This window comes from Pseudomonas sp. E102, from assembly GCF_052660185.1.
Genome location: NZ_CP084025.1, coordinates 2,578,213 through 2,634,679, shown reverse-complemented (window position 1 = coordinate 2,634,679; position 56,467 = coordinate 2,578,213). Strand labels below are relative to the sequence as shown.

Genomic DNA, 56,467 nt, shown 5'->3' with positions numbered 1-56,467 from the left:
GCTGGCACAGCACCAGGCCGTTATCGCCCGGCAACATCACGTCGAGGATGATCAGGTCCGGCTGCCGGCGTTCCACCGCTTGCCACAGGGCGTTGCCGTCGGCGGCGACTTCGACGCTATAGCCATGTTGCTCAAGGAATTTGCGCAGCAGGGCGAGGACTTCGAGGTCATCGTCCACCAGTAACAAGTGGCTCACGGTGGTCACGTCGGGCAATGAATACGGGGTGCAATACTAGGGTCAATCCGGGCCTGCGTCATTTATTTCAATCCGGAAACAAAGCTGCCGGCGGGCAATATTCCGGAAATCTGCGGGCAAGAAAACGGCGGCAGGATGGGGTCGATGTCGGTCTCTCCAGAGTCGATTCTGAACCTGTGGCGAGCGAGCTTGCTCGCGCTTGAGTGCGAAGCGCTCACCGCTTTTTTAGGGCCGCTTCGCGCCCCAGCGCGAGCAAGCGCCCTCGCCACGGGTTTGGTGTTTGGCTTTTAACCGGCATAGGCACCCCTCCATTCCTCCCCGAGATAGCCCCGCATGTCGATCCTCAAACCCGCGCCGCTGTTTGTCCGATCCACCGTCATCGTCGCGCTGGCGGTACTCGCCAGCGGCTGCAGCAGTACGCCAACCGCCAAGCCGGGCAGTTGCGAAAGTGTTCCCTATGCGGTGCACGATCCGGCCGAACCGGTGAACCGCGGCATCTTCGCCTTCAACCGTACCGTGGACGATTACGCCCTGGCCCCCGTCGCCCGTGGGTATCGCAAACTGCCGGACATGTTCCAGGCTGGCGTACACAACTTCGTCGCCAACTTCGGTGAGCCCAAGGTGTTCATCAACGATTTGCTGCAAGGCAATGGGCAGCGTTCGGTCACGACTCTTGGGCGCTTCGTCATCAATACCACCGTGGGCATCGTCGGGCTGATCGACGTGTCGGGCAAGATGGGCATCGCGCGTCATGAATCGGATTTCGGCCAGACGTTTGGCGTCTGGAATATCGCCCCCGGACCGATCGTGGAATTGCCGCTGCTGGGCACTGCCAACCTGAGGGATGCGACCGGCAAGGTGGTGAGCTTCGTCGTGGACCCTTTCGGCGACAACAGCGATACCGTCCAGACCCTGGGTACGATCAAGACCGTGGGCGGCGTCGTCGATGGACGCGCGCAGGCGCTGCCGCTCACCGACCAGTTGCAGGCGCGACCGGACTATTACGTGGCGCTGCGCGACGCCATCGCGCAACGACGTGCTGATTTCGTCGCGGATGGCAAACTGGGCGCCGTCCAGGACGAGCCGCAATGCCCGGAACGCGGTGGCGCCGATGAATAGCCAGGCGCTGGTCCTGCATCGGCGGGTGAAGACCATTGACCAAGGCTCGCTGCATTGCCGCGAGCTCGAACTGCGGCTTGCCGAGGACGGCCAGCACGTACTGCTCAGCCGCTACGTCGAATGGTACGACCCGCAGCAACCGGGCCTGTGTGCAGCCCAGCACTATCGGGTGCCGTTGGCGAGCATGATTCGTTGGATGATCAACAATGGCGAGCGGGGCAGCGGGCCGTGACGATGGGCGATCTCCCCGGCGTGTAACCATGTCGGGGAGTTGAAACATTTTTACATACTTCCGGCTTAATTATGGTTGTACGATGTCGTACGAAATATGGTCGACTGTTTCCGTTCCTCACAAAAAAAATAACGGAGATTCCATCCATGTCGAGCATTCCCTCCGCAGAAGGCCAGGCCGTGGCCCCCGCGCAGAGCCGCTTCGTACGCCTCTTGAAGCTACTTGGCCCCGGTATCATCGCGGTACTGTCATGGCTGGGCGCTGGCGATCTCATCACATCTTCCGTGGCCGGCGCGAACTACGGCTACGCAATGATGTGGGTGCTGGCGGTGTCCTTGCTGCTCCGATACCTGATCGTCAACATCATTGCCCGCTTCCAGCTGTGCAATAACCAGGGCATGACCATCCTGCAGGGTTACGCCCAGCTCAATCCGTTTTTCGCCTGGTTCATGCTGGTGTATGCGCTGCTCATGGGGCACCTGATGAACGCCTACATGATCAAGGGCGCCGGCGAGGCCTTGGCGATGCTGCTCAAGACCGATTACCCGCTGCTGTGTTCGGTGGCGGTGGTGTTGGCAGTGTGGATGCTCGTCGGGCGCAATATCTACTCGATGATCGAGGGCGTGATGAAGGTGTTGCTGGCGATCATGACCCTGGCGTTCCTCGCCTTGGCGGTCATGTCCGGCCCGGATGTCGCCGGGATCGTCAAAGGCACCATCGGCTTCAGCATTCCACCCGATGAAGGCGTGCACGGTGCGCTGCTGGTGGCGGTCTCGGTGATTGGCGCGGTGGCGGGTTCCATCGCCAACTTCGTCCACCCTTATGTCATGCGCCAGAAAGGCTGGGTTGGCCCTGAGCACAAGCGCATCCAGCGCAACGACCTGTTGTTTGCGGTGTTTGTCGGGATCGTCATCAACCTGGCGATCTGGATCGTCGGCGCCGAGATCCTGCGGCCTAATGGCATCGAGGTGAAAACCCTGGGCGACCTGGGCAAGGCCCTGGAAATGTTCTTCGGCTCGATCGGTTGGTATGTGTTCTTCGTCGGTGTGTTCGCCACGCTGTTCGCCAGCATTTCCGGCAAGACCACGGCATTCCCGATGCTGATCACCGATGCCTTCCAGCACGTGCGTCCTGAGCGTCGCGAGCGCTATGGCAAGGAGTTCCACCGCGACCCGATGCACAAGTGGTTCATGCTGTTCATCCTCGTCACTCCGCTGATCTGGTCGCTGCCGGGCATGCCGGACTTCGTGACCCTGACCATCGGTGTCAACGCGCTGAACATCGTCGGCCTGCCAGTGATCTCCCTGGGCCTGCTGATCATGTCCAACCAGAAGTCGCTGCTGGGCAAGGAATACCGCAACAACCTGTTCGAGAACATCGCGCTGGTGTTCGCGACTGGCCTGGCGTTGTGGGTGGCGTTCCAACTGGGCGTCGATCTGTTTGCCTGAGCCCTGGGCATTCATCTCTGGAAGGGGCTGCTAGACTTCATGGTCCAGTCCCTTTCGGAGAATCCCAATGAACAACAAGAACAGGATTTGCCTCTGGTACGACGGCACCGCGCAGGACGCAGCTGAGTTCTACGCAAGCACGTTTCCCGACAGCGCGGTGAACGCGATCCACCATGCGCCGGGCGATTATCCGGCGGGCGAGCAGGGCGATGTCATCACGGTGGATTTCACGGTGATCGGCATTCCCTGCATCGGCTTGAATGGCGGCGCGATGTTCAAGCACAACGAAGCCTTCTCCTTCCAGGTCGCAACCGATGACCAGGCCGAGACGGATCGCCTCTGGAACGCGATCATCGACAACGGCGGCCAGGCGAGCGCTTGCGGCTGGTGCAAGGACAAGTGGGGTGTGTCGTGGCAGATCAGCCCCCGGGTTCTGGTCGAGGCGATCACCAGCGCCGACAAAGCCGCCGCCAAGCGCGCCTTCGAAGCCATGATGAACATGACCAAGATCGACATCGCGGCGATCGAGGCGGCGGTGAAGGGGTAGCCTGCGGTCGGCAGTAAAAACCATGCAAGCTGACCCTCCGCCATCGTCGGATCGCCGCCCGGAGCAAGCTCGCTCCCACAGGGATCCGTGCTGGCAGAGAAATTGAAGTTACTCCATCAAATGTGGGAGCGAGCTTGCTCGCGATGGCGGAGGGTCAGCCAACACACTCACCGCTGACTCTCCACACGCCAGATGCTACAGGGAGGGTCCAGGCAACCTGGCAATCACCTTGATCTCGAACTGGAAACCATACAGCCATGTCACACCCACCGCTGTCAGCGTTGGGTGCGGCGCGTGGCCCCAGAATTCGGGCACCACGCTCCAGACCCGTTCGAATATCGATTCGGGATCAACCATGAAGACCGTGACGTCGATCACGTCGTCAAAGCTGCAATCGGCGGCGGCGAGTATGGCCGCAAGATTGGTGAAGGCGCGGCGCACCTGGTCTTCCAGCACGGGCTCGGGCGAGCCGTCCTCGCGGCTGCCGACCTGTCCGGATACGAACAGCAAACCATTGGAGCGAATCGCCGGCGAATAGCGGTTGCGCTCGTAAAGCGCCTGGCGTCCGGGCGGGAAAACAACGTCTCGGGTGGTCATGGGAATCTCTCCATCAATGGCCGAAAGCGGCCGGAACTCAACGATGAAGTCACTCTAGGGGCTTGTGCCCGGGCGATAAACGAGCAACCTTGGCGATCACTGTTTGTAAAAACCAAACAATCCGAGGCAGGAAATGGACCGTTTCGATGCGATGCAGGCGTTCGTGCGTGTGGTTGAGTCGGGCAGTTTCACCAAGGCCGCCGAGACGCTGCACATGAGCAAAACCACCGTGACCCAGCTGGTGCAACAGCTCGAAGCGCGGCTGCGGGTCAAGTTGCTCAACCGCACGACACGCAAGGTCAACGTCACGGCGGACGGCGCGGCCTTCTATGAGCGTGCGATCCGCCTGTTGGCGGACCTGGATGACGCCGAGACCAGCTTGTCCGGCGCCCAGGCCCTGCCGCGCGGGCGGCTGCGTGTCGATGTGCCGAGCCCACTGGCGGCGCTGATCCTGATACCGGCGCTGCCGGACTTCTACGAGCGTTACCCCGATATCCAGATCGACATGGGCGTCAGCGACCGCATCGTTGACATAATCGACGAAAACGTCGATTGCGTGGTTCGCGGCGGCGAACTGAAGGATCAATCGCTGATCGCCCGACGCGTCGGCGACCTGGCCCTTGGGGTCTTCGCCGCGCCAAGCTACCTGGCGCGTCTGGGTACCCCGGTCCATCCGCGTGAGCTGGAGGATTCCCAACATCGCGTCGTCGGTTTCCTGTGGGCACGCACCGGCAAGGCCTTGCCCTATGCCATGCACCGACAGGACGAGCACCTGCGCATCAAGGGGCGTTACGCCCTGGCGATCGACGATGGCAACGCCTACCTGGCAGCCGGCCTGGCGGGGCTGGGGGTGCTCTGGTTGCCCATCTATATGTCGCGGACTCACCAGGCGCAGGGGACGTTGGTCCCGTTGTTCGAAGATTGGCGCCTGGAGTCGATGCCGATGTACGTGGCCTACCCGCCGAACCGGCACATCAGTGCCAAGCTGCGGGTGTTCATTGACTGGGTGATGGAGCTGATGGCGCAGCATGCGCCTATCCTTGATCGGCAGGCGTCATGACATTTTTCTCGATCGCAGAGGAGAACAGCGATGGAACGATTCACCGGCGGTTGCCTGTGCGGCAACGTTCGTCTTGAAGCGTCTGGCCGTCCATACCGGGTCGGCCTTTGCCACTGCCTGGATTGCCGCAAGCATCACGGTGCACTGTTTTTTGCGGCGGCGGTGTTCCCCGAGGACGTCGTCACCGTCACGGGCGAGCCCCGGGATTATGCCGGGCGCTTCTTCTGCCCCAATTGCGGCTCGTCGCTGTTCGCCCGCAGCAACGACGAGATCGAAGTGCACCTCGGCACGCTCGATACTCCCGACCAACTGACGCCCACCTACGAATGCTGGACCGTGCGCCGCGAGTCCTGGCTGCCGGCGTTCCCGCTGGCGCGGCGGTATCAGCATGATCGCGGGGGCAGCGGGCGGACAGAGGAGTAGGCGGTTACTCGAACCCGACAATCGCCTTGATCTCCAGATACTCCTCGAACCCATGGACCCCATATTCGCGCCCGTTGCCCGAGCGCTTGTAACCGCCGAACGGGGCCATGGGGTTCCAGGTCGGATAGTTCAGCAGCACTTGCCCGGCACGGATGCGCTTGGCCACGGCGCGTACCTGGTCAAGGTCGCGGCCCTGAACGTGCGCGCCCAGCCCGTAGACGGTGTCGTTGGCGATGGCGACGGCTTCGTCCAGCGTGTCGTACGGGATGATGCACAGCACCGGGCCGAAGATTTCTTCCTGGGCGATGCGCATGCCGTTGTCGACTTGCGAGAACACGGTTGGCCGGGTGTAGAAGCCTTTGGTGAAACCGTCGACGCGTCCCGGCCCACCGCAAATCAGCTTGGCCCCTTCCTCCAGGCCCGCTTCGATCATCGCCTGCACGCGCTTGAACTGGGCCTGGTTGGCAATCGGGCCGAGCACGGTGTCTTCCGACCGTGGGTCACCGACGATGATGGCATTGGCCGTGGCGGCCGCCAGTGCCTCGACTTCCGCCAGGCGGTTCCTGGGTACGATCATCCGCGTCGGCGCGCTGCAGGACTGGCCGACATTGCGCAACGCCGACATCACGCCGGGCGGCACGGCCTTGGCGAAGTCGGCGTCGGGCAGAAACACGTTTGGCGACTTGCCGCCCAGCTCTTGGGTGACCCGCTTGACCGTGGGGGCGGCGGCTTGGGCCACCAGGGCGCCGGCGCGATTGGAGCCGGTGATGGAAATCATGTCGATGTCGGGGTGCGCCGCCATGGCCGCGCCGACCTCGGCACCGCCGCCGTTGACCAGGTTGAACACGCCTGCCGGCAGGCCGGCGTCATGCACCAGTTCGGCGAACAGCAGGGCGCTCAAAGGCGAAAGTTCGCTGGGCTTGAGCACCACGGTGCAACCGGCGGCGATCGCCGGGGCGACCTTGGCGGTGATCTGATAGAGCGGCCAGTTCCACGGCGTGATCAAACCGCAGACGCCGATGGGTTCGCGCACGATGGCGGTGCTGTTCTCGATTTTCTGAAATACATAAGTGGACAGCACATCGCGCGCCACACGAACGTGTTCGGCCGCCAGCGGCACTTGCATGGATCGGGCGAAACCGATTGCCGCGCCCATTTCCAGGCACAGCACCTGGGCCAGCGCTTCCTTGCGTTCGAGCATCAGTTCATGGATCTTCCCGAGGATTCGGGCGCGATCCGCCACTGCGGTCGCGGCCCAGCCGGGCATCGCCGCCTTTGCCGCCGCGACGGCGCGGTCAACGTCGTCGGATGATCCTTGGGCAACCTCGGCGAGCACCTCTTCGGTGGCCGGATTGACGACTGCCAGCGTCGTCCCCCGGGTCGGCGATTGCCAATGACCGTCGATGTAGAACTGCCCGGTATTTTGCGGAATATATGAGGGTTTGGTCATCCATCAGGCTCCCATAGAGCGGTGATGACACTGCCGGCAGCAGGTCGTGGTTGCATGCCGATAAACTACCAAAGCGGCCCTGGCGGGTTGTGCCGTTGTTTGGCCCGGCAAAGAACAATCTGCTGAATATGCCGGGCTGACTTTGCAAAAACGTAGCGAAGGCGCTTCGCAGGCCCGACGCTACCGAGGCGTCGCCCGCAGCCGCAAAAGTGCCGGGGCCCGGCGGGCGGTGCACAGTGTTTTGAGTTGCTGGCGCAACCAGCGCAAATCGTGCCGCCGTGGCGTCGGCAAGCGCCTGGGTCTGGTCCGGCCGACGAGCTCGGTAAAGGTCTGGACGAATGAGGCCGGGTCACCGATGCCCTTGAGCTTGCGCCGTAGTTTTCCGTCTTTATAGAACAGCACGGTGGGCGTGCCGGTGACTTCCGGGTGCCGAGGCGATTGATCGGTGCTCAGTTTGTAGATCACGGCCCGATTCTCGAAGGTCTCGGCAACCTTGCAGAACAGCGGGTCGGCCATGCCGCAGGCGTAGCAGTGCGGATGGCCGAAATAAAAGACCACCGGGCGCCAGGTCTTGAGCGCCGTGCGGTAGTCCTTTTGAGTGCTGACGTGAGTGATGAGCGAGCTCATGGCGGCTTCCCTGTGTCGAGACGTGCCCAGGACCATAAGCAACACGTTCCGGCGACGCTACTGTCAGAGTTGACAGGTGGCGGCCCCGTTTCGGTGCGATGGGTGTATTGCGCCCCCGATAGGCTTCGTAATGGGGCCTTGTTACCCAGCGGCCGTAGCCATCGGTAGCAGCCGCGAGCGGGTCATGGTTGCGCCGTCCGATCCACTGGATTTCTATCTTCCTGATTTCATTGACGTTCCATTTTTCACTCCACCGCATCGAAAGGCTGTGGCACACTTTCTGCTGTCTATTCCGTTGTTACATACCACATTCCGGTATAGCGGAATAAACTCACCCTGGAGTGCTTGCCATGCAACGCCGACCTTCCTTGTTCAAAGCGTGTGTTTTTCTCTTCGCGGCCACGACGGCCGCCATGGGTGTCGCCCAGGCGGCCGACAGCAAGCTGGACAGCGTGCTGCAACGCGGGAAATTGATCGTGGGCACGGGCAGCACCAATGCGCCGTGGCACTTCCAAGGAGCGGATGGCAAGTTGCAGGGGTTTGATATCGACATCGCGCGGATGGTCGCCAAGGGGCTGTTCAATGACCCGGAAAAAGTCGAGTTCGTGGTGCAATCATCCGATGCGCGGATTCCCAACCTGCTGACCGACAAGGTCGACATGAGTTGCCAGTTCATCACCGTCACCGCCAGCCGCGCCCAGCAAGTGGCGTTTACGCTGCCGTACTACCGCGAAGGGGTGGGCCTGCTGTTGCCGGCCAACAGCAAGTACAAGGAAATCGAGGACCTCAAGGCCGCCGATGACGACGTCACCGTGGCGGTGCTGCAAAACGTCTACGCCGAAGAACTGGTCCACCAGGCGCTGCCCAAGGCCAAGGTCGACCAATACGACAGCGTCGACCTGATGTACCAGGCGGTGAACTCCGGCCGCGCCGATGCCGCCGCCACCGACCAATCCTCGGTCAAGTACCTGATGGTGCAGAACCCCGGTCGCTACCGCAGCCCGGCCTACGCCTGGAGCCCGCAAACCTACGCCTGCGCGGTCAAGCGCGGCGACCAGGACTGGCTGAACTTCGTCAACACCACCCTGCACGAGGCCATGATCGGTGTGGAATTCCCCACCTATGCGGCGTCGTTCAAGCAGTGGTTCGGCGTTGAGTTGCCGTCTCCGGCGATCGGTTTCCCTGTTGAATTCAAATGACCCTGTGAGCCCGGGGCGCCCCTCGCGGGCGCACCGTCGAAGGTACTGCCGACCATGAATTATCAGTTGAATTTTGCCGCCGTCTGGCGCGATTTCGACACCTTGCTGGCGGGGCTTGGCCTGGGGCTTTCCCTCGCGCTGGTGTCGATCGCCATCGGTTGCGTGATCGGCCTGGCGATGGCGTTTGCGCTGCTCAGCAAGCATCGCTTGTTGCGGGTGTTGGCCTCGGTGTACGTCACCGTGATCCGCAACACGCCGATCCTGGTGCTGATCCTGTTGATCTACTTCGCCTTGCCGAGCCTGGGCATTCGCCTGGACAAGCTGCCGTCGTTCGTTATCACGCTCTCGCTGTACGCCGGGGCCTACCTGACCGAAGTGTTTCGCGGCGGGCTGTTGAGTATTCATAAGGGCCAGCGCGAAGCGGGGTTGGCGATCGGCCTGGGCGAGTGGCAGGTCAAGGCCTACGTCACCGTGCCGGTGATGCTGCGCAACGTGTTGCCGGCCCTGTCGAACAACTTCATTTCGCTGTTCAAGGACACCTCCCTGGCGGCGGCGATTGCCGTGCCGGAGCTGACCTATTACGCCCGCAAGATCAACGTGGAGAGCTACCGGGTGATCGAAACCTGGCTGGTGACCACGGCCCTGTATGTCGCGGCCTGTTACCTCATTGCCATGCTGCTGCGTTATTTCGAGCAGCGTCTGGCGATCCGCCGTTAGGAGTTTCCCATGTACGAATCCCCCAGTTGGTTGCACGAGTTGTGGGTCGCCCGGGACACTTTGTGGAGTGGCTTCCTGACCAGCGTGCAATGCTCGGCGCTGGCGATTGTGTTGGGCACATTGATCGGTCTCTTCGCCGGGTTGGCGCTGACATACGGGCGGGTCTGGATGCGCGCGCCGTTTCGTTTCTATGTCGACTTGATCCGCGGTACACCGGTGTTCGTGCTGGTGCTGGCTTGCTTCTACATGGCGCCGGCCCTGGGCTGGCAGATCGGTGCGTTCCAGGCCGGTGTGCTGGGCCTGACGCTGTTCTGCGGCTCTCACGTGGCCGAGATCGTGCGCGGCGCCCTGCAGGCGTTGCCCCGTGGGCAGATGGAAGCGAGCCAGGCCATTGGCCTGACATTCCAGCAGGCGCTGGGCTACGTGCTGTTGCCCCAGGCGTTGCGGCAGATCCTGCCGACCTGGGTCAATTCCTCCACCGAGATCGTCAAGGCCTCGACCCTGCTGTCGGTGATCGGTGTGGCCGAATTACTGCTCAGCACCCAGCAGATCATCGCCCGGACGTTCATGACCCTGGAGTTCTACCTGTTCGCCGGTTTTCTCTTTTTCATCATCAATTACGCCATCGAGTTGCTCGGGCGGCACATTGAAAAGCGGGTGGCCTTGCCATGACTGATATTTCCCTCTCCAACGCCCAACCGCTGCTGGACATTCGTGGCCTGCGCAAACAATACGGCCCGCTGGAAGTGCTCAAGGGCGTTGACCTGAGCATGCAGCGCGGCAACGTGGTCACGCTGATCGGCTCCAGTGGTTCGGGCAAGACCACGCTGCTGCGTTGCGTCAACATGCTGGAAGAATTCCAGGGCGGCCGGATCATGCTCGACGGCGAGTCCATCGGCTATGACGAGGTGGACGGCAAGCGTGTGCGCCACCCCGAGAAAGTCATCGCCCGGCACCGGGCCATGACCGGCATGGCCTTCCAGCAATTCAACCTGTTCCCGCATCTGACCGCGTTGCAGAACGTCACCCTGGGCCTGCTCAAGGTGAAAAAACTGCCCAAGGACGAAGCCGTGGCCCTGGCCGAAAAATGGCTGGAGCGGGTCGGCCTGCTGGAACGGCGCGATCACTTCCCCGGTCAGTTGTCCGGCGGTCAGCAGCAGCGCGTGGCGATTGCCCGGGCGATTGCGATGAACCCGAGCCTGATGCTGTTCGACGAAGTGACCTCGGCCCTGGATCCGGAACTGGTCGGCGAAGTATTGAACGTGATCAAGGGCCTTGCCGAAGACGGCATGACCATGCTGCTGGTGACCCACGAGATGCGCTTTGCCTTCGAAGTTTCGGACAAGATCGTCTTCATGAACCAGGGCCGCATCGAAGAGCAGGGGCCGCCGAAGCAATTGTTCGAGCGACCGCAATCGCCGCGCCTGGCGGAATTCCTCAAGAACACCCGTTTTTAACTTCCATTCAACAAGGAGATAAATCCATGAGCATTACCCGTTACGGCACCGGCAGCACCGCAGGCGGCGGCCAGCCACGGCCCTTCGCCCGCGCCGTGGAGGCCGATGGCTGGCTGCACGTGTCCGGCCAGGTGCCGGCAGTGAACGGCGAAATCATCGTTGGCGGTATCGTCGAGCAGACCCACCAGACCATGAAGAACCTGATCGCCATTCTCCAAGAGGCCGGTTATGGCCTGGAAGATGTGGTTCGCTGCGGTGTCTGGCTGGAAGACCCGCGGGATTTCTGGAGCTTCAACAAGGTGTTCGGTGAGTATTTCAGCCCGGAACACGCCCCGGCGCGGGCGTGTGTGCAGGCGAGCATGATGGTCGATTGCAAGGTCGAGATCGACTGTGTGGCCTACAAGAAAAAGGCCTGACCACGATTTTCTGGCGAATTCACTTCTGTGGCGAGGGAGCTTGCTCCCGCTGGCCTGCGCAGCAGGCCCATTCTTTACGACCGCTGCGCAGCCGAGCGGGAGCAAGCTCCCTCGCCACAATAAAGATACATGCGATTATGGGTGAAATTTCAGGGACCACAGACATGACCGAAGACACCATCAAACGCCGGGCCCGGGGATTGGATCGGGCGTTCGATATCCTCGATTTCCTCAAGGAGATCGGCCAGCCGTTGCGCCCGAACGACATCGCCAGCGGCATCGGCAGCCCCAAGTCCACGGTCTATGAGCTGGTGGCGTCGCTGCTGGAGCGTCGCATCCTCGAGCCGGTGGGCAAGGATGGCCATGTCTACCTGGGGCGCCAGTTGTACTTTCTCGGCCAGGCGCATTTGCGGCATTTCGACCTGAGCCGCGAAGCCGACCAGGCCTTGCAGGACATCGTCCGGCAGACCCGGGAAACCGCGCAGATGTGTCTGCTCAACGGGCGCAAATACACGGTCGCGCTGATGAAGGAGGGCGAGCGGCACTTTCGCATCTCTTCGGACATCGGTGAAAACGCGCCGATCCCCTGGACGGCCTCCGGTCGCCTGTTGCTGGCGCATCTGAGCGACCAGCAGATCATCGACCTGATCGACCCCGATGACTTCATCCTGCCGGACGGCGAACGCCTGCCGCTGGAGCGGTTTCTAGGAGAGATCCGCCAGGCCGGCATCGATGGATTTTTCTCCTTCGATAGCGTTGCCGACACCTTCACCCACTGCTTCGCCGCACCGGTCAAAGACCCCAACGGCGTGGCCATCGCGACCCTGTGCATCGTCGCCCCGAGGGCTGACGCCAAGAACAATTACGCCGACTACCGCCGGGTGCTGATCGAAAGCGCCAACCACCTGGCCCGTCGCATCAACGAATAGACAGCCTTGGCTGTGTGAGGAGTTCGAACATGTCTTCTGCCATTACTAACGCGGGCGTCGAGAAGGGCGCCGCGCCCATCGGCGCTCATTTGCTGCGGGACGTGAGCCTGCCGGCGCTGGTGCTGCATCGCGAGGCCCTGGAGCACAACATCCGATGGATGCAGAAATTTGTCAGTGACAGCGGTGCGCAGCTGGCGCCCCACGGCAAGACCAGCATGACCCCGGCGTTGTTTCGTCGCCAGATCGAAGCCGGCGCCTGGGGCCTGACTTTGGCCACGGCGGTGCAGACCCGTGCCGCCTACGCCCATGGCGTACGGCGCGTGCTGATGGCCAATCAATTGGTCGGCAAGCCCAACATGGCATTGATCGCCGATCTGCTGGCCGACCCGGCGTTCGAATTCCATTGCATGGTCGATCATCCGGACAACGTCGCCCAGCTCGGCGCTTATTTCGCTTCTCGCGGCGTGCGGCTGAACGTGATGATCGAATACGGCGTCGTCGGCGGTCGTTGCGGTTGCCGTACCGAAGCCGAGGTGCTGGCCCTGGCCGAGGCCATCGGAGCGCAACCGGCACTGGCATTGACCGGCATCGAAGGCTATGAAGGGGTCATCCACGGTGATCATGCCGTCAGCGGCATCCGCGCATTCGCCGCTTCCCTGGTGGGGCTGGCCATGCAGTTGCAGGACAGCGGCGCGTTTGCCATCGACAAACCCATCATCACCGCCTCGGGGTCGGCCTGGTACGACTTGATCGCTGAATCTTTCGAAGCCCGCAACGCCCAGGGCCGTTTCCTCAGCGTGCTGCGCCCCGGCAGTTACGTGGCCCACGACCATGGCATCTACAAGGAGGCCCAATGCTGCGTACTGGAGCGGCGCAGCGATTTGCACGAAGGCTTGCGTCCGGCCCTGGAAGTCTGGGCCCACGTGCAGTCGATGCCGGAGCCGGGCTTCGCGGTGATCGCCCTGGGCAAGCGCGACGTGGCCTACGACGCCGGGCTGCCGGTGCCGCTCAAGCGCTACAAGGCGGATTCTGATTCGGTGGCAGGCGACGATGTCAGCGCCTGCAAGGTGACGGCGGTGATGGACCAGCATGCGTTCATGACGGTGGCGCCAGGGGTCGAGCTGCGGGTGGGCGACATCGTTGCGTTCGGGACCTCCCACCCGTGCCTGACATTCGACAAGTGGCGGGTGGGGTGCCTGGTGGATGAGGGGTTGCGGGTGGTTGAGCTTATGGAGACTTGTTTCTAAGGCTTGAGAGCGAGTCGCGGCTATCGCGAGCAGGCTCGCTCCCACATTGGATTTGTTGTGAATACAAAACCAGTATTCATCCACGATCCCTGTGGGAGCGAGCTTGCTCGCGATAGCGGTCCGCAATACACCACCGAACCATCAGGACCATCCATGAGCAACACTAAACCCCGCATCGCCCTGATCGGCGAATGCATGATTGAACTGCAACACCGCGCCGACGGCAGCCTGCGGCAAAGCTTCGGCGGCGACACGCTGAACACTGCGGTGTATCTGTCCCGTGCGTTGGGCGACAAAGGCTCGGTGGATTACGTCACCGCCCTGGGCGACGACTCTTTCAGCGATGCCATGTGCCAAAGCTGGGCTTCGGAAAACATCGGGTTGGAAAGGGTCCAGCGTTTGCCCGGTCGTCTGCCGGGCCTGTATTGCATCCAGACCGATGCGGCGGGCGAGCGGCGTTTCCTGTACTGGCGCAACGAGGCTGCCGTGCGGGATTGCTTCACCACGCCGGCCGCCGTGCCGATCCTGGAAGCGTTGCCCGGATACGACGTGCTGTATTTCAGCGGCATCACCCTCGCGGTGATTGGCGAGCAGGGCCGGCGCAAACTCATCGAGACCCTGATCGAGGCACGGCGCCGGGGCGCGCAGGTGGTGTTCGACAACAATTACCGGCCACGGCTCTGGGCCTCGGTCGAGGCGGCCCGGGCGGCCTATCGCAGCGTATTGCCCTATGTGGAGCTGGCGTTGCTGACCGTGGATGACGAACAAGCACTGTTCGGCCATGCCGACAGTGACGCAGTGTTCATCGCCTATGAGCAACTGGGGACACCGGAAGTGGTACTCAAGCGCGGCGCCGAGGCGTGCCTGATTCGTTGTGATGGCCGGTCTTATGACGTGCCGGCCCAACGGGTAGAGCGCGTGGTGGATACGACAGCGGCGGGGGACTCGTTCAGCGCCGCCTACCTGGCGAGTCGCTTGCTGGGGGGCAGCCCGGCGGAGGCGGCCGAGGCCGGGCATTTGCTGGCGAGCCGGGTGATCCAGGTGCCGGGGGCATTGATACCGAGATGATCTGGCCAGCCAAAACCCTGTGGGAGCAAGCTTGCTCGCGATTGCGGTGTGCCAGTCAATATTGATGCAGCTGACCTGACGCCTTCGCGAGCAAGCTCGCTCCCACAGGGGCTCGGTATCGCTTCAATCCCTATAAAACACCTGCACCAGGTGATAGCCAAACTTGCTCTTGATCGGCCCATGCACCACCCGCAGTGGTTTCTTGAAGATCACCGCGTCGATGGCGCCGACCATTTGCCCGGGCCGCACTTCACCCAGGTCGCCGCCGCGCTTGCCGGAGGGGCAGGTGGAGTATTTCTTTGCCAACACGTCGAACGCTTCGCCCTTGGCGATGCGTTGTTTGAGCTGTTCGGCTTCTTCGGCGGTTTTCACCAGGATATGGCGGGCTTGGGCTTTCATTGCGGCACAGACCTGAAGGGGGTGAAAGGGCGGCGATTATGCCTCAAGTCAGTGGTCATGGTTGATCATCGTCCGAATCTTGTTGGCCAACAGGTCCAGGGTAAACGGCTTGGCGACCATGTCCATGCCCTGATCCAGGAAACCTTGGCGTTCGGCGGCTTTCTGCGCATAGCCGGTCATGAACAGCACCTTCAAGCCGGGCCGGTGCTGACGGGCGATTTCCGCCAGCTGGCGGCCGTTCATGCCCGGCAGACCGACGTCGGTCACCAGCAGATCGATGCGTTGCTCGGATTCGAGCAATACCAGCGCCCGCTTGGCGTCCTCGGCTTCGAGGGCGGTGTAGCCCAGGGTGGCGAGCAGGTCGAGCACCAGCATGCGCACCGCCGGTTCGTCCTCCACCAGCAACACCGTTTCGCCGGCGATGGCGGGCGGAGCGTCGGTGGTAGTCGGTGCCGTTGCCTGTTCCGCCGGCGCGACGTGCAGGCGCGGCAGGTACAACTGCACGCGCGTACCTTGGCCCGGGACACTGTCCAGGCTCAGGTGACCGCCAGATTGCTGGGCGAAACCATAAATCATCGACAGCCCCAGGCCGGTGCCCTGGCCGATGGGCTTGGTAGTGAAAAACGGATCGAAGGCCTTTGCCAACACGGCGGGGGTCATGCCGCTGCCGTTGTCGCGCACGGCGATCATCACGTAATCGCCGGCCTTCACCGGCTCCAGCGTGCTGATGTCGCTGCCGTCGAGGTAGACGTTGGCGGTCTCGATGTTCAACTCGCCGCCATCGGGCATCGCGTCCCGGGCGTTGATGACCAGGTTGAGCAAGGCGTTTTCCAATTGGCTGGCATCGGTGCTGACCGGCCACAACTCGCCGGCCAGTTGCAGTCGCAGCACAATGTGATCGCCGGTGGTGCGGCTCAGCAGGTCTTCAAGCGAGCGAACCAGCGTATTGGCATCCAGAGGCTTGCGGTCCAGTGACTGGCGTCGGGAAAAAGCCAGCAGGCGGTGGGTCAGGGCGGCGGCGCGGTTGGCCGATGAAATCGCAGCTTCGGTAAAACGGCCGATCTCGGCGGCACGACCGGAGGCGATGTAGCGCTGCATCAAGTCGAGGCTGCCGAGGATGCCAGTGAGCATGTTGTTGAAGTCATGGGCGATGCCGCCGGTGAGTTGGCCCACGGCTTCCATCTTCTGCGCATGGCGCAGGGCTTCTTCGGCGCGTTCGCGTTCGAACATCTCGCTTTGCAGGCGGTGGTTGGCCTCGGCTAGCTGCTGGGTGCGGGCGATCACCCTTTCTTCCAGCGTTTCGTTGAGGTGGCGCAGGGCTTCCTCGGTTTTCTTGCGCTCGGTTTCGTCGATGACAAAAATGTAAAAACCGTTCACCGATCCGTCGGCGCCACGGCGTGGCAGGTAGTTGATCAACGCATGGCGCGGCCGGCCGTCGCGGTGGGGCGACTCTACGGTGAAACTGCACGGATTGCCCGCCAGGGCGCCGGCGATCTGTTCGGCTCGGGCGGCGTAGGCCTCGTCGCCGATGACCTCACGGATGGTCTTGCCGTAGAGCTCTTGCGGCGTCAGCCCGTACCAATTCAGGTAGGCACTGTTGTTCAGCCGGAAACGCTCCTCGCGGTCGACGTAGCCGATCAGCACCGGCATGGCGTTGATGATCAGTTGCAGCTCGGTCTGGCTCTGGCGCAAGGCATGTTCGGTGCGCTTGCGTTCGGTCAGGTCCAGCGCCGCGCCGAGAAAGCGCTTGGGCCGGCCATGGCGATCCTTGTAGCAACGTCCACGCACGAACACCCAGCGCAGCTCGCCGTGGGGCTGCTGCAGCCGATACTCCTCGGCGTACTCGGTGCCATGGGTGATGCAGTGCTTGATGCTGCGCGCAACCATCGCCCGATCTTCCGGGTGGACGCCCTCGAGATAGGCGCTGATGGGCAATTGCCTTGACAGGGCCGGGTCGACGCCATGGAGGAGGGCAAAATGCGCGTCGGCGATGAAGCGATCCTCGCCGATGTCCCAGTCCCAGGTGCCCAACGCATCGGTGGCCGCCAAGGCCAGTTGCAAGCGTTCTTCGCTTTCCTGCTGGGCCTTGAGGCTGGCCTCGGAGCGCCGTTCGAATTCCTGAGCCAGGCGTCGCCGCTCGCCCGTCTCGATGGCAGTGATCAGAATTCCGGCGACGCTGGCGTTTTCGTCATGGATCGGGCTGTAGGTCAGGTCCAGCCAGACATCGCAGAGGCGGCCGCCAAATGGCATGCGCCAACGTTGATCGCGGCAGGTGCGCACCCGGCCCTGCAACACGCTGCGATAAACCCCTTCGGTTTCGCTGCGAAGTTCGGGCCAGGCCGTGTGGGTTGGCTGGCCAAACGCCCTGGGGTGCTTGTCGCCGACCAATCGCGCATAGGCGTCGTTGTACAGATGGATCAACTGCGGCCCCCACAGCACGGCCATCGGCATGGGCGAATGGACCACGATGTCCACGGCGGTGCGCAGGCACGGGGGCCAGGTTTCTTGGGCGCCCAGCGGGCTGGAAGTCCAGTCCAGACGGGCGATCAACTGCTGTGTGTCGCTGCTGGCAGGTACTGCATTCATCACGGGAATCCCTGGATGTCATGTCGATGCTGCGGCTTCTACTATCCTCTGAAGAAGGTAAGCGCGGGTTGATCTGAAGTTTTTCTGGCTCGGGTCAGCGTGTCCATTGAAGTTCGCGGAAGTTTTTATAGTCATGGAAATTGATCCTTTACTGCGAGTCCTGGCAAGCCAGGACGGCTCCGACCTCTACATGTCCACCGGCGCGCCGCCATGCGCGCGTTTCGAAGGTGTGCTCAAGCCGCTGAGCAACCAGGCGTTCAAGGTTGGCGACATCGCTGGGCTTGCCGAGTCATTGATGGACGCCGAACAGCGCCTTGAGTTCGATCGGGAATTGGAAATGAACCTGGCGATCTCCCTGGCCGGTGTCGGACGGTTTCGCGTCAACATCTTCAAACAGCGCAATGACGTGTCCATGGTCATACGCAACGTCAAGCTGGATATCCCGCGTTTCGAAGACCTGAAGCTGCCCAAGGTGCTGCTCGAAACCATCATGCACAAACAAGGGCTCATGCTGTTCGTCGGCGCCACCGGCTCGGGCAAATCCACATCACTGGCGGCGCTGATCGACTACCGCAACCGCAACAGCAGCGGCCATATCATCACCATCGAGGACCCGGTGGAATATATTCACCGGCACAAGAAATCCATCGTCAACCAGCGAGAAGTCGGTGTGGATACCCGCAGCTTCCACGCCGCTCTCAAGAACACCCTGCGCCAGGCGCCGGACGTAGTGCTGATCGGCGAAATACGCGACCGCGAGACCATGGAACACGCCTTGGCCTTCGCCGACACCGGCCATCTGGTGATTTCCACCCTGCATGCCCACAACGCCAACCAGGCCCTGGACCGGGTGGTCAATTTCTTCCCGGAAGAACGCCGGCCGCAACTGCTGCAGGATCTGGGCAACAACCTCAAGGCGTTTGTCTCCCAGCGGCTGGTGCGCACCCGCACCGGCCAGCGGCGGGCGGCCGTGGAGGTGATGCTCGGCTCGCCCACGGTGGCCGACCTGATCCGTCGCAACGAGCTGGGCGAGCTCAAGGGCATCATGGAAAAATCCGAGGAACTGGGGATGCAAACGTTCGACCAGGCGCTGTTCAACCTGGTGGTGGAAGGGGCGATCGATGAAGAAGAGGCGTTGAAAAACGCCGACTCTGCGAACAATCTGCGCTTGCGGCTCAAGCTCCATGCCGAATCGGGAGCGGCGCCACCGGCTGAGCCGTCGGCGGGCGGGGAATGGGGGCTCATGGACTGATCGGTTTGTAGTGCGACCGCGTTATCGTTCATCGCGAGCGGGCTCGCTTCCACAAGGGATTTGGGTGCAAACAGTCCCCTGTGGGAGCGAGCTTGCTCGCGATGAGGCCCTCAAGCCCAGCAAAACATTCAGATCAGGTCGCAAGCTCCACCCGCCCACGAAACTGCTCCAGCGCCTCGGGATTGGCCAGTGCATCGGTGTTCTTTACCGCCTCGCCATGCACCACGTTGCGCACCGCCAGTTCCACCACCTTGCCGCTGATGGTGCGTGGGATATCGTTGACCGCGAGGATTTTCGCCGGCACGTGGCGCGGTGTAGTGTTGGCGCGGATGACCTGGCGGATCTTCTGCTCCAAGGCGTCGTCCAGCACCAGGCCCTCTCGCAGGCGCACAAACAGCACCACCCGCACATCACCCTGCCATTGCTGGCCGATGGCGACGCTGTCCAGGACTTCCTCGACTTTTTCCACCTGCCGATAGATTTCCGCCGTGCCGATGCGCACGCCACCGGGGTTGAGCACCGCGTCGGAGCGGCCGTGGATCAGCAGGCCGCCGTGGGGCAGCTCTTCGGCGTAGTCCCCCTGGGCCCACACGCCCGGGAACTGGCTGAAATAGGAGGCGCGAAGTTTCTCCCGCTGGGGATCATTCCACAGCCCGATGGGCATCGCCGGGAAATGCCGGGTGCAGACCAGTTCGCCTTTTTCGCCAACCACCGCTTCGCCGGCTTCGTTCCAGACCTGCACCGCCATACCCAAGCTCTTGCCTTGCATCTCGCCGCGACGCACGGGGGCCAGCGGATTGCCGTTGACGAAGCACGACACGATGTCAGTGCCGCCGGACATCGAGGCCAGGCAAACATCGGCCTTGAAGTCGCGGTAGACATAATCGTAACTGTGGGGCGCCAAGGCTGATCCCGTGGACAGGATCGTCCTCAGGCTGCCCAGGTCGTGGGTCTGGCGTGGCTTGATGCCTTGGCTTTCCAGGGCGGCCAGGTATTTGGGGCTGGTGCCGAATACGCTGATGCCTTGTCGGTCGATCAGGTCGAGCAGGCGTTCCGGGCTGGGGTGGAATGGCGACCCGTCATAGAGCACAACCGCGCTGCCCACGGCCAGCGCCGACACCAGCCAATTCCACATCATCCAGCCGCAGGTGGTGTAGTAGAACAGCCGGTCTTCGGGGCCCAGGTCGACGTGCAGGCCATGTTCCTTGAGATGTTGCAGCAGCACGCCACCGGTGCCGTGGACGATGCACTTCGGCACCCCGGTGGTGCCGCTGGAATAGAGAATGTACAGCGGGTGATCGAACGGCACGGGGTTGAACACCGGCTCGCCGCCGCATTGGTAGAAACCGTCCCACAGGGCCACGCGGGCCGGGGTCTTGAAATCTTCGACGCGGGCGTCGGGCTGGGCGTAGGGCAGTACGATCAATTGTTGCAGCGACGGTAGCCGTTCGAGGATTTCGTTGACCTTGGGCCGCTGGTCGATGGTTTTCCCGGCGTAGCGATAACCGGCGCAGGTGATCAGGACCTTGGGTTCTATCTGACCGAACCGGTCGATGACGCCCTGGGTGCCGAAATCCGGCGATGAACATGACCAGATGGCGCCCAGGCTGGTGGTGGCGAGCATGCACACCAGCGTCTGCCAGGTGTTGGGCATGCAAGCGGCGACCCGATCGCCCTGGGTCACGCCAGCGCCTTGCAGGCTTTTTTGCAGGCCGGCGACATGGGCGGCGAGATCGGCCCAGGTCAGCGTTTCTTCGCCGCCGTTTTCATCGAGTGCGACCACTGCCACGGCGCTGTCGCGGCGACGCAGCAAGTGTTCGGCGAAATTCAGCGTCGCCCCTGGGAACCAGCGGGCACTGGGCATCTGCGGGCCTTCGTCGAGCACCGCGCCAGGCGCTTGATGGAAGCGGATCTCGAAAAAGTCGACGATGGCCTGCCAGAAGGCTTCGCGGTGGTCGGTGCTCCAGGCATGCAGGGTTGGGTAGTCGTTGAGTTGCAGCGAGTGCCGTTCGTTGACGAACCGGCGAAAGGCGTCCATTCGCGACTGGGCGATGCGTTCGGGGCTGGGGTGCCAAAGGATGTCGGACATGGTTTGCCTCTTGTTTTGGGCTTACAAATAGTTCAGCACAAGGCGCCGGATGTGGCGAGGGAGCTTGCTCCCGCTGGCCTGCGAAGCGGGCCCAAGAGGCGCCTGCTGCGCAGCCGAGCGGGAGCAAGCCCCCTCGCCACAAAAGCTCGACGGCGCGGCGTTATTGAGCCAACCACCCACCATCAATATTCCACGCCGCGCCCCGCACCTGGCTGCCCGCTTCACTGCACAGGAACAGCACCAGCTCACCCAACTGCGGCGGGGTCACGAACTCCAGGGACGGTTGCTTCTCGGCCAGCAGATCATGCTGGGCCTGTTGCGGGTCCACACCCGTGGCGATGCGGTCGTCGATCTGCTTCTGCACCAGCGGCGTCAGGACCCAGCCCGGGCAGATGGCGTTGCACGTGACGTTGCTGGCGGCAGTCTCCAGGCCCACTACCTTGGTCAACCCGATCACCCCGTGCTTGGCCGCGACGTACGCCGCCTTGCCCACTGAACCGACCTGTCCATGCACCGAGGCAATGTTGACGATCCGTCCCCAGCCCTTGGCGCGCATGCCCGGAAGGCTCAGGCGGGTGGCGTGGAACACCGAGGACAGGTTGATCGCAATGATCGAATCCCAGCGCTCCACCGGGAAATCCTCCACGGCCGCCACGTGCTGGATGCCGGCATTGTTCACCAGGATGTCGACGCCGCCGAATTCGCGCTCGGCGTAGGCGAGCATGTCGGCGATCTGCGCGGGGTCGCTGACGTCGGCCGGATGATGGCCGACCTTGACGCCGTATTGCGCGACTTCGGCGGTTACCGCAGACGCATCGCCAAAGCCGTTGAGGATCAGGTTGGCGCCGGCCTTGGCCAGGCTCAGGGCGATGCCCAGGCCGATGCCGCTGGTGGAGCCGGTGACCAGGGCCGTCTTGCCCGAAAGGGTGGTTGTCATGGGAACCTCACACAATGCCAGTGGCGTAGAACACACCGATCACGAAGAACACCGCGAGGGTCTTGATCAGCGTAATACAGAAAATGTCTTTGTAGGCTTCACGGTGGGTCAGGCCCGTGACCGCCAGCAAGGTGATGACCGCGCCGTTGTGGGGCAGGGTGTCCATGCCGCCGCTGGCCATGGCCGCTACCCGGTGCAGCACTTCCAGTGGAATGTTGGCGGCGTTGGCGGCGCTGATGAAGGTTTGCGACATCGCCGCCAGGGCGATGCTCATGCCACCCGACGCGGACCCGGTGATGCCCGCCAGCAGCGTCACGGTCACGGCTTCGTTGACCAGCGGATTGGGGATGTTCTTGAGCCAGTCGGCGAGCACCAGGAAGCCCGGCAGGGAGGCGATCACCGCACCGAAACCGTATTCCGACGCGGTGTTCATGGCCGCGAGCAACGCACCGCCCACCGCGCTCTTGCTGCCTTCGGCCAGCTTGCTGCGAATGGCTCGGAAGCCGAACAACAGCACCATGACGATGCCCACCAGCAAGGCCGCTTGCACGGCCCAGATCGCCGTGAGCTTGGCGATGTCGCTGGTCACCGGCGCTGCCATGCCCGGCAGGGCCAGGCTATGGGTCTTGCCGTACCACTGTGGGATCCACTGGGTGAACAGCAGGTTCATGACCCCTACCGCCAGCAATGGCGAAACGGCGATCCAGGGGTTGGGCAGCTTGATGTCTTCGGCGGTTTCCGGCTCGTTGCGCAGCTCGGTACCGTAGCCTTCGCCCGTGCGCTGGGCCTTGTTGCGTTGGCGCTGCAAGAACAGCATGCCGAAGCTGAACACGAATATCGTACCGATCACGCCCAGCCACGGCGCTGCCCAGGCAGTGGTATTGAAGAAGGTGCTGGGGATGATGTTCTGGATCTGTGGCGTGCCGGGCAGGGCGTCCATCGTGAACGAAAAAGCGCCGAGGGCGATGGTGGCCGGGATCAGCCGCTTGGGAATGTTGCTCTGGCGGAACATCTCGGCCGCGAACGGATAAACCGCAAAGACCACGACGAACAGCGACACGCCGCCATAGGTGAGCAGCGCGCACACCAGCACGATCACCAGCATGGCCTGGCGCGTGCCCAGCAGGCGAATCGCCGCCGCGACGATGGAGCGGGAAAACCCCGACAGCTCGATCAGCTTGCCGAACACGGCGCCGAGCAGGAACACCGGGAAGTAGAGTTTGATGAAGCCGACCATCTTGTCCATGAACACCCCGGTGAAGGCTGGGGCAACGGCGGACGGATCGGTGAGCAACACCGCGCCGAGGGCGGCGATGGGGGCAAAAAGAATGACGCTGTAGCCACGGTAGGCGGCAACCATCAGCAGCGTGAGGGCTGCCAAGGCAATGATCACACTCATGGTGTGTCTCCTGGATTGTTATTTTTGTGGGTGATGCGGTGGGGAGGGCTATAGCGAGTTTTGTGCCAGTTGTTTAACTTATTGAAATTTAAGGAATTTATTGATGCGGGCGACGTGAGCTTGGAAAGTTCGTCTCTGTTTTGAGATTCTTGTTGGGATTACTGGCCTCATCGCGAGCAGGCTCGCTCCCACAGGTGAACGAGGATGGCAGGGGGAAGGCCAGGTTCTGTGGGAGCGAGCCTGCTCGCGATGAGCGCGAAGCGCTCCAAACCATATGTCCAAATATGGAGAATTGAGTCTCTCTATTGAGACTCAGCAATCCCCAGCGCCACCATTTTCTTGTAAAGCGTCGACCGCCCCAGTCCCAACCGCTCGGCTGCCTCAATCACCCGCCCACCGCATTGCGCGAGGGTGGTCTCGATCAAATGTCGATCGAATCGGGCCCGGGCCTGGCTGAAGGTTTCCTGGGGCAACGGCTCGAGGCTCGGACTCGCCGCGCGTACCACCGGCGTGAAAGTACCGATGGCCGCACGAATGTCGGCGGCGGTGAGCATCAGGTCGTCGCTGAGCAGCGCGGCCCGTTCCAGCACGTTGCGCAACTCCCGGATGTTGCCCGGCCAGGCGTGCTGGCCCAGCAGGTCGAGGGCGTCGGGATTCAGTTCGTGCTGGCTGCGCAATTCTTCGAGGATCGCCTCGCTCAGGGCCGGCAGGTCATCCAGGCGTTCGCGCAGCGGCGGGACCTGGATGGGCAGCACATTGAGGCGGTAATACAGATCCGCCCGGAATTCGCCACGCTGGATCGCCGCCTCCAGGTTGGTGGAGGTCGCGGCAATCACCCGAACATCGCTTTGCAGTACTTCGTTGGAGCCGACCGGTTCGTATTCCTTTTCCTGCAACACGCGCAGCAGTTTGCTTTGCAAGGGCAGCGGCATATCGCCGATTTCGTCGAGGAACAATGTGCCGCCCTGGGCGATTTGCAGCTTGCCGGCGCGGCCCTTGCGGTCGGCACCGGTGAAGGCGCCTGGCGCGGTGCCGAAGAATTCGGCTTCCAGCAAGGATTCGGGGATGGCGGCGCTGTTGATGCTGACAAACGCCTTGTGCGCACGCGGCGAAGCACCGTGAATCGCCTGGGCCAGAAGCTCCTTGCCGGTGCCGGTTTCGCCGAGGAGCAATACCGGGGAGTCGGTGCTGGCGCTGCGTCGGGCACGGCGTTTGACCTCGAGTCCCGCAGCGCTGGTGCCGATGAAATGGGCAAAGTTGTACTTGGTCTGCCGTGCCCGCAACAGCGAGCGGGTAGAGGCCAGTTCTTCCTGCATGCTCAGGTAGCGTTTGAGCATCGGCGACAGGCTGCGCAACTCGTCGAACAGGGCAAAACCGATGGCGCCGATCACCGCGCCGGCGCTGTCATGGATCGGCAGGCGCATCACCACCAGCGGTTCCTTGGGCGTGTCCTGCATGTCCAGCAGGATCGGCCGCCCGGTACGCACCACCTCTCGCAACAAGCTGCCCGGAATGACGCTTTCGCAAGCCCGGCCGATGGCCTCTTGCGCCGAATTCAGGCCGAAGCGACGAGCGTAGCGCTCGTTCATCCAGACGATGTTTGCATCGCGGTCGACGATCACCGTGCCTTCGCTGGACTGCTCGATGATTTCGAACAACGAGCGGATCGCCAGCGTACGCACGCGCTTGTAATCCTTGAGGCTTTCGGTGGAGTTCATGATCGGATCCGGGTTGTGTGTTGCTTGTCAGGCCCCCATCGCGAGCAAGCTCGCCCCCACATTTGGCCTTCAGTGCAACACCGGCCAATGTGGGAGCGAGCTTGCTCGCGATGGGCGCGACACGAAGCTACGCCATGCGCCGCATTATGCCCACTCTGGATGCGCCGCCGCCAACAACTCCTTGGTATACGGGTGCTGGGGTGAATCGAACACATCATGGCTGGGGCCTTGCTCGACCACCTTGCCGTCCTTGATCACGATCATGTCGTGGGCCAGGGCGCGGACCACCGCCAGGTCGTGACTGATGAACAGGTAGGTCAGGCCGTATTTTTCCTGGAGCTGGCGGAGCAGGGCGACCACCTGCTTTTGCACGGTGCGGTCGAGGGCGGACGTAGGTTCGTCAAGCAGGATCAGGGCGGGCTTGAGCACCAATGCCCGGGCAATGGCGATGCGTTGGCGCTGCCCACCGGAAAACTCGTGGGGGTAGCGATGCCGGCTCTGCGGGTCGAGGCCGACCTCCTTGAGCGCCTGGATCACCTGGGCTTCGCATTGCTCGGCACTGGACCGGCTGTGGACCTCCAGGCCTTCACTGATGATCTGTTGCACTGACATTCGCGGGCTGAGGCTGCCGAACGGGTCCTGGAAGACGATCTGCATCTGCTTGCGCCATGGCCGAAGCTCTTTATGCGACAGATGATCAAGCGCCTGGCCCTGGAAGCGAATGCTGCCTTCGGACTCTATCAGCCGCAGGATGGCCTGGCCGAGGGTGGATTTGCCGGAACCGGATTCGCCGACGATGCCCAGGGTCTTGCCACGCTGGATATTCAGGCTGATGCCGTCCACGGCTTGCAGGTACTGCTTGCGCCGGAACAATCCGCCACCGAGGGGAAAGCTGACGCGCAGTTCCTGCACTTGCAGGACGTCTTCGCGTTCGTCCCGGGGCAGCGCTTCGCCCTCCGGTTCGGCGTTCAGCAATTCGCAGCTATAAGGGTGGCGGGGGGTGCTGAACAAGGTTTCACAGGGTGCCTGCTCGACAATCTCCCCGGCCTTCATCACGCACACCCGCTGCGCGATGCTGCGCACCAGGTTGAGGTCGTGGCTGATCAGCAGCAGGGACATGCCCAGGCGCTGCTGCAACGATTTGAGCAGCAGCAGGATCTTGCGCTGCACCGTTACGTCCAGGGCGGTGGTCGGTTCGTCGGCGATAAGAAGCTCCGGCTCGCAGGCCAGGGCCATGGCGATCATGACGCGCTGGCGCTGGCCGCCCGATAGCTGGTGCGGATAGGCCTTGAGTCGTTCGGCGGGTTTCTGGATGCCGACCAGGGCCAGCAATTCCAGGATGCGCTGGCGCGCGGCCTTGCCGCCCAGGCCGCGATGCAGCATCAGTGTTTCGCCGATCTGCTTTTCGACGCTGTGCAGCGGATTCAGCGAAGTCATCGGCTCCTGGAAGATCATTGCGATCCGATTGCCGCGCAGTTCCCGTAGCGTCTTGGCCTCGGCACCCACCAGTTCTTCGCCGCGATAGCAAATGCTGCCGGTGGTGCGCGTGCCGGTTTCCGGCAGCAGTTGCAGGATGGAATGGGCCGTCACCGACTTGCCGGAGCCCGACTCGCCCACCAGCGCCAGGCATTCGCCTTGGCGGATGTCCAGGCACAGGTTGCGCACCACCGTCTGGCCGTTGAAGGCCACGCTCAGGTCACGGATTTCGATCAGGTTTTCGCTCATCTAAAGGTTCCGCTCATGACCGAGGGTCGAACGCGTCTCGCAACGCTTCGCCGATAAACACCAACAGAGAAAGAATCAGCGCCAAAGTAAAAAACGCCGTCAGCCCCAGCCACGGCGCTTGCAGGTTCTGCTTGCCCTGCGCGATCAGCTCACCCAGGGATGCGCTGCCGGCCGGCATGCCGAATCCCAGGAAATCCAGCGCTGTCAGGGTGGAGATCGCCCCGGTGAGAATGAACGGCAGGTAGCTCAGGGTGGCGTTCATGGCATTGGGCAGTATGTGCCGCACGATGACCTTGCGGTCGGTCAGGCCCAGCGCCCGCGCGGCTTTCACGTATTCGAGGTTGCGCCCGCGCAGGAATTCGGCACGCACCACGTCCACCAGCGCGAGCCAGGAGAACAGCGCCATGATACCCAGCAGCCACCAGAAATTAGGCTCGACGAAACCCGACAGGATGATCAGCAGGTAAAGCACCGGCAAACCGGACCAGACTTCCAGCAGGCGTTGCCCCAGCAGGTCCACCCAGCCGCCGTAGTAACCTTGCAGGGCACCGGCGGCGATGCCGATCAGCGCGCTGATGGCGGTCAGCGCCAGGGCGAACAGGATCGACACCCGCGCGCCGAATATGACCCGCGCCATCACGTCCCGTGCTTGGTCGTCGGTGCCCAGCCAGTTCACCCTCGACGGCGGGCTTGGGGCCGGCCGCTCAAGGTCATAGTTGGGCGTGTCGTCGCTGAAAGGAATAGGCGGAAACAGCAGCCAGCCGTTGCCCTGGTGAATCAGGTCCTGCACATAGCTGCTGCGATAGTCAGCCTGGAACGGCAATTGACCGCCGAACTGCTGTTCGGTGTAGCGCTTGAACACCGGGAAATACAACGAGCCTTGGTAGCTCACCACCAAGGGCTTGTCATTGGCGATCAATTCCCCACCCAGGGTCAAGACGAAAAGCCCGATGAACAGCCACAGCGACCACCAGCCGCGACGGTTTTTCCTGAAACGTTCGAAACGCCGCCGCCCCAGGGGCGATAACTTGAACATCAGGCGTTCCTCGCGGCGAAGTCGATGCGCGGGTCCACCAGGGTGTAGCAAAGATCGCCTATGAGTTTGATCAGCAGGCCGAACAACGTGAAGATGAACAGCGAGCCGAACACCACTGGATAGTCCCGGGACACGGCGGCCTCATAGCTCATGCGTCCCAGGCCGTCGAGGGAGAAGATCACCTCGATCAGCAAAGAACCGGCGAAGAACACGCTGATGAACGCCTGGGGAATGCCCGACACCACCAGCAGCATCGCATTGCGAAACACGTGTCCATACAGCACGCGTCGTTCACTCATCCCCTTGGCTCGCGCCGTGACCACGTATTGGCGGGTGATTTCGTTGAGGAACGAGTTCTTGGTCAGGATCGTCAGGGTAGCGAAGCCGCCGATGACCAACGACGTGACGGGTAGCACCAGGTGCCAGAAATAGTCGGCGACCTTGCCCAGCGTCGAAAGGGACTCGAAGTTGTCCGAGACGAGCCCGCGCACCGGGAACCAATTGAGCGAGGTGCCGCCAGCGAAGATCACGATCAGGAACATCGCGAACAGGAACGCCGGCATGGCGTAGCCGATAATGATTGCGGTGCTGCTCCAGACATCGAATGCCGAACCGTGGTGTACCGCCTTGCGAATACCCAGGGGAATCGACACGAGGTAGGTGATCAGCGTCGCCCAGAGCCCGAGGGAGATGGTCACCGGCATTTTTTCCAGAATCAGGTCGGTGACCGTGGCACCGCGGAAGAAGCTTTTGCCGAAGTCCAGGCGGGCGTAGCTGGTGAGCATCAGCCACAAGCGTTCATGGGCGGGCTTGTCGAAGCCGTACTGTTTTTCGATGTCCTTGATCAATTGCGGATCCAGGCCTCGGCTGGCGCGGGAGCTACCGGTCATGGCATTGCCCGAGCTGCCGACGCTGGCGCCGCCAATGCCCTGCAGGTGAGCGATCGCCTGCTCCACCGGCCCGCCTGGCGCGGCCTGGACGATCACGAAGTTCACCAGCAGGATGATCACCAGCGTGGGAATGATCAGCAGCAAGCGCCGCGCAATGTAAGCCCACATCAGTGATGCCCTCCAGGCGAGCCACGCTTGATGCGTTCGGCGGTCATCTGTTCGTTGGTCAGTGGCGTGGTGCTGACTTCCCACCAGCTCTCGATGGCTTCGTCATTGCTCGCCTGGACTTTCGGCATGCCGAAGCGATTCCACCAGACCGTCGAGCTGCCTGGCGGGTAATAGTTGGGAATCCAGTAGTAGTTCCATTGCAGCACCCGGTCCAGCGCATGGGCATGGCGGAGCATGTCGTCCTGGGTGCTGGCTTTGACCAGGCCATCGATGAGGGCGTCCACGGCAGGATTCTGCAAGGCCATGTAGTTGTTGGCTCCCGGGTCGTTGGCCGCCGCCGAGCCGAAATAATTGTAAAGCTCCGTGCCCGGCGAAGTGCTGACCGGGTAGCCGGTAATGATCATGTCGTAGTCGCGGCTCATCAGGCGATTGACGTACTGGGACGAGTCGATGCGCCGGATGTGCATGTCGACGCCGATCTGTGCGAGGGTGCGCTTGTAAGGCAACAACAGGCGGTCTATTCCGTTTTGCGTGACCAGGAACGTGAAGCTCAGTGGCTCGCCTTCGGCATTGACCAGGCGGTCGCCTTCAGGTTTCCAGCCGGCCTGTTCCAATAGCGCCAGGGCCTGCAATTGCTTGTCGCGGATGACCCCGCTGCCGTCGGTCTTCGGCGCTTGGAACACCTGGGTGAACAACTCTTGCGGTACTTTGCCGCGCAGCGGTTCGAGAATCGCCAGTTCCCCCGCGTCGGGGAGCTCCCGGGCGGCGAGGTCGGTGTTGGAAAAAAAGCTCTGCTGGCGCACGTAGAGGTTGCGCATCATCTGGCGATTGCTCCACTCGAAGTCCCAGAGCATGGCCAGCGCCTGGCGTACGCGGCGGTCCTGGAATTGTGGCCGTTGCAGATTGAACACAAAACCCTGGGCCGGCTGGGGCGCCTCGGTGGCAAGGTGGGCTTTTTGCAGCCGACCGTCGCGCAGGGCCGGGCTGTCGTAGCCGATGGAAAAGCCCGTGGCGGAGAACTCGCGGTTGTAATCGTAGGCGCCGCCACGCAAGACCTGCCGGGCCACGTCGGTGTCGCCGAAGTATTCGATACTGAAGTGGTCGAAGTTGTAGAGCCCGCGGCTGACCGGCAGGTCCTTGCCCCACCAGTCGGCGTTGCGCTCGAAGGTGATGCTGCGGCCCGAGTCGACCTTGCTCACCCTGTACGGTCCGCTGCCCAGGGGCGCCTCGTAACCGCCGCCGTTGGCGAAGTCGCGACTCTTCCACCAGTGCTCGGGAAAAACCGGCAAGGTGGCGATGTCCAGGGGCAGGGTGCGGCTTTCGTTATTCTTGAAGTCGAAGCGAACGGTTCGTTCCGATTCCACCTCGACACCTTTGACGGCGGCGAACTGCGTGCGATAGCGCAGGCTGCCCTGGGTCATCAGCAGGTCGAAGCTGTAGCGCACGTCTTGCGCGGTGATGGGCTTGCCATCGGCGAAACGCGCCTTGGGATTGAGGTAGAAGCGCAGGGACAGGCCATCTTCGGCGCGTTCCATTTTTTCGGCGACAAGGCCGTAGACGGTATAGGGTTCGTCCAGGGAGCGTTGGGCCAGCGGCGAATAGAGCATGCCGTCGACCTGGCTGACGCCGATGCCTTTGTCGATATAAGGCAGCACATGGTCGAAATGGCCGATCTCCACGGCCGAGCGGCGCATCGTCCCGCCCTTGGGGGCCTGGGGATTGGCGTAGGCAAAATGGGCGAAGCCTTCGGCGTACTTGGCCGGTTCGCCATAAACGGTCAGGGCATGTTGGGGGGCGGCATTCACGCCTGCGGCGCCAGTCAGCAGGACCACGGCAGTGAACAGCCAGGAGGGAAAAGCCAGTCGCATTGTCAGCCTTAAAGCCGGGTGATCGATGAGTGCGATTTGTACGCGAGGGACGCGCTGATCGCCAGCCCTTCGCATGGCTCAAGCATGACAGCCCGCCTTAAGGCGGACCGTCGTGTCGATAAACCGAAATCAGTCCTGGCGGCTGGTTACTTCCAGCAGGTGATAGCCGAACTGGGTCTTGACCGGGCCTTGAACCACATTGATCGGAGCGCTGAATACCACGGTGTCGAATTCCTTGACCATCTGGCCCGGGCCGAACGAGCCCAGGTCGCCGCCCTGACGGCTGGATGGGCATGTGGAGTTGGTTTTGGCGACTTCAGCGAAATCAGCGCCAGCTTCAATCTGGGCCTTGAGTTCGTTGCACTTGTCTTCGCTGGAAACCAGGATGTGGCGGGCAGTGGCTTTGGCCATGGAGGTATTTCCTTTCAGTGTCGTAAAGCGCCCAGCCTACCGGAATCAGTCCGCGGTTGTTGCCAAAATTGCGTCAGAGTCCGACGATCCGCAAGCGTTCTGCATGTTTCACGTAGAGCTCCATCGGGTCGTTTCCCTTGCGCCAGCCTCCGTCAGCGCCCTGGTTGAGGGTGTCCAAGTGATCCATTGGGTAGTCGGAGCGGATCACCTTGCCCAGGTGGGAGCTGAAGCGTCCGACGATGCCATCGTTCTGTCCCGCCTCGGTGGTGAAATATTCGGAAAAAGCGCGGCAGAAGTCATGCAACGGATCGGGCGCGCTATTGCCGGCTTGTTTCACGGTTTCCTGCACCGTGCCACTCCAAGAGTAATACCGCACGCCGTTAACCAATTGCGGCCCGTTGCCGCCCCAATGTCGGGGCAAGCCTTGCGGATACCTGTCATTGAATGCGCCTACGCCTTCGGTAGTCAGCGCCCCCAGCGCTGCAATAGCGTTTTGCGGAAGCTGTGCCTGGCCACTGAGCAGTGAAATGAAATCGGCGAAAAGCGTGGCGACCCGGTTCGCCACGTGTTCCGGCAAACGACCAGGCGTGAGGGCCTTGCGCAGGAAATCAGCGAGTTCCGACCCTTGGTTGGGGCCGCTGACGGAGGTGACCGAGGCGACACTGCCGGGCGCCAGGGCGGCGGCATAACGAGCGGCCAACGCGCCTTGCCCGTGGCCGATAAGGTTGACCTTCGCGGCCCCGGTTCCTTCGAGAACCCGGTCCATCTGAGCCAGCAACTGTTCGCCGCGCGCTTCGTTGGAGTGGGTGGCCGACACGTACGGGACGAATACTCGGGCGCCGGCATTGCACAACGCCTGTCTGACGTCGTGAAAAAGTTCGAGCGGGCCGACCCTGTCGAACCCGAACAAACCATGTACCAAAAGGATGGGAAAGCGGGTGGTTGCATTCCGTTGCATGTTCGTACCTTTTTCGAAGAGGTTCATGTTGAGTTTGCGGCACCACTCTAATCCAGGCCGTTAGTGAGCGGTGTAGGACCAAACCGTTACTAGCTGTGGAAACAGGAATAGAAAGCGCGAGAAATTTTCCTCAAAAGCCAGACGACTCCTGCGGTTTCGGACGCTTCCGATAACCGATTGCCCTTCAAGCCACATCTCAAGGAGCGAGAGACCACGCAACTTGTCGCCTCGTCTGGCTGCGCGTCCCGGGCCGGAGAGTTCTAATGGTTTCATCCGGTGTCGCTATGGAAGCGGTGCCCCTTTCCAAGGGACTGGAGCCTGGAAATGACCATTGAATCAACTGTACGAAAAAGCCGGCCTCCATCGCGAAAGCTGCCCGCGCCTTTGCTGGCGAGGGCCCGCGAAGGCATCGTCGACCCTGCCTGGAGCAAGGCCGTCATCACCGTCAAGCCGTACCCGCTCATGTCCTGTGGCGACGAGCTGATGTTGTATTGGCGCGGGCTCAATAACGAAGGCGAGCAGTACCACCATCAAATTCGCCGGTTCGTCACGGAGCGGCAGGTCGGGCGCGAGCTTGTCTTTGTTGTACGCGAACCGCATATCGCCGAACTCGACGGCGGCTCGCTGGACATTTCGTACCGGGTCATTGGCAAGCAGTTGCCGACCGCATTGGCCTCACAGGCCCTTCAGTTGCAAATTGGCGACGTGGCGCCGCTGCTGCTGCCACCCATCGCCAATGATGCGGTGGGTGGGCACCTTGATCCGGGGCGGGTGCCTGAAGGCACGACGATGACCGTGCGGCCTTATTCGCGAATGGCGGCCGGTGATCGACTGATCCTTCTGGCCAGCCGCGATTCCAAGCCATTGTGGCGGGATGTGCTGGACATAGAGGCTCATGCAGTGGGCGAAAAAGTATCGTTCTGGATCGATCATGGAGACATCGCTTCCCATATCGGGCACTCGTTGACCGTGGCTTATGTCGTCAGGCGCGGACATTCGATACGTCGAGCCGAGCCGCTGTCCGTCTGGATCGGTCCTCTGGTACGCCCAGCGCTGGTGGCGCCGAGGGTATTGGAGTTGATGGAGGGTGAACTGGATGTCGACGGGCTCCATGGCGCAGCGACGGTGGTGATCGACGGCGTAGGGCTGGAGGCGGGCGAACGGGTCTGGTTGCAATGCGACGGCAGCTACTCGGATGCCCAGGAGCGGGAAATCACCGAGGCCACGGCCGGCAAGCCAGTTGTCTTCACGGTGCCGATTGCCTATTGGCAGGAGCAGGGCGGCCAATCGGTCCGCCTGTTCTATCAGGTTGAGCGTCTGGATGATGTAAGCCAGCGCTCGCCGGAGATCACCATTGAAGTTCGCGCCAGGCCGTAACGAAGGATCCGCAATGAAAAAAACCGTGGCGAGGGAGCTAGCTCCCGCGCCACGGCATGAACGGGTCCGAAACTCAGACGCCCAATCGCAACCTGCGATGAGCCTGGCGCAGCAACTGCTCGGTGGACTCCCAGCCAAGGCATCCATCGGTCACCGACACGCCGTAGCGCATCGCCGGCCCCAACGGTTGGCAGCCTTCGAAGAGGTGGCTTTCGAGCATCATGCCGATCAGGGCCTTGTTGCCTTGCAAGCGCTGTTGCAGCACGTCCTCGAACACTTGGGGCTGGCGCAGCGGATCCTTGCCACTGTTGGCGTGGCTGCAATCGACCAGAATGTGGGCCGGGATGTTGAGGCGGGCGAGGTCGGCGTGAATCTGCGCCACGCTTTGGCGATCGTAGTTCGGGCCGCGGTGGCCGCCGCGCAGGACCAGGTGCGTATCAGGGTTGCCTTGGGTCTGGATGATCGCCGGATGCCCTTGGCTGTCGGCGCCGAAATGTCGATGGGGGTGCGCCGCGGAGCGCATGGCATCGCAGGCGATGCCAACCCCGCCGTCGGTGCCGTTCTTGAAACCGACCGGCATGCCCAGACCGCTGGCCATTTCCCGGTGAATCTGCGATTCAGTGGTGCGCGCGCCAATGGCGACCCAGCTAAGCAGGTCGTCGAAGTAACCGGCGGCCATCGGCTGCAACAGCTCGGTGGCCACGGGCAGGCCGAGTCGGAGCATCTCACGCATCAACTCCCGCGACAGCTCGAGGCCGGTGGCCATGTCGTCGCTGCCATCGAGATGGGGGTCGTAGGCCAGGCCTTTCCAGCCCACGGTGGTGCGGGGCTTCTCCACGTAGGCGCGCATCACCAACAGCATGCTGTCCCTGACTTCCCGGGCAAGGCGAGCCAGGTTGGCGGCGTATTCGAGCGCGGATTTCGGGTCGTGGATGGAGCATGGACCAACGATGACCAGCAGGCGGGAGTCCTCACCGTCGAGGATGGCGCGGATGGCCTGGCGATGGGCGCCAACTTGTTGGCTCAATACGCTGTCTAGCGGCAATTGTTGCTTGAGTTGCAAAGCGCTTGGCAGGCGCAGGGTCAGGGTTTCATTGGCAGGGCTGAGCGTGGACAGCGGCAAAGCGAAGACGGACGAATTCATGATCTGGCTTCCTGGGCGAGCAGCGGGTTCGTTCCCGCGCCGGCCCTAGTTGGGTGTTCGACAATTGGCCGTAATGGCCCGCAACGTTGGCATGCCACCGATAGGTGACCGATCGGAGGCGGCAGGCTGTCCCGAGCGGTGGCTGGTAAATCGCCAGGCGGAAAAACTGTCGTAACGGTAATAAGTGGCGTAGTTCATGGTTCGATCCTCAAGTGGTGTGATGCTGCGTATGTCTGGGGCCTGAAAAACAAAACCCCCGGTCGGGAGGCCGACCGGGGGTTTGGAAAACTCTGGAAGGCGACCCGTTTAAAATGGGCGCCGGTTGGGTATCAGGCGCGCCAGTGGCTAAACCAATACCCAAAATAAAAGCTGACCGAAGTTGGCACGTCGTTCGCCCAGGCAGCCGCAACCGAGCGCGAGGCGCTGGTAGGTTGAAGCGGTGAAAGGGCGCTGGACATGCTGTGTCTCCGATGAATGATCTGGAGCTTACAAGAGCGCGGGGCGGCCGTTCAATAAGAAAATGCTATGGCCTTTTAATAACAACCCCATCGCTTGTATCCGACGGGCTTTATGACAAACTCCAGCGTTGTGCCAATTTCAATCACCGAAGTCGACAATGATCCGGATGGCACGCTAATGGCAGCGGCCCCAGGCGTGGAAGAGCTGTTGGTCATCGCTCGCCGCGACGACAGCCGTTGGGCGGGTGAGCCCGTGGCATTGTGATGAGGTTTCAATGAGTTTTGTATGGCGCCCGGCTGAAGTCGGTGACGTTGAATTCGCACGTCAATTGACTTGCAGCAATATGCTTCCCTATTACCTTCGCCATGATTTGCTGTGGCAGGACGAAGCGTTCGATCTGGCCTGGGTCATCCGCCAGAACTGGATTCTTCAGCGCAATGAACAGGCGCTGGGTTTCGTCAGTCTCAGTCGTGATGCTCGCGCCTTGTACATTCGGGAGTTGCAGATCGATGAGGCGTTTCGTCGGCAGGGTGCCGGAACCTGGGCGATCGGACAGGTCTGGACGATGGTGGCAAATGAGCATCGACCGGCGTTGCGGCTCACCGTTTTCAAGGACAACCCGGCCCGCGCGCTCTATGAACGCATGGGGCTGCGGGTGGTCGGTGAGGATGAGTGTTTCCTGAGGATGCAGCGAGACGCCTAGGCTTGAGGCGTCGAATATTGGATCTGAAGATTTGTTGTAACTTTTATCTGCCCGTTTGCGCTAGGTCTGCCGAGTGCTTTTTGCTAAGGTGTGGGCAACCTATACAAGACCAAATCGTGAGGTGTCTGCTTGATTAGGGTGTTAGTGGTCGACGACCATGATCTCGTCCGTACGGGCATAACACGAATGCTGGCTGACATCGATGGCCTGCAGGTGGTTGGCCAGGCCGAATCCGGGGAAGAATCCCTGATCAAGGCGCGTGAATTGAAACCCGACGTGGTGCTGATGGACGTCAAGATGCCGGGCATCGGTGGTCTTGAAGCCACGCGAAAACTGTTGCGTAGCCATCCGGACATCAAGGTCGTCGCGGTGACCGTCTGTGAAGAAGACCCGTTTCCCACCCGGCTGCTTCAAGCGGGGGCGGCGGGCTATCTCACCAAGGGCGCTGGCTTGAACGAGATGGTCCAGGCCATCCGCCTGGTATTTGCCGGACAACGCTACATCAGCCCGCAAATCGCCCAGCAATTGGCGATCAAGTCTTTCCAGCCGACCAACGATTCGCCCTTCGATGCGCTGTCCGAGCGAGAAATCCAGATTGCGCTGATGATCGTCGGCTGCCAGAAGGTCCAGATTATTTCCGACAAATTGTGCCTGTCGCCCAAAACCGTCAATACCTACCGTTACCGTATCTTCGAAAAGCTTTCGATCAGCAGTGACGTCGAGTTGACGCTGCTGGCGGTGCGTCATGGCATGGTCGACGCCAGCGCCTGATAATGACCGAACAGTTTGATCCAAGTGCTTTCCTGTCCACGTGCAGCGGCCGCCCCGGCGTGTACCGCATGTTCGACAGCGACGCGCGCCTGCTTTATGTCGGCAAGGCCAAAAACCTCAAGAAGCGCCTGGCCAGCTACTTCCGCAAGACTGGCCTGGCACCGAAGACGGCCGCGCTGGTGGGTCGCATCGCGCAGATCGAAACCACCATCACCGCCAATGAAACCGAGGCGTTGCTGCTTGAGCAGACGCTGATCAAGGAATGGCGGCCGCCGTACAACATTCTGCTGCGCGACGACAAATCCTATCCGTACGTGTTTTTGTCCGACGGGGCGTTTCCGCGCCTGAGCATTCATCGCGGAGCCAAGAAGGCCAAGGGCCGATATTTCGGTCCTTACCCCAGTGCCGGGGCCATCCGTGAAAGCCTGAGCCTGTTGCAGAAAACCTTTTTCGTACGCCAATGCGAAGACAGCTACTACAAGAACCGCACCCGGCCCTGCCTGCAACACCAGATCAAACGCTGCAAGGCGCCCTGTGTCGGCCTGGTGGAGCCCGAGGTCTACGCCGAAGACGTGCGTCACTCGGTCATGTTCCTGGAGGGGCGTAGCAATGCGCTGACCGATGAGCTGTCGGCCGCCATGGAAGAGGCCTCGATCAATCTCGAATTCGAACGCGCCGCTGAGCTTCGCGACCAGATCGGGCTGCTGCGCCGGGTTCAGGACCAGCAAAGCATGGAAGGCGGCAGCGGCGACGTCGATATCGTGGCCGCGTTCATCAACCCGGGCGGCGCCTGTGTGCACTTGATCAACGTGCGGGGCGGCCGGGTTTTGGGCAGCAAGAACTTCTTCCCCCAGGTAGGGATCGAGGAAGACGTCTCCGAAGTCATGGCCGCTTTCCTGGGTCAGTACTACATCAGCAGTCCGGAACGCGACTTGCCCAGCGAGTTGATCGTCAACGTGGTTCATGAGGACTTTCCGGCCTTGATCGAAGCCATCGAAAAGCTTCGCGGTCGCGAACTGACCATCAGCCACCGTGTGCGTGGCACCCGTGCGCGCTGGCAGCAACTGGCCGTGACCAACGCCGAACAGGCCCTTGGCGCACGCTTGGCCAACCGCCAGCACGTCGCGGCGCGGTTCGATGCCCTGGCCGATGTCCTCCACCTGGACGAGCCGCCGCAACGGCTGGAGTGTTATGACATCAGCCACTCCAGCGGCGAGGCAACGGTAGCCTCCTGCGTGGTTTTCGGCCCGGAAGGTCCGATCAAGTCCGATTACCGTCGCTACAACATCGAAGGCGTTACCCCTGGCGATGACTATGCCGCCATGCATCAGGCATTGATGCGGCGTTTCAGCAAGATAAAGGACGGGGAGGGCAAGTTGCCGGACATCCTTCTGGTAGACGGCGGCAAGGGCCAGTTGTCCATGGCCCGGGACGTCCTCAACGAGCTGGCCGTCCCTGACCTGATCCTGCTCGGCGTGGCCAAAGGCGCGACGCGAAAGGCCGGTTTCGAGACGTTGTACCTGAACGACGCGGCCCACGAGTTCACGTTGAAAGGGGATTCGCCGGCGCTGCACCTGATCCAGCAGATCCGCGACGAAGCCCACCGTTTCGCTATCACCGGCCACCGTGCCCGCCGAGGCAAGACCCGCCGCACCTCCACGCTGGAAGGCGTGGCAGGGGTCGGGCCGACGCGCCGGCGCGATCTATTGAAACATTTTGGTGGATTGCAGGAACTGTCTCGTGCCAGCATCGAGGAGATAGCCAAAGCACCCGGTATCAGTAAAAAGCTCGCAGAGTCGATTTATGCAAACCTGCATAGCGAGTAGAATGCCCGTCAACCTCGTAGCCAGTTGTGCCGATGAATATCCCAAACCTGATTACCGTTCTACGCGTCCTGCTCATCCCGATCTTCATATTGTTGTTCTATTTGCCGTACCACTGGAGCTACGTGGCCTCCGCCTCGGTCTTTGCCTTCGCCGCCGCGACGGACTGGCTCGACGGCTACCTGGCTCGCCGCCTGGAGCAGAGCACGCCGTTCGGCGCGTTCCTCGACCCAGTGGCCGACAAACTGATGGTCGCGGTGGCCCTGGTGCTGCTGGTGCAGGAACACGGCAACCTCTGGCTGACCCTGCCGGCGGCGGTGATCATCGGGCGAGAAATTGTCGTATCGGCGCTGCGTGAGTGGATGGCCGAGCTGGGCGCCCGCGCCCAGGTAGCCGTGTCGAACCTCGGAAAATGGAAAACCGCCGCGCAGATGCTGGCCCTGGTGATTCTGCTGGCCAACCCCTCGGATTTCAGTTTTTGGGTGCTGTTGGGTTATGCCTTGCTGCTGGTGTCCGCTGGGCTGACGCTATGGTCGATGGTCCAATACCTGCGCGCCGCCTGGCCGCACCTGCGGACTGACGTTGATCCGAAATAAACTTTTTTGAATCAAAGGGTTGACGGCGTGTTTGGATTCTATAGAATGCGCCACACCAAGACGCGGGAATAGCTCAGTTGGTAGAGCACGACCTTGCCAAGGTCGGGGTCGCGAGTTCGAGTCTCGTTTCCCGCTCCAAGATTCACAAAAAAGCCACTCAGAAATGAGTGGCTTTTTTGTGCTTGAGAAGTTTTGGTATTCATGGCGACAGGCAGCTTTCGGCCAGAAGCGGTCACTCGCAGACGCTTTGGGGTAATGTGTAGTATTGCACCATCGAAGCTTCCCCCCTTTCACTGAGGATCTCCAATGACAAATCAATCCGTTATTGTCGAGGTGGTTCAAGAAACCGATCCCATGCTGCTCAGATCTTTGAATGACCTTCTCCCACAGCTTTCCAAAAACGCTCAAGCGATGACAATGGAAGATTTGAAGCAGATAGTGGATTCAGAGTGCTCCGACTTATTGGTAGTGAGAGCAGCAGGTGGAGGAAGTATCTTAGGGGCATTAACCCTAATTCATTTTCGCATTCCGACAGGCATTCGAGCCTGGATCGAAGACGTCGTAGTAGATGCCAGTGCTCGAGGTCAAGGCGTCGGCAAAGCACTCATACAAACAGCAATAAAGAAAAGCCGTGACCTCGGTGCGAAGACACTGGATTTAACATCCAACCCAGACCGTGAATCTGCCCATCGTTTATACGAAGGGGCAGGATTCTCGGTGCGCACAACGAAGGTCTACCGACATATCAAATGACGAATGGATAGTCCTTCCACGTAAGGCGATTATTTATGGGGAAAGGAACGTCCTGAATGTCTGCTATGGGTCGATATCTGCCACTCGCATCGCTCACAGCACGCGCCCAATGCACCCTCGGTCAGCCAAAAAGATTCACACCGAATCAGGGAAGATGAATGAGCCCAATCGAAATTCAACACGTCACTCACCTGCCGGCGGAAGTTCTTACTTTGGAGAAAGAGGCAATTGCAGAAGGGTTCAGATTTCTGACACGCCTGATTTCGGAATGGCATTCAGGAAAGAATCGCTTCAACGCGCCCGGTGAATGTCTCATGGCAGCGTATTTGTCAACACCGGTTGAAAACTGACCCACCCTACCGAAGTAAAACTGACCCACCCCGGCGGTATTTAAAGTCTGTTTATAGCTTCGGCGAAGCCGTCTCTCGCGGTACCACCTGGCCAGATTTCAGCTTGTCCTTCAACCGGTAACTTTGCCCGCTGACCTGAACGATATGCGCATGATGCAGAAGCCGATCCAATAGCGCGGCGGTCAGTGTCGAGTCATCCGCAAAGGTCATTGCCCACTGGCTAAACGGCAAATTGCTGGTCAGCACGATGCTGCCATGTTCGTAGCGTTTGGCGATGACGTTGAAGAACAGATTTGCTTCGTCACGGCCAAAAGGCAGGTAGCCTATTTCATCGATCACCAGCAATTTCGAGCGCTGCACCACTCGACTGAAATACTGAGCCAAGCGCCCTTGGTGATGCGCGGCGACCAGTTGCAATGTCAGATCGGCGGCGGTGATGAACTTTGTCGAGATGCCCGCCATGATCGCCCGGTGAGCTAGCGCGCTGGCCAAGTGCGTTTTGCCAACGCCGGACGGCCCCAGCAGCACCACGTTTTCCTTACGCTCGATAAAGGCCAGTCCGGCCAGTTCAAGGATCTGACTTTGCGGCGCTCCGCTGGCGAATTTGAAGTCGTATTGCTCAACGGTTTTTACAGCCGGCAGCCCGGACAAGTGCAGCAGTGTCTGTCGTCGCCGTTCGTTTCTGGCGCGATCTTCACCCAACAGAAGTTGTTCCAGGAAGTCGGCGTAACTCGTTTCTTTTTCGGCTGCTCGCTGCGCCAGAGCGGGCCAGTCCGTGGCGAAGGTATCAAGTTTGAACTGTTGACAGAGCGCTTCAATGCGCAGGTGTTGAAGGCTCATGCTCGCACCTCAAGCAGGGCTTGGTAGACCGACAGTGGATGTTGCAGGCTCTCCACCGGTATGGGCTGAATGGCTTGTATCAGAGCGCTCGGAACGCCTTGAAGCGCTGGCAGCGGCAGCAAATAGCGCACCTCTTTATCCAGGCGATGCTGAGGGATTTCACCGGTCGTAGCGTGAGTTCGGGCATTGGCGATATCGATCAGCCAAGGGCCGATTTTGCTGTTCGCGACTTCGACATCCAGCACCAAACCAACCTGATTAAGTGTCGCTGCCAGCGGCACGACGAAACTGTTTTTCAGGTAGTGGTTGAAGCGCTCAACCTTGCCCTTGGTTTGCGCTCGATAGGGCCGGCAGACCTTTGGCGTAAAGCCATAGCGTTCTGCCAAGCTCAACAGAGCCGGATTCCAACGGTGCTCGCCAGGGCCATAGACATCGCGCTCTTGGATGATGGTCTTGGCGTTGTCGAACAACACTTTGCGTGGCGTGCCGCCGAAGAAATGCAGGGCTTTTTCAATGCCAGCGCACCAAGCTGCGGAGTCTTCCCGTCGCGAGAAAACAACGTAAGTGGCGCGACTCCAACCCAGCGTTGCGACAAATGCCAGCAACGGATCGCGGCCACGTCGAATGATCGTGAAATCTGCCTGCATCTGTTCGCCAGGTTCTGTTTCAAAGCGCACAACGGGCTCGTCAACCTTGGATTTAAAGGTCAGCAGAAAGCTGGTGAGAATGGAGTAACCGCCCGTGTAGCCCTGCTCTCGGATCTCCCTGAGCAGAACAATCGCAGGGATCCAGTGCGGCCGAGCTGCTTCTACGCGCTGACGCAGAAAGGCCTCGAAAGGCGCAAGCTTGCCCACGCGCTCCGCGCGCGGGCCGTAGACCACGGGTTGGCGCTGGGCTTGTAGTTTGAGGTGGCGTCGAATGGTATTGCGTGAGCAGCCCATCTGCCGAGCAATAGCTCGAATAGATAAACCCTGACGAACAAGAACACTGATTTCCACGTGTTGCTCCTTGGACAGCATGGGCAGCTCGCAAAAGCTGCATTTTGCCCAAGTGGGTCAGTTTTCAACCGGTAGGGTGGGTCAGTTTTGCATCGGTACTGACAGAATGCCTTGACCTGCTCGGAGGCGATATCTGCAAACGCTGACTCGGCCCGGCCCCCGTAAAGCTTCAATGTGGTCTGGTGGGATGCGGCCAGCATGATGTCGTAGACCGGCTCAACCTGCAGATAATTGGCGTAGGCTTCGGCGGGGTGTAGGGCATGGAGGATCATCTCTCCGGTAGGCTCGAAACGATCGTCCAGCTGGTACCTGAAGTGCAGTGCATTGAGCGTACCCAGTGCCGCTAGAAATTTTTCAGGTTTATTGCTGCGCTTGATTTCACGAAGTGTGTCGTCGGAGTAGATGATCTGAAAAGGCTCGGATAGGGACGTGAAGAACTCTGGGTCATAACCTTTGACTGCCATGTCGAGCACGTTCTGATCAAGGTAGATGATCGCCTGGCCGGTATAGGGTTGGGGGCTGTTAGTGGCTGTCATACTCATGAATCTCAGAGGTTTCTCAGGATGATGAACTCACTCGACGTTTCTGAAATACTCCAGACGGGTGATCTATCTGCTACGAATGCATGACTCAGGGGCGAATCGCTTGAGAGAAGTTAATCCCGTCTGCAGCTGCTGCGCCACGTCTATCAACCAAATTATGATGTGAGAGAACGTATTGGAAAATTTCAAGTATTTTGCACTTATGTACCTGAATGACTGGCAGTTTTGGGATAAGCCATTCTCGGAGCGCATATTTTCTAACGACGACAAGGATAGCTTGGATGCCTTCCACCACGCTGCAAAGTACTACAAGGTCACTCGAAACTTCCCCATTGACGCGTCCGAGAGCCGACTCCAGGCCGCACTTGACCTGGTTAGTGCTAGGCGAGGTGCGTTGACTGAGAAGAATGTGTGCCAAACGGTGGATCGCCTGGCTTCGGAGTTTGAGAGCCGTTACGGTAAAAACGCGATTTCAGCGGCATCGAAATTCCTTTGGTTACGCCATAAAAGTCCCGTGGTGATTTTCGATTCTCGGGCAAGAAAATGGCTTAACAAAAATGGGTACAAGGTGCCTGCAAACGACTACACCAGATATCGACAACAGTGGCTCTGCGCATTCGTAGATCATAGGGCAGAGATAGACCACGCGTGTTCCGGGCTTGTGAATGTTCTGGATTACTCGATGGCGCATGACGAAGACGAGCAGGAGGTCTCAGACGTCGTTTCGTCACTCTGGTTCCAAGAACGTGTATTCGACAAGTTTCTCTGGTTCAACGCTGACAATTGATTTAGAAGTGTTGATCCGGGGTGCCCTTGGTGGCCGAGATGCTGTGCTCACCGTTAATTTATGAGTGGAGAGTGGATGACACTGCTGAGGTGATCCACGTGCTATGCACCGCGTACAACGACGAACGAAACTCGTATGGTCAGTCCGTCGCCATGACCTGATGTTACTGCGGGCCTGAAAACCCAACCGGCCAGCGCTAGGAAATGGAGCGGGACGCCACACACAGCATCCCGCATCCAAATCACGGGTAGAGCTTGAATGCACTGTCGGGATAGCGCTGGTCCTGACCCATTCCTTGATGGCTCAGATACTCCTTGGCGCTTGTGAACCATGCATCCAAAGCCAGGAGCGCAGTATTGTGGACGACGATGTGCTTGTTGGGATTGCCCTTTGTCTGGGTAGGCCATAGCCACGGTCATTCAAGCTTACGCCTCGGTCTTCGATTTCGTCTCCGTTCTCCGATACGCTGATCGACACGGCATCTGGCGGTACCGAGATATGGGTGTTCAGGATGTGCTGCCTGTCCTGCTGACGCTGATGGACTTCCCGCCGCTCCCAAAGGGCAAGCGCCATCTGCGTGATTACGGCATCGTCGTCCTCTATGTGGGCACCGTCGCTAGCACCAATGGCTACTGGAATCTGCCGGCCGCACGAGCGGAGTCTTGTCAAAGTGGTTTACGAATTCCCGGCACAGGCTCGTACATTCCAGTCAGAGCGAACTTCAGCGAAGCATCCCGTGGCGTTTGAGCCGGATTACCAGGCAGCTCGCTTCGATTTGGACGTCGACAATCAACCCACAGCACATCCTTATGTCGTCAGCACCATGGCCAGGGAGTTTAGGATGTAGCTCAAGGACGCCAGCTGTCTGTTGTGGCTCTAGCATTCTGTCTGGGAGCACTCCAATTGACGGGGCATGTGCAGGGGCTCGGATGGGCGGCGCCTCATGATATTTCAGTTGTCAGGTACAAGCAGGCCATTAAGGTATTTATAGCCTTTGACTTCTAAGCCAACACCTTGACGAATAAACTGATCCGGTTGCGCGTGTCCGCTATACCAATAGCTAACATACTGGTAATAGTCGTCAATGTTCCGCTGGTCGATACCAAACATTTCGGGGCAGGCGATCCGAGATTCAAGATGGTCTTTTTGATGTAACTGAATGGTTCCTCTGCTGTACATCGTTTTGATTATGTCCATGCAGCGTGAATGGCTGTGAACACCATCGGCGTGGCGAAGGACTGTTAGTACGTGGCAGTACTTTCCAGATAATAGGGGCTGGATGATCTCGGTTTCTTCTGCGCCGGTAATGGCCTTTATCTGGATTCCAGCTGTGTTAGTCGTGCCCATGAATGTGGCAGGTTCGTCTACGTCTGCTCTATTGTTTCTTCTTATAAATATAAGGTCGAAGCTATTCTGGGGTGCGTAAAAATTTGGGTATTGGCTTTGGGTTGTAACAAAGCCGGTGCCAATTACTTTGAATTGGTCGATGTACGAATCTTTGCACTTTTCCCGATTGGTGCACCATGAGAACGCTTTTCTGCCAATGGTTCTCATGTTGTTGTTGAAGGTGTTTACAGTGTAGGCCTCGAAGATGAAGCCGGCAAAGGAGTGAAGCGGGAGCTTGGTACGGAATGTTATGAGATCGTTGCCTATTGGAGTGAAGTGCCCAGTTTCAATGCCGTCGGCAATCAGTTGCTTGTGATACCTGGCATGTAGAATTTGCTTCTGCAGGCTTTCATCGACTGCAGGGTGTCGCGGGTCTAGAAGGGCCAGTGAGTTTAGTTGATTCGGGAATGGAATCGAAGTTGAACCGGAAAATAGTAGTTCTAGGGATGAATCTGCCTGTCGCTCTTGGTTTGAAATGATCACGTGTGCAGTCACTGTCAACTCTCCGTGTGCAGTGAAGAATAGTAAGTTCACAGAACCATGCGGATTCGCTGAAAGCTGCTTTAGCAATTGTTAGCTGCTGGAGCGCTTGAGGCGGGGCGAGATGGCTGCCTGGAAAGTAGTAACTGTAAACGTGGCACACTACGAAAACTAGTGCCTGGTTTCATCAGGAGAGCTTTAGAGGGGCATAAGGGGGCGATTCTGATGGGTAGGGATGGGTGATGGATTGCGAGGCTGCCGGGTTGGGAGGGGAGGCTGCGCGAGGGGCGTTCAATCAGGTGTGAGCTGTGACCGTAGGAGGGCGCTAGGTCACGCGGAGGGGGCAGGGTGCGATCACTGGATGGTGCTGAGGTATTTGTCTAAGAACCTCGCACGCCCCGAAAAACCTCAAGGTGATTCAGGTACGGAGGGTGAAGCCTTGACTTGATCCTGCTCGCGCTTCAATTGCTCGGCGACCACGAACACGTTGTCTGCTGGATCCGGACGCTCGCTCTCATAGCCGTTGCGCGCCAAGACCGCGAATGCTTCCTCCACAGCTTTTTCCTTCGGGTTGCGATCTATAAATGACTTCATGGTGGCGAATCCATAGGGGCAGGTATAGACAGCGGAGCATATCTCCGCCTGATTCAAAAGACAGTCGCAACCCACGCCTGAGCGCGGGTAGGTTGGCCAGTGCGGACTGACCAACCACGTTCACAAGCGGTGCTCCGGATCAGACCAGTTTCGCACCTCTGAATTATCGATTGCACCTGGTTAACCGACGCCATGCAAGTCCCCTGGCTCAACATGCGCAGATCTAACTACCGAAACGGTTAGGGTTTTCGCGGCTTAGCGGCCCGACAATCATTTGAGGTGATATCGCCCCTGCGACCCAAGAGTTAGAACCTCGTTATCCACTGGCATGGTGGGTCATCGAAGCGTTCCCGAGCTGAGGAAACTAGGCTAAATTGCTTCCAATATCTCAGGCGATTCAACAATCTCTGCCATGAGACGACCCACTCTGAAAGGACTCACATGTACCTGCGTAGGCTAGACGTCAGCGGTTTCAAATGTTTCGGTGAGCCTTTCACCATCGAGTTCAATGACGGCTTGAATGTCCTCGTTGGCGAAAACGGAGCAGGGAAAACAGGCGTTATCAGCGCCATACGGCAGCTGTTCAACGACTCTGAGTCTGGCAAACGGATGATCAGTGAGCGTGACTTCCATCGCGGCTTTGGCGCCGGCGCTGTCGCATCAGAGCAAATCCACATCCAGGCCACTTTTAGCGATCTGGATGCGAATGATGCGGTGGCTTTCGAGGATTGGTGTGGACACCACGACGAAGCGAAGCTGACATTCGAAGCCCGGAACCAGGAGTCCAGGGGGCGTTTCAAGCATCACTCGTACGGTGGTCACGAATACACCAACCCCCTACAAACCGAGACGCTTGACCTCATACACTGTATCTACCTACCACCGCTGCGTGACGCTGAAACCAAGCTGAGAGAGGGGAGACATTCCAGGCTAGCTCGCCTGCTCAAAGCCCTGTGTCGCAAGGATCTGGACGCTGCCCGCAAATCGCAAGAACTTCACCCCCTGGAAAAGCGAGTAGAGGAGTTCAACCGTGAGCTTGCTGAGAGCGACGAATTTGCCATCAAACTTGCCAACCAGCGCATCGGGGAAAGCCTGAAGGCTGCCTTGGGCCTGCACCTGTCCCAAGGAACGGCAATACAGTTCTCGGAGGTGAGCTTCTCGCGGATCGTGGAAGGGTTGCGGCTGCTCTACTTCCCGGATCTCACTCATGTGGATCCTGCACAGTTCCGCTCGCTTGAGGAAAACAGCCTCGGCTACAACAACCTCCTGTACATCGCATCGATTCTGGCAGAGCTGATCCTTGAAGAGGACGAGGGGCAGGGCGAAAAGACTTTCCTGCGGCTGCTACTGATCGAGGAGCCGGAGGCACATTTGCATCCGCAGCTCCAACTGCGTCTGCTTCGACATCTCAAAACCGTCGCAGAGAGACGGAGCATCCAGGTCATAATCACCACCCATTCGACCGTGCTTTCGGCCGCCGTCTCCGTCAATCACATACTCCACATTTCCAACGAGGGCAGACCTCGGGCAGTGTCGCTGCAGGGCTGTGGCCTGCCCGACCCCAGTCGGCGCTTTGTCGATCGGTGGCTGGATGCAACCAAGTCGAATCTGCTGTTCTCCAAAGGCGCGATTCTGGTTGAGGGCATTGCAGAGGCGATTGTCGTGCCAGAGCTGGCACGCTTCGTTCTGCGCCAATACGGCGAAGGCAAGGACTCACTGGACGATTACGGTGTCTCCGTGATCAACCTCGGCGGCATCTATTTCAAGCATTTCATGCAGCTCTTCTGTGACGTCACTGGTGAGCAGCCTGGCGAGAACGTGCCAATTAGGTGTGCCGGACTGACAGACAATGATCCTCCCAAATCCATTGTGTCCATCGATGATGGCAAAGGTGGGAAAAAGGATGTGCCCTACCAGCCTCATGCCGATGACTACCAGCTCGGTGAGAATCCTGCGCTAGGGCTCCAAGCCGTCATCAACGAGTCCGAATTCGGCCGTCTGTTTGCCGGTAAATACAAAACGTTTGAGTACGACATTGCCCTGGAGGGCAACAACCTCCAATGGATGATGCCCGTTGCAGCCAACCTGTGGCCGGTTGCGGACGGGCCAGTGGTCAGGGCGCTCAACAGTGACGCCGAACTTGATTTCAAATCAATGAAGCCAGAAACGAAAGCACCGTATGCGCACGCGCTACTGGGTCGGATTGACACGGACGAAATCGGCAAGGGTGTCTACGCGCAAGCCTTTGCCGACAAGCTTGAAACCCTCGAAGGCGAGTTCGTAGTACCGGATTACATTCGCCAAGCTGTCCTCTGGGCTTGCGGCCTGCCGGAAAGGCCAGAGCAATGACTGTGATTGATGATGGGCATGCTGATGAATTGGATTTCACGCGGGAGCAGCTGGACTACCTCGACGCCCCTCTCGATCGACACGTTTACCTGAAAGCCTGCCCTGGTAGTGGTAAGACCGAGGTTGTTGCAGCCATGGTGTCCAAGATCGTGGACGAATGGTGCCACTTCCCCTCGGGTATCGCAGTGCTGACCTTTTCGAACAGTGCAACGGACGAGCTCAAGGCCAGGGCACACAAGCACTTACGCGGGCCCATTGGCTATCCGCACAGCATTTCTACTTTTGACAGCTTTGTGTTCACCAGGCTCGTGGGGAAGATCGCACATGACCTGACGGGCTACAAAGGGAAGGATGGGGATTACCGGATCCGTATTCTTGAAAAGTCAGCGAAGATTATCCCTACACGCAACCCCATCTGCGGTCGACGAATTCCAGCGTGCCGGTTTAATTATGACCTAGATTCAGCTCGGTTCGTTTTTTCAACCGGCGACCGGTCACTGGATCAGCAGCTTAATGGCGCCATCATCGACGAAGCTACTCGGCAAGACCTCATAGCTACTAAGAAAAGGCTATGGGAGGCTGGCTTCGCAACCTACGGTGATATCGACATGCTCGCCCTCATGGCACTGAGGGAGGCGAAGTACGACGCCTACTTCACCCGGCTGGCCCGCCGATTACCGTTGGTGATAGTGGATGAGTGCCAGGATCTCTCAGAAGAGCAGCTCAGAATGGTCGAAAAGCTCCACGATCGTGGGGTCAAATTTCATTTTGTTGGGGATCTCAATCAGTCGATTTATGGCTTTCGGAGATCAAACCCGGAAAGGGTCGAGAAGCTGATGGCCAAGCTCGACTTCAAACCCTACGAATTGACGGCGAATTGGCGAAGCGGGCAGGCGATCGTTGACTTGTGCAGTAACCTACTTGGGATCGGCCGAATCAAGGGTAACCCTAAGATAGCCTCAGTCCCCCCGCAAATTCTCGAATACCAGCAATGTCCGTCGGAGCTTCTGCCCACCATTCGCGACTTAACACGGGAGTACCAGAAAGTCGTGCTGGTTGCCCGGGGACATACCACCCTACAGCGTTTACGCAGGGGCGATGCCTTCGAAGGTATCGAGGTACTCGCAGTAGCGTTCATTAGCGCCAGCACCGGCTCACTCAAGGACATTAAGGAGAGCCTTCGGGTGTTCGCCAAATGGCTGACCGGTAAACTGGAGATGCAGGTAAGCCGGGCAGGGCCTCATTGCCCGGTCGCAATGGAGTCCAAGCTGGCGTGGCGGCAGTTCATCTACGAAAGCCTCAAGTTCATGGCTGCCAATGGATCAGCAGATCCGGCTATGACTTGGTCTGCCTGGGCACGGAATGCCAAGCTTGCGCTGCGCCAGTTACCTGATCAGGCATTTGTACCCCCAGAGATTCGCGAGGATCTGGAAGGCCTACGTGAGCTGACCATAAGTGCCCGGGCCGGAGAGGGACAAAACCGGGTCTCAGTTCGCCTTCTGAGTCACGACCGCCAGGAGTACCGCCCGGATAGCCTACGTTACGAGACCATCCACCAGGTGAAAGGCGAAACTCACGATGTCACGGTTCTCGTTTCATCACAGCGGCCAGGCGTTCATCTCTCGCATTGGCGTGACTGGTTGCGCGATCGCCGTACGGAGGCCGCGCGGTTCGCCTACGTTGCCAGTTCGCGGCCACAGCACAGATTGTTCTGGGCTGTGAAAAAACTAAAACCCAAGGAGTGGGAAGTGCTGGCACAACTCGGGTTTGAACTCCCGTAGTCGGAGCGACTGCCACTCAGGAAGGAATGGTTTCGAAAGCTTAGGCCAGATAACAGAAGGAGTACAAGTGTACTCCAGCGTTTCGAAGCAAGAGATCAACCCAGAGGGTACGATCCTTTCAGGCAGTAACATGAGGAGATAACAATGGCGGACGGTGAGCAGCAGCACGACACCCCTTGGACTGATGATGATGTCCTGACTCCCTCCTTCTATCTCGCCCGAGGCCCCAACGAGAATGGTTTCTCGGCCAACCTCTATCTCCAAGTTTTTGAGCAGGTTGAAACAGGATCATGGCAATCCCTGCCAGAGGAGCAATGGCATCTGTTGGCCTCAATTGATCCTGGCTGGATCACCATGTACCCGATTTACACGAATCCGCATACCCAGCGCTACCGAAGCCCCAAACACGGCAACGTACCATGCATCATGTATGAGACCCGTCTTGTACATGATGTACCAGACAACACTGAGGATGCTCTGCTTTATATCGATCTCAACCTCCCTGGCAAGCTGTTCAACTCATGTGATGAAGGCTTAGGACTAGTAAAGCAACTAGCTCCATTGTGGAGGGGCATGAGGTTGATTCCCAACGCCCACACCCTCGTTATTTGCAGTGATGGGGACACATCCGAGGAAGGGGGGGCCGTGTTTGTGCGGGAGGCCGAGGTCGATCAGTGCCGAAGGGCGTGCATGAGGATCTCCAGGGCAAAGCGCAGAAGTGAAACCTCGGCTCAGCTGCACTGGGTCATGCGGGAGGTCTTCCCTGGCCTTGTCCCTAATCTGATCTTCACCGGTCAGCGTATCGAATCACCGAGCAAAGGAGCCAAGACGGTTAGAAACGCTGTGACGTACGCTGCCAGGCAGGCACGACGAAGCCAGCTCAACCAGGTCAAGACCAGCGTAGGATTGCTGGCGCAAGAGGCGCCTCGGGAGCTGTATGAGCTGCATGCCGAAATTGAGCGGGTAACCCTGGCCAAGATGATCGAACGGTATCAGCAAATGCTTGGGGAAGAATTGCCCGAGAGCCACTGGCAGCGTTTCTTTGAAGACAACATGTTCATCTTGAGCATGGTGTTCGCACGCCCTGTTTCGCTTTTGCACACGCAATTTCACGCCCGGGGATCCATGATTCACGGTGCTGGCGCTCACATTGGTGACTTGCTATTTGCGCAAGGCCGTGAACTGGCGATTGTGGAAATCAAAAAGCCCTCAACGCCTCTCATGCAAAGCAGGCCATACCGCAACCAGGACGTTTACGGGCCGCATTTGCAGCTCAGCGGCGCCATCACTCAGGTGCTGCATCAACAGGGCCTCATGCGCTCGAATTGGCTCTCACACCTGCAAGATAAGGCTATGCGCGATCTGCATCCAGACACCGCCAGGTGCGTCGTGATTGCTGGCACCAAACCCACCGAGGAGAGTCGCCGTCACAGCTTCGAGCTGTTCCGCAATGCCTGTAAGGATGTGGAGGTGGTGACGTTTGATGAGTTGCTGGGCAAGCTGCAGCTACTCGCTCAACTCCTTGCGCCCGCAGAGCAAACTCCAGCTCCGGATGTGTTCTGAAAGGGATGCGGGTTGAGTGCTTACATGCAGTCCAGAATCTCAGCTACGCGACGCAGTCTTTTTCGATCATTCAAACGCCGCAGTGATCAAAGACTGCATCATCTGGGTGGCCGGCCCTTGCAGGAAATGCTCATCCGCACTGACCTCCAACGGTACCGAATTGATGTGCACCACCGTCGCCCCCTTACCCAATGCGCGGAGCGGCAGCTCTGCCGCGGGGAAGACCATGCCAGAAGTCCCTATCGATAGGAACAGATCACAGTCCTCTGCTGCTGCAAGTCCAGCATTCCAGGCACGCTCAGGAAGCATCTCGCCAAACCACACAACACCAGGGCGAATGAGGCCGTTACACCCTTCGCACCTTGGGGGATCGAGGCGCTGGCCATTCTCGGACAGGTCTTGGACGGCCAGAGTCAACTCGTATGCAGCGCCGCAGTCGAGACATCGCGGTGCTTGCAGTCTTCCATGAAAGTGAATGACACCCGCACTTCCGGCTCGCTCATGAAGGTCATCGACGTTCTGAGTCACGATGGTCAGCTTTGGAACGTAATCCGCAAGCTTGGCGATAGCCGGGTGTGCCGCATTCGATGTGGCCTGAAGCACTTTTGATCTACGCCATTCATACCAGCCCCAGCACAGGCTAGGGGCTGCTCGGTACGCCTCCGCTGTCGCCAATTGGGCCGGGTCGAATCGCTCCCACAGCCCTGTTAACGCATCGCGAAAGGTAGGAATGCCGATCTCAGCGGAAACGCCGGCGCCGGTGAAGACTGTCACGTGACGCGCCTGGCGCAGCCGCTCTGCAAGAATTAATGACCATAGTGTAATTCCGACAGAGTCGCTTTGCGATCGAGGTTATTCCTATTGCTCGCCCTGCTTGTAGCCATGAAGCTCCGGACGCTGCCAACTACTCCACTGATTTGAGCTAGATCTTTTCAATGTTCGGGGCGTACCAGTCCCTCCAATTCAATCTAGGACTACCTAGCCACCTGGGATGGTTCGATGAAGGAATAGACTGAACTGGGTAGGAGTACTTATGTGCTCCATTCACCAACACTGGCTGATAACGATCCAGGTTCCCCAAATCTGAAGAAAGCGATATTATTGCGCCATCAAACAAGGACGCGGCGAGGATTCATCCTCTCGAAAGCAGGGCACGGCTGGAGCCTCAGCATGGATCAGCGGAACCATCAATTTTCGATACAGCTTACCAATGGGTTCACCCCGAGTGAGACACTCAGGGTGGCTTCGTTGCGCCTGGAATTCATGAGAAAAATTTCTTCTTAGCCTCTTAGGAACATCTGCATGAGTGAGCGTCAACAGGAATATGCCTTTCACCCCGCTGATTTAGTCGAATATGTGAAGGATAAGCCTATCGGTGCAGCACGTGCTGCGTTGACGATGGTGCTGGAGGAAACTGATGTTTATCCAGATGTTGTAATTGGTGAGCTCTCAGAGAATATGGAGTTTAATCAGCACCTCCTGAAGCAACTCTCTGAAGCGTTAAGGAATAACCCAAAAAAGATTATCAGTGGCATGCCGAATCGCATAAAGGGTGTCCAATTTGAGCGCGAACTAGGAATATGAATTTTCTTACCTATTTCGTGGGCTCTAGAATACTTGGGAAGGAATATAGCCAATGTCTATAGGTGAAAATTCCATCGAGCTCCCACTGGAGCCGGAGTTCATGCCAACAGCTCTCGACGCTCAGAAGGGACAACCAATTCAACCCTTAGATCGTCTAATGATTATGTCAGCAGACGAGTGGGAGGTTTTCACCTTAGAGCTGGTTTACCACCTAGGCAAGGACTATGAGGTTGTTACACGCTGCGCTGGCGCGGGGGACAAAGGCCGTGACATCATCGGTCGATTTTCGAATGGCTGGGATAACTACCAATGCAAACATTATGGCGAAAAACTAAACGTCGCCGATGTTGTCGCGGAGCTTGGCAAGTTAGTCTACTACAGCTGGAAAGGCGATTACACGCTTCCACGTGAGTATCGCTTCGTAACGCCGAAGGGCTGCAGCTCTGACTGTATTGATATGTTAGCCAACAAATCCCGCATAAAAGTAGAGCTCATCAGTCGATGGGATAAATCTTGCCGAGACAAAATCACGAAGACTCAGTCCATCCCGCTAGAGGGGGAGCTGCTGAACTATGTCAACGAAATTGATTTCTCGTTTGTCGATGAAATGTCCTCACTTGACCTCGTGGAGAGACACTCCAAAACGCCTTATCACTCGATGCGTTTTGGGACTTACCATTTAAAGCGCCCTCTGGTTAAGAAGTCCGCCCCGGAAGCGATCGGCGACAATGAAAGAATCTACATTGAAGCCCTTTTAGACGCATTTTCCGATGAGAAGGGCGTCAAGTATTCATTGGCAGATATTAAGACCACTGGATACAAAGAAGACCTAGATCGAGCACGAATCAATTTTTTCAGCGCTGAGTCCCTAGAAATATTCTCTCGCGACGCATTTCCTACTAGGTGCTATGAAGATCTCAAAGACGAATGCCACGAAGGTATTCACAGTGTTATCCGTCAAAAGCACGATAACGGTTATGATAGGTTCCTCGCTGTGAGTACACAGGCCGCTAATCTTCCCTACAGCGCTCATCCATTGTTCCATTACATTCAGGCTTCCGATCGGAAAGGCCTGTGTCACCAGCTAGTGAATGATCAGAAATTTAAGTGGATCAAGGGATAGGTTATGAACTCGAAGGATTTGTTTAATAGCCCCGTAGAGAGTGGGGCAAGAATCGCAATCCTGCTTGCTGGACTTGATTGCGAGATCGATTTAGACGAAATTATATTTCTGGATTACGCGGCGATTTATAGCGATGATTTCCAGGGCGGCCCGAGCTTGCACCCTATGCTTATGAACCGTCTTGCCGAGCTTGTCCGCAGACGAGAGGTGTTCCCGGGCGCTATGAAGCTTTTCACTTCAAAAGGAATGATCACCTCCAAAGTGAATGAGCAGGGGGTACGCTATGGCATTACACCAGCGGGGCGCGAGTTCGCGGAAAAGCTATCCACTGAGTACCATACAGATTTTCGGCGGCGTGTTTCATGGGTGAGTAACAATATTGACTATCTCAGCACCCAGCGCCGCACCATCTACAAAGTTGACAGGGCAATCTAATGTTCATTGAGAGTGTTATCGTTAGCGGCCCTGATCTTCCAGACGCTGCAGTTTACTTCACTAAAGGCGCCAACGTTGTACAGGGCGGATCTGACACCGGAAAGTCCTACATCGTTCAATGTATTAAGTTTGCGCTCGGGTCGTCGAAGCCCCCAAAACCGATAGAGGTCTCAAAAGGCTACACCACGGTTAGTGTGAAATTCGAGAACGACGACGGAAGCACGTTCACCATCGAAAGGCCGCTTGCAGAAAACTCTAAAGCGACACTGATTGACGAACAGGGCAAGGTTTCAGTCCTGGGCACCAAGCACAGTGCCAATCACAAATCGACGCTCTCTAGTCATTTTCTGGACAAGCTGGGACTTGATGGGAAGCTGTTGCTTGTGGGCTCTGAATCGCTGAGAAGCGGCGCTTTCTCTCTTCGTGACCTTGAGAAAGTTTTTCTGATCGATGAGTCGAGGATTGTCGCCGAATACTCTCCATTGGGTACTGGCCAGGTCATGGAAAAGACCAAAGAAAACTCGATTTTGAAGCTGCTACTAACAGGTCGGGATGATTCAGCAGTTAAGTCAGCCAAAAAAGACTTGGAGTCAAAAGGAGCCCTGAAACATAAGGTCACGGCTGTCGAAGAAATCATCAGCAAGTTTTACCCAGGCGAGGATTTCGCCCAACTCCTTCAGCTCCAGAAGTTGAATTCGTTTAACCATCAGGTCACCGGCCGGTTGGAGCAGGCAGAGGCAGATCTGAAAAGCGCGTTCCAGTCGAGTGAAGGCCTATTTCAGCAAAAGGCCCTCAATACCTCCGAACTGGAGCTCGTCGACGTCAAGATAGCTGAAGACAAAGCCCTTCTTGGTCGATTCGACATGCTTGGCAAAAAGTATGAATCTGACCGCCAGCGCCTTCTCGGGATCGAACAGGCAGCGGTTCTTCTGGATGCATCCGACTCAATGCTTTGCCCAACCTGTGGCAATCACTTCGACTCTGAGTCTTGCACGGCCAATGTCGAAGACATCAAGAAGGGCGTTACCTTTGAGCTGAACCGTATCTCCCAGAACATCCAAGAGCTTGGGGAAGCCCAAGGCGCCTTATCAGCCGCCATCGAGAAAAATACCTCCAGTGCGCTGTCGATCAAGGCAGCCATTGGCGTGCTGGAGAAGCAGATCGCCGCACAGCTTGAAGAGTCAGTGCAGGCAGTCAGCGACCTCAAAGAGCTCTCATCGAGTATCAGATTCGACCTTTCCACCATGGATCAACGAGTCGCTGATAAAGCCAAGCTCAGCGACGAACTGAAACGGCTAGGGGCTTTACTGCTCGAAGAGCAAGCAGGCTACACAGCAGAAAGCTTTGAAGAGGCTGTGACACCTTTGGTGGCGGAAATTCAGTCTATCTTGGAACGCTGGGGTTTCCCTGGCTACCTCCCAGTCGACTTCGATTTCAAGGCAAGAGACATCACTATCGGTGGCAGCGCCCGTGGTAATTTCGGGAAGGGCTATCGCGCCGTCGCCTTCTCTGCATTCGTGCTGGGCTTGATGAACTTGCTAAAGCTTTCAGGACGCCATCCTGGTTTCGTCGTGTTGGACTCGCCGCTGACTACCTACAAGGAAGGGGATGACCAGCCTGAAGATGAGGCCGATGCCATCACCGGCGACCTGATTTATGGATTCTATCGAGACATTGCAGATAGCTTTAGGGACTCGCAGATCATCATCTTCGAGAACAAAGAGCCGGATCCGTCTGTGATCCCGATGCTCAATTACCAGCATTTCACGAAAAATCGGAACAACGGTCGATATGGTTTCTTCACATTGAGGGACTAAGCACCTTGCTCCCGTAGTGATTGATCACCACGATGCGACGTGGT

General features: G+C 59.3%; 53 protein-coding genes, 1 tRNA gene and 1 pseudogene (1 of these 55 cut by a window edge). 33 read left to right on the top strand and 22 right to left on the bottom strand.

The genetic code is table 11. From position 1 onward, the window contains the following. Nucleotides 1–196 carry the beginning of a response regulator gene (locus DOCECA_RS11725; RefSeq protein WP_420763531.1) on the bottom strand. It extends 515 nt beyond the left edge of the window, so the window shows 196 of its 711 coding nt (coding positions 1–196); its start codon is at nt 194–196; its stop codon lies off the left edge, out of view. Nucleotides 197–529: 333 nt separating this feature from the next. Between DOCECA_RS11725 and DOCECA_RS11720 the strand changes: the two genes are divergently transcribed. From DOCECA_RS11720 to DOCECA_RS11705, 4 genes are all read left to right on the top strand, one after another. Beyond that, the gene (locus tag DOCECA_RS11720) at nt 530–1,315 is read left to right on the top strand and encodes an MlaA family lipoprotein (RefSeq protein ID WP_434648063.1); all 786 of its coding nucleotides are present in this window, start codon (nt 530–532) and stop codon (nt 1,313–1,315) included. Next, nucleotides 1,308–1,547, top strand: a complete 240-nt coding sequence (locus DOCECA_RS11715; RefSeq protein WP_434559513.1) for a hypothetical protein — start codon at nt 1,308–1,310, stop codon at nt 1,545–1,547. The genes DOCECA_RS11720 and DOCECA_RS11715 overlap by 8 nt, the downstream gene beginning before the upstream one ends. A 146-nt stretch (nt 1,548–1,693) precedes the next feature. Beyond that, nucleotides 1,694–2,995: an Nramp family divalent metal transporter gene (locus DOCECA_RS11710; protein WP_420763534.1), complete on the top strand. Its 1,302-nt coding sequence runs from the start codon at nt 1,694–1,696 to the stop codon at nt 2,993–2,995. 67 nt (nt 2,996–3,062) lie between these two features. Further along, nucleotides 3,063–3,542, top strand: a complete 480-nt coding sequence (locus tag DOCECA_RS11705; protein ID WP_420763535.1) for a VOC family protein — start codon at nt 3,063–3,065, stop codon at nt 3,540–3,542. A 195-nt stretch (nt 3,543–3,737) separates the two neighbouring features. On the opposite strand, the gene DOCECA_RS11700 is transcribed toward DOCECA_RS11705, so the two are convergent. Continuing rightward, nucleotides 3,738–4,139, bottom strand: a complete 402-nt coding sequence (locus DOCECA_RS11700; protein WP_420763536.1) for a RidA family protein — start codon at nt 4,137–4,139, stop codon at nt 3,738–3,740. 133 nt (nt 4,140–4,272) lie between these two features. Between DOCECA_RS11700 and DOCECA_RS11695 the strand changes: the two genes are divergently transcribed. Next, entirely contained in the window at nt 4,273–5,199 is a 927-nt protein-coding gene (locus DOCECA_RS11695; protein ID WP_445572024.1) for a LysR substrate-binding domain-containing protein, read from the top strand. 30 nt (nt 5,200–5,229) lie between these two features. Beyond that, nucleotides 5,230–5,622 carry a GFA family protein gene (locus tag DOCECA_RS11690; RefSeq protein WP_445572023.1) on the top strand — a complete coding sequence of 131 codons (393 nt, stop codon included), beginning with the start codon at nt 5,230–5,232 and terminating at the stop codon, nt 5,620–5,622. 4 nt (nt 5,623–5,626) lie between these two features. On the opposite strand, the gene DOCECA_RS11685 is transcribed toward DOCECA_RS11690, so the two are convergent. Together DOCECA_RS11685 and DOCECA_RS11680 are read right to left on the bottom strand one after the other, a co-directional pair. Then, nucleotides 5,627–7,072 carry an aldehyde dehydrogenase family protein gene (locus tag DOCECA_RS11685; RefSeq protein ID WP_445572022.1) on the bottom strand — a complete coding sequence of 482 codons (1,446 nt, stop codon included), beginning with the start codon at nt 7,070–7,072 and terminating at the stop codon, nt 5,627–5,629. A gap of 180 nt (nt 7,073–7,252) precedes the next feature. Then, nucleotides 7,253–7,699, bottom strand: coding sequence for a thioredoxin family protein (locus tag DOCECA_RS11680; protein ID WP_420763541.1), 447 nt, complete (start codon nt 7,697–7,699; stop codon nt 7,253–7,255). Nucleotides 7,700–8,049: 350 nt separating this feature from the next. Between DOCECA_RS11680 and DOCECA_RS11675 the strand changes: the two genes are divergently transcribed. The 8 genes from DOCECA_RS11675 to DOCECA_RS11640 all read left to right on the top strand — a co-directional run bounded on the left by DOCECA_RS11675 (nt 8,050) and on the right by DOCECA_RS11640 (nt 14,732). Next, nucleotides 8,050–8,898 carry a transporter substrate-binding domain-containing protein gene (locus tag DOCECA_RS11675; RefSeq protein WP_445572021.1) on the top strand — a complete coding sequence of 283 codons (849 nt, stop codon included), beginning with the start codon at nt 8,050–8,052 and terminating at the stop codon, nt 8,896–8,898. A gap of 54 nt (nt 8,899–8,952) precedes the next feature. Next, on the top strand, nt 8,953–9,615 hold the full coding sequence (locus tag DOCECA_RS11670) for an amino acid ABC transporter permease (RefSeq protein ID WP_030141394.1): 663 nt from the start codon (nt 8,953–8,955) through the stop codon (nt 9,613–9,615). A gap of 9 nt (nt 9,616–9,624) precedes the next feature. Further along, nucleotides 9,625–10,287, top strand: coding sequence for an amino acid ABC transporter permease (locus DOCECA_RS11665; protein WP_434559501.1), 663 nt, complete (start codon nt 9,625–9,627; stop codon nt 10,285–10,287). Continuing rightward, nucleotides 10,284–11,072 carry an amino acid ABC transporter ATP-binding protein gene (locus tag DOCECA_RS11660; protein ID WP_434559499.1) on the top strand — a complete coding sequence of 263 codons (789 nt, stop codon included), beginning with the start codon at nt 10,284–10,286 and terminating at the stop codon, nt 11,070–11,072. The genes DOCECA_RS11665 and DOCECA_RS11660 overlap by 4 nt, the downstream gene beginning before the upstream one ends. Nucleotides 11,073–11,098: 26 nt before the next feature. Next, nucleotides 11,099–11,488, top strand: a complete 390-nt coding sequence (locus tag DOCECA_RS11655; RefSeq protein WP_264427496.1) for a RidA family protein — start codon at nt 11,099–11,101, stop codon at nt 11,486–11,488. Between the two features lie 164 nt (nt 11,489–11,652). After that, nucleotides 11,653–12,417 (top strand): IclR family transcriptional regulator, encoded by a 765-nt coding sequence (locus tag DOCECA_RS11650; protein ID WP_420763545.1) that lies wholly within the window; start codon nt 11,653–11,655, stop codon nt 12,415–12,417. 29 nt (nt 12,418–12,446) lie between these two features. Further along, nucleotides 12,447–13,664: an amino acid deaminase gene (locus tag DOCECA_RS11645; protein ID WP_434648046.1), complete on the top strand. Its 1,218-nt coding sequence runs from the start codon at nt 12,447–12,449 to the stop codon at nt 13,662–13,664. A 153-nt stretch (nt 13,665–13,817) separates the two neighbouring features. Beyond that, nucleotides 13,818–14,732 carry a sugar kinase gene (locus DOCECA_RS11640; protein WP_434648044.1) on the top strand — a complete coding sequence of 305 codons (915 nt, stop codon included), beginning with the start codon at nt 13,818–13,820 and terminating at the stop codon, nt 14,730–14,732. Between the two features lie 123 nt (nt 14,733–14,855). Here the strand turns inward: DOCECA_RS11640 and DOCECA_RS11635 are convergent, their stop codons facing one another. Both DOCECA_RS11635 and DOCECA_RS11630 read right to left on the bottom strand, forming a co-directional pair. Continuing rightward, nucleotides 14,856–15,131 carry a peptidylprolyl isomerase gene (locus DOCECA_RS11635; protein ID WP_019690952.1) on the bottom strand — a complete coding sequence of 92 codons (276 nt, stop codon included), beginning with the start codon at nt 15,129–15,131 and terminating at the stop codon, nt 14,856–14,858. A 48-nt stretch (nt 15,132–15,179) separates the two neighbouring features. Then, on the bottom strand, nt 15,180–17,717 hold the full coding sequence (locus DOCECA_RS11630; protein WP_445572020.1) for a PAS domain S-box protein: 2,538 nt from the start codon (nt 17,715–17,717) through the stop codon (nt 15,180–15,182). A gap of 133 nt (nt 17,718–17,850) precedes the next feature. Here DOCECA_RS11630 and DOCECA_RS11625 point away from each other — a divergent pair, with 133 nt between their 5' ends. Next, nucleotides 17,851–18,969, top strand: a complete 1,119-nt coding sequence (locus tag DOCECA_RS11625) for a PilT/PilU family type 4a pilus ATPase (protein ID WP_420763549.1) — start codon at nt 17,851–17,853, stop codon at nt 18,967–18,969. A gap of 133 nt (nt 18,970–19,102) precedes the next feature. Here DOCECA_RS11625 and DOCECA_RS11620 read toward each other — a convergent pair whose 3' ends face one another. The 10 genes from DOCECA_RS11620 to DOCECA_RS11575 all read right to left on the bottom strand — a co-directional run bounded on the left by DOCECA_RS11620 (nt 19,103) and on the right by DOCECA_RS11575 (nt 32,168). Then, entirely contained in the window at nt 19,103–21,058 is a 1,956-nt protein-coding gene (locus DOCECA_RS11620) for an acetoacetate--CoA ligase (protein WP_420763550.1), read from the bottom strand. A 160-nt stretch (nt 21,059–21,218) separates the two neighbouring features. After that, entirely contained in the window at nt 21,219–21,995 is a 777-nt protein-coding gene (gene hbdH / locus DOCECA_RS11615) for a 3-hydroxybutyrate dehydrogenase (RefSeq protein ID WP_434648041.1), read from the bottom strand. Between the two features lie 7 nt (nt 21,996–22,002). After that, nucleotides 22,003–23,394 (bottom strand): GntP family permease, encoded by a 1,392-nt coding sequence (locus DOCECA_RS11610; protein ID WP_420763552.1) that lies wholly within the window; start codon nt 23,392–23,394, stop codon nt 22,003–22,005. Between the two features lie 302 nt (nt 23,395–23,696). Continuing rightward, on the bottom strand, nt 23,697–25,112 hold the full coding sequence (locus tag DOCECA_RS11605; protein ID WP_420763553.1) for a sigma-54 interaction domain-containing protein: 1,416 nt from the start codon (nt 25,110–25,112) through the stop codon (nt 23,697–23,699). Nucleotides 25,113–25,256: 144 nt separating this feature from the next. Next, nucleotides 25,257–26,837: an ABC transporter ATP-binding protein gene (locus DOCECA_RS11600; protein ID WP_434559489.1), complete on the bottom strand. Its 1,581-nt coding sequence runs from the start codon at nt 26,835–26,837 to the stop codon at nt 25,257–25,259. Nucleotides 26,838–26,850: 13 nt separating this feature from the next. Further along, complete coding sequence (locus DOCECA_RS11595; RefSeq protein ID WP_434559487.1) at nt 26,851–27,873, bottom strand: ABC transporter permease; 1,023 nt, start codon at nt 27,871–27,873, stop codon at nt 26,851–26,853. After that, on the bottom strand, nt 27,873–28,931 hold the full coding sequence (locus DOCECA_RS11590; RefSeq protein ID WP_434559485.1) for a microcin C ABC transporter permease YejB: 1,059 nt from the start codon (nt 28,929–28,931) through the stop codon (nt 27,873–27,875). Before DOCECA_RS11590 ends, DOCECA_RS11595 begins: the two co-directional genes overlap by 1 nt. Next, the gene (locus DOCECA_RS11585) at nt 28,931–30,799 is read right to left on the bottom strand and encodes an extracellular solute-binding protein (protein ID WP_445572019.1); all 1,869 of its coding nucleotides are present in this window, start codon (nt 30,797–30,799) and stop codon (nt 28,931–28,933) included. The genes DOCECA_RS11590 and DOCECA_RS11585 overlap by 1 nt, the downstream gene beginning before the upstream one ends. Before the next feature lie 129 nt (nt 30,800–30,928). Then, nucleotides 30,929–31,210, bottom strand: a complete 282-nt coding sequence (locus DOCECA_RS11580; RefSeq protein ID WP_042610373.1) for a peptidylprolyl isomerase — start codon at nt 31,208–31,210, stop codon at nt 30,929–30,931. Between the two features lie 73 nt (nt 31,211–31,283). Beyond that, nucleotides 31,284–32,168, bottom strand: coding sequence for an esterase/lipase family protein (locus DOCECA_RS11575; RefSeq protein ID WP_445572018.1), 885 nt, complete (start codon nt 32,166–32,168; stop codon nt 31,284–31,286). Nucleotides 32,169–32,492: 324 nt separating this feature from the next. On the opposite strand from DOCECA_RS11575, the gene DOCECA_RS11570 reads away from it, so the two are divergent. Continuing rightward, the gene (locus tag DOCECA_RS11570) at nt 32,493–33,545 is read left to right on the top strand and encodes a hypothetical protein (RefSeq protein WP_445572017.1); all 1,053 of its coding nucleotides are present in this window, start codon (nt 32,493–32,495) and stop codon (nt 33,543–33,545) included. 73 nt (nt 33,546–33,618) lie between these two features. Here the strand turns inward: DOCECA_RS11570 and DOCECA_RS11565 are convergent, their stop codons facing one another. Continuing rightward, on the bottom strand, nt 33,619–34,689 hold the full coding sequence (locus tag DOCECA_RS11565) for a 3-deoxy-7-phosphoheptulonate synthase (RefSeq protein WP_445572016.1): 1,071 nt from the start codon (nt 34,687–34,689) through the stop codon (nt 33,619–33,621). Between the two features lie 570 nt (nt 34,690–35,259). Between DOCECA_RS11565 and DOCECA_RS11560 the strand changes: the two genes are divergently transcribed. The 8 genes and pseudogenes from DOCECA_RS11560 to DOCECA_RS11525 all read left to right on the top strand — a co-directional run. Next, on the top strand, nt 35,260–35,412 hold the full coding sequence (locus DOCECA_RS11560; protein ID WP_445572015.1) for a hypothetical protein: 153 nt from the start codon (nt 35,260–35,262) through the stop codon (nt 35,410–35,412). Between the two features lie 10 nt (nt 35,413–35,422). Next, nucleotides 35,423–35,851, top strand: coding sequence for a GNAT family N-acetyltransferase (locus DOCECA_RS11555; RefSeq protein ID WP_434559475.1), 429 nt, complete (start codon nt 35,423–35,425; stop codon nt 35,849–35,851). Between the two features lie 129 nt (nt 35,852–35,980). Further along, nucleotides 35,981–36,622, top strand: a complete 642-nt coding sequence (gacA, locus tag DOCECA_RS11550) for a response regulator transcription factor GacA (RefSeq protein WP_003200277.1) — start codon at nt 35,981–35,983, stop codon at nt 36,620–36,622. 2 nt (nt 36,623–36,624) lie between these two features. Continuing rightward, nucleotides 36,625–38,448: an excinuclease ABC subunit UvrC gene (uvrC, locus tag DOCECA_RS11545; RefSeq protein WP_420763562.1), complete on the top strand. Its 1,824-nt coding sequence runs from the start codon at nt 36,625–36,627 to the stop codon at nt 38,446–38,448. A gap of 32 nt (nt 38,449–38,480) precedes the next feature. Continuing rightward, a complete protein-coding gene (gene pgsA / locus DOCECA_RS11540) occupies nt 38,481–39,041 on the top strand; it encodes a CDP-diacylglycerol--glycerol-3-phosphate 3-phosphatidyltransferase (protein WP_030141409.1) in 561 nt (186 codons plus the stop codon). A 62-nt stretch (nt 39,042–39,103) separates the two neighbouring features. Beyond that, nucleotides 39,104–39,179: transfer RNA gene (locus DOCECA_RS11535), tRNA-Gly, on the top strand. Nucleotides 39,180–39,347: 168 nt separating this feature from the next. Next, nucleotides 39,348–39,794: a GNAT family N-acetyltransferase gene (locus tag DOCECA_RS11530; RefSeq protein WP_445572014.1), complete on the top strand. Its 447-nt coding sequence runs from the start codon at nt 39,348–39,350 to the stop codon at nt 39,792–39,794. A 158-nt stretch (nt 39,795–39,952) separates the two neighbouring features. Continuing rightward, nucleotides 39,953–40,123 (top strand): annotated as a pseudogene (locus DOCECA_RS11525) (GNAT family N-acetyltransferase); the annotation flags it as partial. A 72-nt stretch (nt 40,124–40,195) separates the two neighbouring features. Here DOCECA_RS11525 and istB read toward each other — a convergent pair. Continuing rightward, nucleotides 40,196–40,984, bottom strand: a complete 789-nt coding sequence (gene istB / locus DOCECA_RS11520) for an IS21-like element helper ATPase IstB (RefSeq protein ID WP_445571823.1) — start codon at nt 40,982–40,984, stop codon at nt 40,196–40,198. Further along, on the bottom strand, nt 40,981–42,003 hold the full coding sequence (gene istA / locus DOCECA_RS11515) for an IS21 family transposase (protein ID WP_445571824.1): 1,023 nt from the start codon (nt 42,001–42,003) through the stop codon (nt 40,981–40,983). Before istA ends, istB begins: the two co-directional genes overlap by 4 nt. A gap of 696 nt (nt 42,004–42,699) precedes the next feature. Here istA and DOCECA_RS11510 point away from each other — a divergent pair. Together DOCECA_RS11510 and DOCECA_RS11505 are read left to right on the top strand one after the other, a co-directional pair. Further along, nucleotides 42,700–43,311: a hypothetical protein gene (locus DOCECA_RS11510; protein ID WP_445572013.1), complete on the top strand. Its 612-nt coding sequence runs from the start codon at nt 42,700–42,702 to the stop codon at nt 43,309–43,311. Nucleotides 43,312–43,809: 498 nt separating this feature from the next. Then, the gene (locus DOCECA_RS11505; protein WP_445572012.1) at nt 43,810–44,058 is read left to right on the top strand and encodes a hypothetical protein; all 249 of its coding nucleotides are present in this window, start codon (nt 43,810–43,812) and stop codon (nt 44,056–44,058) included. Between the two features lie 204 nt (nt 44,059–44,262). Here DOCECA_RS11505 and DOCECA_RS11500 read toward each other — a convergent pair whose 3' ends face one another. Further along, nucleotides 44,263–45,192 carry a hypothetical protein gene (locus DOCECA_RS11500; protein WP_445572011.1) on the bottom strand — a complete coding sequence of 310 codons (930 nt, stop codon included), beginning with the start codon at nt 45,190–45,192 and terminating at the stop codon, nt 44,263–44,265. 393 nt (nt 45,193–45,585) lie between these two features. Then, the gene (locus DOCECA_RS11495) at nt 45,586–45,771 is read right to left on the bottom strand and encodes a hypothetical protein (RefSeq protein ID WP_445572010.1); all 186 of its coding nucleotides are present in this window, start codon (nt 45,769–45,771) and stop codon (nt 45,586–45,588) included. Between the two features lie 441 nt (nt 45,772–46,212). Between DOCECA_RS11495 and DOCECA_RS11490 the strand changes: the two genes are divergently transcribed. From DOCECA_RS11490 to DOCECA_RS11480, 3 genes are all read left to right on the top strand, one after another. Then, nucleotides 46,213–48,120, top strand: a complete 1,908-nt coding sequence (locus tag DOCECA_RS11490; protein ID WP_445572009.1) for an ATP-dependent nuclease — start codon at nt 46,213–46,215, stop codon at nt 48,118–48,120. 29 nt (nt 48,121–48,149) lie between these two features. After that, on the top strand, nt 48,150–49,901 hold the full coding sequence (locus DOCECA_RS11485; RefSeq protein ID WP_445572161.1) for a UvrD-helicase domain-containing protein: 1,752 nt from the start codon (nt 48,150–48,152) through the stop codon (nt 49,899–49,901). A gap of 144 nt (nt 49,902–50,045) precedes the next feature. After that, nucleotides 50,046–51,464, top strand: a complete 1,419-nt coding sequence (locus tag DOCECA_RS11480; protein ID WP_445572008.1) for a Shedu immune nuclease family protein — start codon at nt 50,046–50,048, stop codon at nt 51,462–51,464. A 66-nt stretch (nt 51,465–51,530) separates the two neighbouring features. Here DOCECA_RS11480 and DOCECA_RS11475 read toward each other — a convergent pair whose 3' ends face one another. Then, entirely contained in the window at nt 51,531–52,238 is a 708-nt protein-coding gene (locus tag DOCECA_RS11475) for an NAD-dependent protein deacylase (RefSeq protein ID WP_445572007.1), read from the bottom strand. 528 nt (nt 52,239–52,766) lie between these two features. Here DOCECA_RS11475 and DOCECA_RS11470 point away from each other — a divergent pair. The 4 genes from DOCECA_RS11470 to DOCECA_RS11455 are packed head-to-tail and all read left to right on the top strand — an operon-like array spanning nt 52,767 to nt 56,423. Beyond that, nucleotides 52,767–53,048 (top strand): hypothetical protein, encoded by a 282-nt coding sequence (locus DOCECA_RS11470; RefSeq protein ID WP_445572006.1) that lies wholly within the window; start codon nt 52,767–52,769, stop codon nt 53,046–53,048. 52 nt (nt 53,049–53,100) lie between these two features. Further along, the gene (locus DOCECA_RS11465) at nt 53,101–54,171 is read left to right on the top strand and encodes an ABC-three component system protein (RefSeq protein ID WP_445572005.1); all 1,071 of its coding nucleotides are present in this window, start codon (nt 53,101–53,103) and stop codon (nt 54,169–54,171) included. 3 nt (nt 54,172–54,174) lie between these two features. Further along, on the top strand, nt 54,175–54,606 hold the full coding sequence (locus DOCECA_RS11460; protein ID WP_445572004.1) for an ABC-three component system middle component 2: 432 nt from the start codon (nt 54,175–54,177) through the stop codon (nt 54,604–54,606). Beyond that, nucleotides 54,606–56,423, top strand: a complete 1,818-nt coding sequence (locus DOCECA_RS11455; protein ID WP_445572003.1) for a hypothetical protein — start codon at nt 54,606–54,608, stop codon at nt 56,421–56,423. The genes DOCECA_RS11460 and DOCECA_RS11455 overlap by 1 nt, the downstream gene beginning before the upstream one ends. Nucleotides 56,424–56,467 lie beyond the last annotated feature (44 nt).

Bases quoted from the DNA above. Each gene is read 5' to 3' on its own strand.
- pgsA (WP_030141409.1), top strand. From the start codon at position 38,481: ATGAATATCCCAAACCTGATTACCGTTCTACGCGTCCTGCTCATCCCG.
- DOCECA_RS11590 (WP_434559485.1), bottom strand. From the start codon at position 28,931: ATGTGGGCTTACATTGCGCGGCGCTTGCTGCTGATCATTCCCACGCTG.
- DOCECA_RS11670 (WP_030141394.1), top strand. From the start codon at position 8,953: ATGAATTATCAGTTGAATTTTGCCGCCGTCTGGCGCGATTTCGACACC.
- DOCECA_RS11575 (WP_445572018.1), bottom strand. From the start codon at position 32,168: ATGCAACGGAATGCAACCACCCGCTTTCCCATCCTTTTGGTACATGGT.
- istB (WP_445571823.1), bottom strand. From the start codon at position 40,984: ATGAGCCTTCAACACCTGCGCATTGAAGCGCTCTGTCAACAGTTCAAA.
- DOCECA_RS11640 (WP_434648044.1), top strand. From the start codon at position 13,818: ATGAGCAACACTAAACCCCGCATCGCCCTGATCGGCGAATGCATGATT.
- DOCECA_RS11655 (WP_264427496.1), top strand. From the start codon at position 11,099: ATGAGCATTACCCGTTACGGCACCGGCAGCACCGCAGGCGGCGGCCAG.
- hbdH (WP_434648041.1), bottom strand. From the start codon at position 21,995: ATGACAACCACCCTTTCGGGCAAGACGGCCCTGGTCACCGGCTCCACC.
- DOCECA_RS11585 (WP_445572019.1), bottom strand. From the start codon at position 30,799: ATGCGACTGGCTTTTCCCTCCTGGCTGTTCACTGCCGTGGTCCTGCTG.
- DOCECA_RS11610 (WP_420763552.1), bottom strand. From the start codon at position 23,394: ATGAGTGTGATCATTGCCTTGGCAGCCCTCACGCTGCTGATGGTTGCC.
- DOCECA_RS11700 (WP_420763536.1), bottom strand. From the start codon at position 4,139: ATGACCACCCGAGACGTTGTTTTCCCGCCCGGACGCCAGGCGCTTTAC.
- DOCECA_RS11505 (WP_445572012.1), top strand. From the start codon at position 43,810: ATGGGTGTTCAGGATGTGCTGCCTGTCCTGCTGACGCTGATGGACTTC.
- DOCECA_RS11650 (WP_420763545.1), top strand. From the start codon at position 11,653: ATGACCGAAGACACCATCAAACGCCGGGCCCGGGGATTGGATCGGGCG.
- uvrC (WP_420763562.1), top strand. From the start codon at position 36,625: ATGACCGAACAGTTTGATCCAAGTGCTTTCCTGTCCACGTGCAGCGGC.
- DOCECA_RS11470 (WP_445572006.1), top strand. From the start codon at position 52,767: ATGAGTGAGCGTCAACAGGAATATGCCTTTCACCCCGCTGATTTAGTC.
- DOCECA_RS11605 (WP_420763553.1), bottom strand. From the start codon at position 25,112: ATGAACTCCACCGAAAGCCTCAAGGATTACAAGCGCGTGCGTACGCTG.
- DOCECA_RS11580 (WP_042610373.1), bottom strand. From the start codon at position 31,210: ATGGCCAAAGCCACTGCCCGCCACATCCTGGTTTCCAGCGAAGACAAG.
- DOCECA_RS11685 (WP_445572022.1), bottom strand. From the start codon at position 7,072: ATGACCAAACCCTCATATATTCCGCAAAATACCGGGCAGTTCTACATC.
- DOCECA_RS11555 (WP_434559475.1), top strand. From the start codon at position 35,423: ATGAGTTTTGTATGGCGCCCGGCTGAAGTCGGTGACGTTGAATTCGCA.
- DOCECA_RS11625 (WP_420763549.1), top strand. From the start codon at position 17,851: ATGGAAATTGATCCTTTACTGCGAGTCCTGGCAAGCCAGGACGGCTCC.
- DOCECA_RS11495 (WP_445572010.1), bottom strand. From the start codon at position 45,771: ATGAAGTCATTTATAGATCGCAACCCGAAGGAAAAAGCTGTGGAGGAA.
- DOCECA_RS11490 (WP_445572009.1), top strand. From the start codon at position 46,213: ATGTACCTGCGTAGGCTAGACGTCAGCGGTTTCAAATGTTTCGGTGAG.
- DOCECA_RS11455 (WP_445572003.1), top strand. From the start codon at position 54,606: ATGTTCATTGAGAGTGTTATCGTTAGCGGCCCTGATCTTCCAGACGCT.
- DOCECA_RS11465 (WP_445572005.1), top strand. From the start codon at position 53,101: ATGTCTATAGGTGAAAATTCCATCGAGCTCCCACTGGAGCCGGAGTTC.
- DOCECA_RS11600 (WP_434559489.1), bottom strand. From the start codon at position 26,837: ATGAGCGAAAACCTGATCGAAATCCGTGACCTGAGCGTGGCCTTCAAC.
- DOCECA_RS11695 (WP_445572024.1), top strand. From the start codon at position 4,273: ATGGACCGTTTCGATGCGATGCAGGCGTTCGTGCGTGTGGTTGAGTCG.
- DOCECA_RS11645 (WP_434648046.1), top strand. From the start codon at position 12,447: ATGTCTTCTGCCATTACTAACGCGGGCGTCGAGAAGGGCGCCGCGCCC.
- DOCECA_RS11595 (WP_434559487.1), bottom strand. From the start codon at position 27,873: ATGTTCAAGTTATCGCCCCTGGGGCGGCGGCGTTTCGAACGTTTCAGG.
- DOCECA_RS11675 (WP_445572021.1), top strand. From the start codon at position 8,050: ATGCAACGCCGACCTTCCTTGTTCAAAGCGTGTGTTTTTCTCTTCGCG.
- DOCECA_RS11560 (WP_445572015.1), top strand. From the start codon at position 35,260: ATGACAAACTCCAGCGTTGTGCCAATTTCAATCACCGAAGTCGACAAT.
- DOCECA_RS11705 (WP_420763535.1), top strand. From the start codon at position 3,063: ATGAACAACAAGAACAGGATTTGCCTCTGGTACGACGGCACCGCGCAG.
- DOCECA_RS11570 (WP_445572017.1), top strand. From the start codon at position 32,493: ATGACCATTGAATCAACTGTACGAAAAAGCCGGCCTCCATCGCGAAAG.
- DOCECA_RS11620 (WP_420763550.1), bottom strand. From the start codon at position 21,058: ATGTCCGACATCCTTTGGCACCCCAGCCCCGAACGCATCGCCCAGTCG.
- DOCECA_RS11565 (WP_445572016.1), bottom strand. From the start codon at position 34,689: ATGAATTCGTCCGTCTTCGCTTTGCCGCTGTCCACGCTCAGCCCTGCC.
- DOCECA_RS11710 (WP_420763534.1), top strand. From the start codon at position 1,694: ATGTCGAGCATTCCCTCCGCAGAAGGCCAGGCCGTGGCCCCCGCGCAG.
- DOCECA_RS11635 (WP_019690952.1), bottom strand. From the start codon at position 15,131: ATGAAAGCCCAAGCCCGCCATATCCTGGTGAAAACCGCCGAAGAAGCC.
- DOCECA_RS11680 (WP_420763541.1), bottom strand. From the start codon at position 7,699: ATGAGCTCGCTCATCACTCACGTCAGCACTCAAAAGGACTACCGCACG.
- DOCECA_RS11480 (WP_445572008.1), top strand. From the start codon at position 50,046: ATGGCGGACGGTGAGCAGCAGCACGACACCCCTTGGACTGATGATGAT.
- DOCECA_RS11630 (WP_445572020.1), bottom strand. From the start codon at position 17,717: ATGAATGCAGTACCTGCCAGCAGCGACACACAGCAGTTGATCGCCCGT.
- DOCECA_RS11660 (WP_434559499.1), top strand. From the start codon at position 10,284: ATGACTGATATTTCCCTCTCCAACGCCCAACCGCTGCTGGACATTCGT.
- DOCECA_RS11715 (WP_434559513.1), top strand. From the start codon at position 1,308: ATGAATAGCCAGGCGCTGGTCCTGCATCGGCGGGTGAAGACCATTGAC.
- DOCECA_RS11460 (WP_445572004.1), top strand. From the start codon at position 54,175: ATGAACTCGAAGGATTTGTTTAATAGCCCCGTAGAGAGTGGGGCAAGA.
- istA (WP_445571824.1), bottom strand. From the start codon at position 42,003: ATGCTGTCCAAGGAGCAACACGTGGAAATCAGTGTTCTTGTTCGTCAG.
- DOCECA_RS11720 (WP_434648063.1), top strand. From the start codon at position 530: ATGTCGATCCTCAAACCCGCGCCGCTGTTTGTCCGATCCACCGTCATC.
- DOCECA_RS11690 (WP_445572023.1), top strand. From the start codon at position 5,230: ATGGAACGATTCACCGGCGGTTGCCTGTGCGGCAACGTTCGTCTTGAA.
- DOCECA_RS11530 (WP_445572014.1), top strand. From the start codon at position 39,348: ATGACAAATCAATCCGTTATTGTCGAGGTGGTTCAAGAAACCGATCCC.
- DOCECA_RS11665 (WP_434559501.1), top strand. From the start codon at position 9,625: ATGTACGAATCCCCCAGTTGGTTGCACGAGTTGTGGGTCGCCCGGGAC.